This window comes from Telluribacter humicola, assembly GCF_017355935.1.
Lineage (GTDB): Bacteria > Bacteroidota > Bacteroidia > Cytophagales > Spirosomataceae > Telluribacter > Telluribacter humicola.
In genome coordinates, this window is sequence record NZ_JAFIQT010000001.1 from 2,418,927 (window position 1) to 2,476,597 (window position 57,671).

Here is a 57,671-nt window from a genome sequence, read left to right on the forward strand (position 1 = left end):
AGCCGGGGCTCGAAGGGCTACAGCATTACTCCTACAACTACACCTACTTTGATAACCCGTACTTTACCCTATACGAAAACCGGAACTCATTCAACCGTGACCGGCTGATTGGTAATGTGGCCGTGACGGCCGACCTGGCGGATCATTTGCAACTGATGGTACGCAGCGGCATGGACTACTCGACGGAGGCTCGCCAGTTCAGGAGGGCGTACAGCAGCAACCGGTTCAAGAATGGCGCCTACGCCGAAAACTCCCTGTTCTTCCGGGAGGTCAATACGGATTTCCTGCTCAACTACACCCGGAGTTTTGGTAACCTGACGCTGGATATATCTACCGGAGGAAACCGCATGGACCAGCAGGCCCACTTTGACCAGTACCAGGCCCTGTCGCTGGCGCAGCCGGGTGTATTCAAGCTGAACAACGCCGCCTCGCCAGTGGAAGTGTACCAACAGGCAGCTACCAAGCGCATCAACAGCCTCTATGGTATAGCCAAGCTGGGATACAAGGATGTGCTTTTCGTGGATATTACCGGCCGTAACGACTGGTCCAGTGCCTTGGCTACGCCTACTTCCACGGCCAATACTTCTTTCTTTTATCCATCGATGTCGGCCAGCTGGGTCCTATCCAACCAGTTTAGTTTGCCGTACGTCATTTCATTTGCCAAGCTCCGGGGGAGTATCGCCAATGTGGGCAACGACACCAATCCTTACCAAACTACCGGTGTATTTAATGCCCGTACGCCGGTATTTTCGCAGCCTACGTTCAGCGATCAGAATACCATTGCCAACGCCAACCTGAAACCTGAGTCTACTACGTCGGTGGAGGTAGGTGCTGACCTTCGCCTGTTCGACGACCGGCTGGGCTTTGACCTTACCTACTACGACGCGCTCACCAGCAATCAGATCCTCTCTCTGCCGATTGCGATATCTACGGGCTACGGCGAGCGGGTTATTAACGGTGGAGCGTTACGGGCTCGGGGAGTAGAGGCCGTGGTCAACTATGCCCCCGTCCGGACGCAGGATGTACGGTGGAACATCAGCCTGAACTTCACCCGCAACCGTACTACCGTCGTATCGCTGCCTGATGAGGCCGGTACGCTCACCCTCGGATACAACCGCGTGTACGACAACGTCAACCAGACGGTGTGGTACCAGGTACGCGAGGGTGATCGTATGGGAGATATGTGGGGAACAGGCTACCTGCGCAACCCGCAGGGTGAATTCGTCGTAGGGGCCAACGGGCAGTACATTGTAGATAATACCCTCAAGAAGCTGGGCAACTATAATCCTGACTTTATGATGGGACTTTACAACCAGCTAACCGTGAAGAACTGGAATCTGGGCTTTCTGCTCGACTGGCGGCAGGGAGGTATACTGGTGTCACGTACTTTGTCCCTGGCCGCGGTTGCCGGGCAGTTGATCGAAACGGCGGACCGACCCGCAGCGGGTATCGTAGCGCCAGGCGTGGTGAATTCGGGCACCGCCGAGAATCCCAGCTACCAGCCCAATACCAAAGCCATACCGGCTGAGACCTACTACCGCATGTACTACGACCGCAACCACGAAGAGAACAACACCTACGATGCCTCCTACGTCAAGCTGCGGGAAATGAGTATTGGCTATACCCTGCCCGAAACGGCCGGACTGCTGCGGAAGCTGCGCATGCAGCGTCTGACGGTAGCGCTGGTGGGGCGCAACCTGCTGGCTCTTTCGGATATCCCTCATTTTGACCCGGAGCAGACTTCCTTCCAGGGGCAGCAACTGCAAAGCGGGGTAGAGGATATGACCTATCCGACCAGCCGGAATGTAGGGGTGAAGTTGAGTGTGAATTTTTAAGAAAATTAGACACAGAGTTTAGAAGAGTTAAGAAATTGAGTTCCACGAAGTTTTACCTCTGTGGCTTCTGTGCAAGTAACTCTTTTAGACTCTGTGCCGGGCTGCCGGTGCAGTAAAAAATAGATCAATGAAAAGAAACCTATATACTAGAATCCTCATCATAGTCCTGATCGGTAGCCTCCTGAGTTGTACCGAAGGATTCAAAGAAATTAATACCAATCCTAACGCGCCCGTGGACGTGCAGCCGTCTTTGTTGTTCCGGAAGGTCTTGTTTGACTACGGGGAGCAGATGTCGTACGAGGCCTTTGTAGCGGGTAACCTGCTGGGGCAATATTTTACGGCCATTGACTTCAACCTCTTTGACCGGCACAGCCTTACTGAGCCTCAGTACGGAGGCAATCCCTGGCCCTTTATCTACACCAATCTGCGGGACAACGAAATTCTCCTGCAAAAGTCCCGCGCCAATCCGGCCTTTGCGGTATACGAGGGGCCTGCACTGATCATAAAAGCCTACATGGCGGCCGCCCTGACGGACCTGTACGGGGATGTACCGTATAGCGAAGCCTTACAGGGCAAAACCGGGGTAATCACCCCCGCTTATGATACTCAGGAAGCCATCTATACCGGTCCGGGTGGGGTCTTGGATAATCTGGAAAAGGGCATCGCCTCTATCCGAAACTACAAAGGAGCTACGCCCCTGCAGGGTGATATCCTCTTCAACGGCAATCTGACGAAGTGGGTCTTGTTTGCCAATTCGTTAAAGATTAAGTACCTGATGCGCATATCGGGTAAGGTGGATGTAAAAGCTCAACTGCAGAAGGTGGTAGAGGAAGGAGCGTACATCAAATCGAATACGGACAATGCGGTGTTCCGGTTTACCGCCAGCCAGCCCAACAATTTCCGGATGGCTACGGCCCGGGTGGGGGACTACAATCTTTTCATTATGTCCAGAACCATCGAAGAGGTACTTTCCTCCTTACAGGATCCGCGGGTGAAGGTGTACTTCCGGCCTACTGGCTCCAATCCAGCCGTATACAAGGGACTCTTGAATGGACCCGATGCCTCCAAACTTTCCATTACAGTAGCTAACTATTCACTAACCGGATCTATATTCAGGGAGAATTCTGATAAGCTCTTTGCCAACTACATGACGGCTGCGGAAACGAGCTTCCTCCTGGCCGAAGCAGCGGAGAAGGGACTGATTGCGGGCGCGGCTAAGGACTGGTACGAGAGGGGGATCACCCAGGCCTTTGAGTATTGGCAAACCCCGCTGCCAGCCAACTACCTGACGAGCGAACGGGTAGCCTACGGCAGTAGTGGAGTGGGTGCATTGGAGCAGATCCTGACCCAGAAGTGGCTGGCTAACCTGAACAACGGGTACGAGGGCTGGATCGAGTACCGCCGCACGGGATTCCCCCGGCTCAAAACCATATCAGCCAGCCTGAACAACGGCCTGATACCGATACGCATGCCGTACCCAAATAGTGAAAGTGCTCTGAACGGAGAGCAATTCCAAAAAGCCGCCGACCGCACCCAGGGCAACAGTGTCAATGTGCCGGTATGGTGGGACGTAAACTAACTGGTCCCGAATGACGATTACCGTATTACAATGGGTATTGGTGGTGGCTTCCAGCGTAGGACTATACCTGGTATCACCTTTGTCCCGCACTGCCTCCGAATTTTTTAAGGGTGCCCGTAAAGAGCGATCTCCCAATGTGGTCCTGCTGACCAGTAGTCTGGTCATATCCTGGCTGTTTGCTAAGTCGATTACCAACGCGGCCAATCTGGGGCAGAGTTTTGGGCTGGTTGGGGGCGTGGCCTACGCCGGGTACTATGTATCCTTTATCGTAGCAGGATTGGTACTGGTGTCGTTACGGACCCGGGGAGGCTATCGCAGTATTCACCACTTTCTGGAATCGAAGTTTGGCCGGGGTGCGGTGGTGGTGTTTACCTTTCTGATCCTGATCCGGCTTTACAACGAGGTATGGTCCAATACCATCGTTATCGGTTCGTACTTCGGCGATACGGGTACTACCGAGTATTACGCTGCCATACTGGTATTTACATTACTCACCCTGGCGTATACCCTCAAGGGCGGGATGAGCAGCTCTATTATGACGGATGTGATCCAGATGGCGCTCTTTGTCGTGTTGCTGGGCATTATCCTGGGGTTTATACTACCGGAGCAGGGGAGCGTTCAGCCCTTCCTGAGTAGCGGTAGCTGGAAGTTGGGACAGGGGCTTGACCTGCTGCTGGTAGCCCTTATCCAGTGTTTCAGCTATCCGTTTCATGATCCGGTACTGACCGATAGGGGCTTTATATCCGATACGGGTACTACCCTGAAGTCTTACTTTGCGGCTGCGGTGATAGGAGCCTTGTGTATAATATTTTTCAGCTTCGTAGGCATCTTTACCCGTCTGTCCGGACTGGAAGGGGAGGCCCCGGTGGCCGCGGCCCGGTACTTCGGGGCGCCCATGCTCTTGCTCATGAACCTGATCATGGTCACATCAGCCTCTTCTACGCTGGACTCCGCCCTGGCTTCTTTTTCCAAGCTGGTCAGCATTGATCTGAGCAAAGCTACCACTCCTAAGGTATCCACCGGGCGTATCGCGATGGTGGGGCTGACCGTGCTGGGGACCATACCGGTCTTCTTCAATCCGGCTATTCTATCGGCTACTACCATCAGCGGTACCGTAGTACTGGGGCTGGCACCCGTATTCCTGTTCTGGAACCGTCGGGTACCCCGCTCCGCTTTCTACCTTTCGGTGGTGGGCGGACTGCTGATCGGAGCGGCGCTATCGTTTTATCCTTTACCCGATTCCCTGCTTTTAACTGAGGGGAAGTACGCCCAGCTGCTAAGTGTCAATATCATTACCAGCGTATACTGTTTTCTGGTGTACCTGGGGAGTACTATGTTTGTAAAAAAAGCCTATGAATAGTAGCTCTGATATATTGGGCCTCGGCGACCTGAAGGGAAAGCTTCTGGTATTTGGTGGCCCGTATTCCAATCTTCAGGCGTTGGAAGAACTGAAACGCATGGCTAATGAGCACGAGATTCCACCCCAAAGTATCATTTGTACGGGTGATATAATCGGGTACTGTGCCCAACCCGAGGAAACGGTACAACTGGTAAAGAGTTGGGGTATCCACTGTATACAGGGTAATGTGGAGCAGAATATTATAGAAGGGGAAGATAGCTGTGGTTGTAACTTTACCGAAGGCAGCCGCTGTGACTTGTTTTCCCGTACCTGGTTTCCTTATGCGGTCAGCTCGGTATCCGCCGCCTCTAAAGAGTGGCTCACCACACTACCCCTTCACCTGACCTTTCGCTACGCCGGCAGGTCCGTAGCTGTAGTACACGGCTCAGCTCAACATATCTCCCAATTTGTTTTTAAATCAACTCCCTGGTCGGTGAAGGAGGAAACCTTCCGGGCTACCGGCGCTGAAGTAGTACTGGCGGGACATGCCGGATTGCCCTTCGCGGAAGTACAGCAGGACCTTTACTGGCTCAATGCCGGTGTGATCGGGATGCCCGCTAACGATGGTACGCCACGCGTATGGTACCTGCTGCTGGATGATGCCGACGGCCACTTTACCTATACCTTCAGGTCTTTCGAATACAACAATAGATTGGCCAACCAGCTCATGATGCAGCATCAGTTGCCCGACTCCTACGCCCGCACCCTGCTGACCGGTATCTGGGATAACTGCGAAATCCTGCCCGAGGCGGAGAAGCAGTTGCAGGGAGAGGCAATCGGGTTGGATAGCGACTTTTAAAGTAAGTTTATATCAAAATTAAAGAGGGGGTTGGAATTTTATTTTAGCCCCAGCGTCGAGCGGCCGCTGCTAGGCGGAAGCTCAGAAGAAATGGTTTAGCAAAGCAGGGCGATACCTGACTTTATATGTGCCGCCCCGCTGGGGCTAATAACGCTCATAAATGTTATTCTTCTACTAAGGTATAGCCCGGCAACGACCGACCGTCTCTGGGGCCACTTATGCAACATTTATAATTCTTTCGTTCGCTACTGATTCAGACATTAAGAATTCATAATTTATTCCCCCTTCTATTCAAACTGAAAAGCAAAGTAGGTGCAGGGCTCCTTTCCGGTATTACGAATGGCGTGAGGTACGTTGGACTGCAGGAAAATAATATCACCAACACCGGCGGGTATCCACTTGCCATCGATGCTCTCTTCGGCCTGACCTTCGATCAGTAGCAGTATTTCAGCGGCCTTATGCGTGTGGGGCGGGTGACTCATCTGGCCCTCATTGAGTGTGGTGATGTGCATCTCAAACCGCTCCGAGTGCGCCGTAGCCCGGTCAAATACATCGCGGCGCCCGCCTTTGTCGTGTGTCCGGTAGTCCAGCTCCTTCCAGTGTTTTACAAATGATCCACCGGCTTTGGTACCCCGTTCCGGCTGAGGCCCCGCCGCCTCGTACCGCATGATGTAGTAGGTGACCGGGCCGGTGCTTCTGTTCTCAAAGCCGTGCCTGTCACCGGGCATGAACAGGGCTATGCTGCCGGCTTCGAGCAATTCGGTTTTTCCATTATAAGTTACAGTGAGCTCACCTTCTTTGACAATAACCAGTTCCTCGTCGGGATGATCGTGCGCTTCATGGGGAGCCTGGCCGGCCTCCACGGTGGTAGCGTGGATCTTCAGGTGGGTAAAGTGCGGGGTAGCTCCTTCCAGTAGCACCCGTTGTACTGAACCTGCTTTTCTGGAAAGGGGTGCCTCATCCCAGCGATAGACCACAGATGGCACCTGGGAGTACTGGGCGCTCGCCACGAAGGAGAAGAGCAGGAGGGAAAGCAGGAGGAGCTTGGCAGAGTTCGTAGAGCGTAGTAACATAGGAGCCGGGGTAAATGGATATCCTACCAAAGAGCTTATGCACCGCTCTCCTACTTATTTGTAGGGTTGATTCAGGATTTAGCCCTATATTTAAACAGAGTTTACTACCCTATTTCTTTTCATTAAACGTAACGATCAATGTCAAATAGTTATCAGGCACTAGGACTTGCCTGTTTGCTGGCCGTCATACAGACCGGTTGTTCGAGTTCCAAAGTCCCGCAAACTTCATCAACAACCCAGCAACCGGCAGCTACTGCCGCCAAAGCTGAAGCGGGCGAAAAGCCCAAAACCGCCGCCAAAGTGGGCATGAAGAGCTACGGTGAAATCATCACCAAAGAGGCGGAGTCTGACCAGGGAGTGTTCACGGTACATAAGGTAGGGGATAAATACTACTACGAAATACCTGACTCCTTGCTCAAGCGGGATTTCCTCTGGATCAGCCGCTTTGCCAGTCTGCCCTCGGGCCTGGGTGGGGGCTATGTAAATGCCGGGTCCTCGGTCAATGAGCAGATGGTGGAGTGGCAGAAGTTTGGCGAAAAGATCCTGCTCAAAGCCAAATCTTACAACTCGGTAGCGGCCGACTCGCTGCCAATCAGTCTGTCGGTGCGGGCCAACAACTACCAGCCTACCATTTACGCGTTTGATATCGCGGCGCTTTCCAAAGATTCATCCGGGTATGTGATCGACGTCACGAAGTTTTTTACCAGTGATGTCAAAGCGTTCAGCGGACTGGATGCTGACATGCGCAAAAACTATAAGGTGACCCGGCTCGACGAAAGCCGTAGCTTTATTTATAGTACTAAAAGCTTCCCGTTGAATATTGAGGTGAAGCAGGACTTTACCTACGATGCGACCGAGCCTCCTTCCAACTCGGCTACGGGGGCCATCAGTGTGCTGATGAACCAGTCGATGGTGCTGCTGCCCAAAGTACCGATGCAGCCCCGCATCAACGACTACCGCGTAGGGTACTTCAACATCCGGCAGCTTGACTACGGCTCCGAAGCCCTCAAAGCCGATGAAAAATCCTACATCCGCCGCTGGAAGCTGGTACCCAAAGACATTGCAGCCTACAAGCGGGGCGAACTGGTAGAGCCGGTAAAGCCTATCGTATACTACCTCGATCCGGCCACTCCGGCCAAGCTACGGCCCTACATTAAGGCGGGGGTGGAGCAGTGGCAGCAGGCTTTTGAAACGGCTGGCTTCAAGAATGCCATCATCGCCAAAGATCCACCTACCCCGGAAGAGGACCCTGATTTTAGTCCGGAGGATGTACGCTATTCGGTAATCCGGTACGTAGCCAGTACTACCCGCAATGCCGTTGGACCCAGCGTATCCGATCCACGCTCGGGTGAGATCATCGAGAGTGATATCATCTGGTACCACAATCACCTGCGCTCGTATCGCAACCGCTACCTGCTGGAAACAGGAGCTGCCAATCCGGGAGCCCGTACCCTCGACACGCCCATCGAAGACCTGGGGGAGATGATGAAGGAGGTAATAACGCACGAAGTAGGTCACGCGCTCGGTCTGCCGCACAACATGAAGGCCAGCGCCGCGTATCCTACCGACTCGCTGCGCTCGGGTAAGTTTACGCAACAGTATGGCATCGCGGCCACCATCATGGACTATGCCCGCTACAACTACGTGGCACAGCCGGGTGATAAGGGCATTCGCTTTGTGCGCCAGTTGGGACCCTATGATCATTACGTCATCAACTGGGGCTACCGGTACCTGCCGGATGCAAGGAGTGCCGAGGCCGAGGTACCTACCTTATCCAAATGGATCAACGAAAAGACCGGCGACCCTATCTACCAGTTTGGTAGTGGCAGCGGTGGCTACGATCCCGAAAGCCAGACCGAAGGCATCGGTTCGGATGTGGTACAGGCCAGTACCTACGGCCTGAAAAACCTGAAACTCGTAGCTCCTAAACTATACGACTGGACCGCAGCTCAAACCAACGACTATGACGACCTGGAGGAACTCTACGGTGAGTTACTGGGTGTATGGAGCCGGTACATCGGCCACGTGGTGACGAACGTGGGTGGGGTGCACGAAAAACGTCTGAAGCCCAATCAGGAAGGATATATATTTACGCCGGTGGCCGCCAAAGCACAAGTGGGTTCCATGGATTGGCTGCTGACGAATGCCTTCTCGTCGCCGGAGTGGCTGCACGAGTCAAAGATCTCGCGCAACATCCACCATGCCAACTACGTAGAGAGTATCCGTAGCCTGCAGGTACGTCATCTCAACAGTCTGCTATCGCCTGACCGCATGGCTCGTCTAATGGAGAATGAGGTGAATGGTGTTTCCTACACCGCGCTGGATATGGTGCGTCAGCTACAGCGTGGCATCTGGAAGGAAGCATACAGCGGTGGCAAAATAGATATCTACCGCCGCAACCTCCAGAAGGCCTACCTGGACCGTATGAACTACCTGCTCAATGAGAAGCAGGCCACGAGCCGTAGCAGCACACCGGTCGAAATCAGCCAGTCGGATATCCGCTCAATCGTGCGGGGAGAGCTCCTGAAGCTGCAACAGCAGTTGAAAAGTACCCAAAGCCGCTACACCGATGATCTTTCGAAGTACCACGTACAGGATGCCCTGGTGCGGATTGACAAAATATTGGATCCAAGCAAAGGTTAATTGGAAAGCCCCTCGGACACGAGGGGCTTTTTTTGTACCATCTGCTGACTGGTTGAGTTTATTCGGAATAATAGTACTTTGTATAAAGTATGAATAGCGGCCTAGTTTTATTTATACTTCAACCAAAAACTACCACATTATGAAAAGCTTCTTCCTTCCCGTGTTGCTTATGGTACTAGTAGTCACTTCTGTACATGGTCAGGGCACTAAAAAAGCAGAGCAGGCAATCCATATGCTAATCGATAATTACTCTAAGGCCCGTGAAACACAGGATACGGTACTTCTAAGAAGTATTTTAACTCCCGACATAGATCAACTGGTGTCTTCGGGTGAGTGGCGGGAGGGAATGAAAGGGGCCATGACCGGCATGGCTCGCAGTACAGAGACTAATCCGGGAACCCGAACGCTGAACGTAAAAAAGATACGGTTCCTGAACCCCGAAACTGCCGTAGTGGATGCCCGGTATACGATTCAGAACCCGGATGGTACTGCCCGACAGATGTGGAGTACCTTTGTAGTGGTTAGTCAGAAAGGTAACTGGAAAATCACCGCCATCCGGAATATGCTGCCTAGTGGGTCACGGTAAAACAGGCACTTATTTTGCTATAAACTTTGCGCTAGTAATCACTGGTACTCTTCTCACAAGGGAGTACTTTTTTAGTGCGTATACCAGAACTAAGTACTTATGAAGAACCTCTATCTGCTATTAATTCTTCTTTTTGTTGCTACACAGGCTAGAGCCCAGACCTCAGACTCACTAAATCAGAATGTTTCTCCTAAAGGTGGACTTAATGCTTTGGCCCTACATTACTATCGCATTGACTTCACCAAGGAGCAGCGGCAAAGGCTGAAAGATGTTGAACTGGAATTTATCTATCAGATTGATGAATCGGGAGCTCTGGCCTTAGAGGAAGTAAATGGCATCAATGACAAAGATATTGTGGATAGTCTGAAGAACAGAACCCTGACGCTACCCCGGTTTAGCCCTCAGGTTGTTAATGGTACTCCGCAACCTTCGCTGTACTTCATGAAGCTAACGTTTCCTTCTTATCAAATGACGAATAGCCGACTGGCGATGATCCAACCGTATTTGTACAATGAAGCTAAGCTTGATGATTTTGAATACATCAAAAAGTCCAATCAACGCATGGAAGTACTTTTTGGAGGGGTATACAATCAGTTTCTGGGTAATCCGTCATTGTATTTACGTCCTGGTGGAGGAATGAAAGTAGATGTTACCTATACGGCAAAGAACCTGCTCATGTACGGCCTTACTATGAGTATATATGGGAACAAATTCAAGCAGGTGTATCCTATTTATGTGAATAGAAACCAGTTTCCGGCTCCCCCCACCGCTGTAATTGGGTTAGTATTCGGGAAATGGTTTAATAAAGTGAATGCTCAGCTTGAGCTTGGAACGGCCGTACAGAATATTACCGAAAATAAGGGTGGAAATGACCCGGACTGGGTACAACTAACCGGCTGGAGCCCGGGGCTGGTTGTAAACTACCCTATTAAGTTAGGTAAGGATAAAATCTTCTACAACTACGGGGCTCCAAGCATTTTTAATCATAATCTCAACCTTCATGTTGGGGTAAGGCAGCTATTCCTGTCGCTGAAGGAAGCTACCGGTGGGATGTTTGAGCTGGGTCTGAGCTATCGAATGAGCTATGAGATGATAGAAGAGTTCAGGCTAAAGCAAAAGTTTTTGGATCGGTTGAAATAAGAGTACTCTTGTTTATCCCAAACCCGGTTAACAATTCTTTGTTAGGGTGGTATATGAAGTAACAGGGCTATACGTTTCCTGTTGCTTCATATAGATACGGATCTAAAACAAAAGCTGTTCAGACATGGGAGAGGATAAAAATAGCGTAGTCATTTCGGCACGCTGGGATTACCTGCTGTTTCTTAACTATGAGGTTGATCCGGTCCTTCTGCTGCCGTATCTCCCCCGGGACACCCAGATCGAAACCTGGCAAGGCAAGACGCTGGTTAGTGTAGTGGGCTTCCAGTTTAATAACATCAAGGTGCTGGGCATCAAGTGGCCGCTGCACGTCAACTTTGAGGAGATCAACCTCCGCTTCTATGTCAGGTACTTTGACGGAAAGCAGTGGAAACGCGGCGTAGTATTTATATCCCAGATAGTACCCCGACCTACGTTAACCCTGGTGGCTAACACGCTCCTGCACGAAAACTACACCTACATGCCCGTGCGCCACGCCATCATTGAGGATACTGACTCATTGGGTGTCAACTACGAATGGGAGTCGGATGCGGGCTGGAACCGGATGGCGGTGCAGGCTGACCTGACGGCGCAGGAAATCACGCCCGGCAGCGAAGAGGAATTCTTCATGATCAACTACCGGGGCTATAACAAGTACACCGAGCGTACTACCGTGGAGTACGAGGTGGAGCATCCGTACTGGAAGGTGTACCCGATCCGGCAGTGGGAGTTTAACTGTAAAATAGCGGATGTTTACGGCAATGAGTTTGAACCGTACTTACTGAAGTCGCCCCACTCGGTGATGCTGGCCCGGGGCTCGGACATTATCATGCGAAGACCTTCTCCGATAAATTAATCTTCTCTCAATCCTTTGACGCCCTGTATATCCCATACAGGTACCTCCGGTTCCACTTGTTCGGTACCGTTTCTCTCCCTTTTTTTGTAGCCCATTAATACTAAGATTAGCTAGTAAAGCTCCGCCTGCTTCTGCTTATTGCTGTTCCTGAAAGTATCAAAAAGTGGAAGTGGAAAAGCTAACACCTAAAAACTAATCCCTAAAAGCTACTAAAAATGAATTACCCTCTTATAGCTACCCAGACGGGCGTTTCGGAACGTCAGGTACGCAATACCATACAACTACTGGATGAAGGAGCCACGGTACCCTTTATCTCCCGCTACCGCAAAGAAGCTACCGGCGGACTGGACGAGGTACTGATCGGAGCTATCAAAGATGTTTACCAGAAGCAGCAGGAAGTAGAGAAGCGCCGCGAAGCCATCCTGAAAAGCATAGACGAGCAGGGCAAACTGACTCCACAGCTCCGCAAGCAGATTGAAAGTGTATTTACGCTGATTGAATTGGAGGATCTGTACCTGCCCTACAAGCAAAAGCGCAAGACGCGGGCTACCATGGCCATCGAGAAGGGGCTGGAGCCCCTGGCGCAGGCGCTGTTTGGCGGGAAGGAAGCCGATGCGGAGCGCAAGGCAGTGGCCTTCCTGAATAGTCAGGTTGCCAACGTGGAGGAGGCCCTGCAGGGTGCCCGCGATATCATGGCCGAGTGGATTAGTGAGAATACCGACGCCCGTAATAAGGTTCGCACCACCTTCGAGCGTGGAGCCATTGTGACCTCCAAAGTCAAGAAGAAAAAAGAGGAGGAAGGCGCCAAGTACCGCGACTACTTCGACTTCTCGGAGCCGCTTTCGAAGATACCTTCGCACCGTCTGCTGGCCATCCGCCGCGGAGAGGAGGAGGGGATCCTGAGCGTGGATATTTCCCCCGACGAAGACCAGGCCATTACCCACCTCAACCGCCAGTTTGTGCGGGGACTGTCGGGGAGTCAGGGACAGATTGAGCTGGCGGTGAAGGACAGCTACAAGCGTCTGCTGAAGCCAAGTATAGAGACGGAGTTCTCGAAGCTCTCCAAAGAGAAAGCTGACCAGTACGCCATCCAGATATTCACGGAAAACCTGCGTCAGCTCCTGCTGGCGTCGCCCCTGGGACAAAAGCGGGTACTGGCCGTTGATCCCGGCTACCGTACCGGCTGTAAAACCGTAGTCCTGGACGAGCGGGGTTCACTGGTAACGGATACCGTTATTTATCCATTTGACAAACCCGTAGAAGCACAAAATACCATCCGTACCCTGGCCGATAAGTATAAGATCGAAGCCTATGCCGTGGGTAACGGTACCGCCGGCCGCGAAACCGAAGACTTCCTCAAGAAGGTACTACCCGATGTACAGGGCGGTATATTCATGGTGAGCGAGCAGGGAGCATCTATTTACTCGGCTTCGGAAGTAGCCCGCGAGGAGTTTCCGCAGAAGGACGTAACCGTGCGGGGAGCCATATCCATCGGCCGCCGGCTCATGGACCCACTGGCTGAGCTGGTGAAGATTGATCCAAAATCTATTGGGGTAGGACAGTACCAACATGATGTAGATCAGGGGGCGCTCAAAGGTGCGCTTGATACAGTTGTGGAAAGCTGTGTAAACCAGGTGGGGGTAAATCTCAACACCGCCAGCAAACACCTGCTCCGTTACGTATCCGGACTGGGCCCGGCCCTGGCTCAGAACATTGTGGACTACCGCGCCGCCAATGGTAACTTCAAGACGCGGCAGCAACTCCTGAAGGTACCTCGTCTGGGCGCCAAAGCCTTTGAGCAGAGTGCCGGATTCCTCCGTATAGATAATCCTAAAAATCCGCTCGACAATAGCGCGGTGCATCCCGAACGGTACGAGATCGTAGAACGGATGGCGCGTGACCTGGGTGCTACCGTGGCCGACCTGATGCAGAAGTCCGAACTGCGCAAGCAGATAGACCTGAAGCGCTATGTGAGCGACTTAGTAGGGTTGCCTACCCTGCAGGATATCCTAAAAGAGCTGGAGAAACCATCGCGTGACCCGCGCCCGCCCATGCAGCAGTTTGAGTTTGAAAAGAGTGTCCGGAAGGTCGAGGACCTGCGCGAAGGCATGGTACTGCCGGGTATTGTGACTAATATTACTGCATTTGGCGCTTTTGTGGATGTAGGGGTAAAGCAGGATGGATTAGTACATGTTTCCCAAATGGCCAATCGCTTCATCAAAGACCCCAATGAGGTAGTAAAGCTACAACAGGTCGTTACAGTAAAGGTGGTAGAGGTAGACCTGGCACGAAAGCGTATCGCGCTAAGTATGAAGTTATAAACACGATCAAAAATAAAAAAGCGGAAGGAGGCGACTCTTTCCGCTTTTTTATTGGCTTTCGCTCCTGATTCAGAGTGTACTTAGCTAAGCTTCTTGTTGTGTAGTAGCAGCTACATCATGGGCATCATTATCAGCATGAGCCGGTTCTGACTATGTATCCTTTTGTACATACGTCACTTCTCCAAACTTAATTCTACAAGTCTGGTTACTATTAGAGCAAATGCAAATTAGTTACTTGATAATTGCAAAGGTTACTTAGAGTAACATGGGTAGGTATACGTTGTGGTTATACCTTTCGATTCTCACACTAACTGGCATACCTTTAATACTATGATTGAAAAATTTAACCAGGAGAAACAACGTATGATGATTCAACATGATAAAATTGGTTACGGTATCAGTGAGACTGTGAGCAAGAAAAAGAAGGAGGTACAGCTACCAAAAAATTTAGTTTGTTTTTCGCACCTAAGATGGGATTTTGTTTTTCAGAGACCCCAGCACCTACTTACCCGATTCTGCCAGCATTTTACTATTCATTTCATTGAAGAGCCTATATTCGATGCGGACTCTCCATATCTGAGCTTTACACAAAAATTGGCGAACTTGACCATAGTAGTACCGCATCTGGTGCCGGGTATGAGCGAAGATCAAGTTGTAAAGGCGCAGGCTACGCTACTGGATAAGTTCTTGGCCGAGAAAGACCTGACTGACTACGCATTCTGGTACTATACACCTATGGCGCTTACGTTTAGCCATCACTACGTACCCGCCATGACACTCTACGACTGCATGGATGAGCTGTCGGCATTCAAGTTTGCTCCTACGCAGCTTCAGATCCTGGAAAAAGAGCTGTTGAAAAGATCTGATATTGTATTCACGGGAGGTCATTCACTATACAAAGCCAAGAAAGACAAGCATCATACGATTTATCCCTTCCCGAGTAGTATTGATAAGGTACACTTTTCCAAAGCTCGGGGACAGGTAAGTGAGCCCTGGGATCAGGTAGCTATTCCCCATCCGCGTATGGGATTCTATGGTGTGATCGACGAGCGCTTTGACATCGATCTGATCGAGCAGGTGGCCCGTAAGCGCCCCGAGTGGCAGATGGTGATGATAGGCCCGGTGGTAAAAATAGATCCGGCCTCGCTGCCCCGCCTGGACAATATTCACTACCTGGGAGGAAAAGGATACGAGGAGCTTCCCGAGTATCTGGCAGGCTGGGACATAGCCCTGGTACCCTTCCAACTCAACGAATCGACTCGTTTTATCAGTCCGACCAAGACTCCAGAGTACCTGAGCGCTGGTATTCCGGTTATTTCTACACCTATTCAGGATGTCATCAATCCGTATGGTGAGGAAGGACTGGTACATATTGTAAAGGATTCGGATGAATTCATAGCCGCGGCCGAAGAGATATTATTTAGTAGTTCAATGGATAAGGACAACTGGTTAAAAAAAGTGGATTGCTTTTTGGCCGAAAATTCCTGGGATGCCACTGTTGAATCAATGATCAGCAGAATCAGGGAATGTTTTGGAAAAAAAGGACCATACTGAGTGAAGCACCACACTTTACATATCTGGGGCGGCATCGAATGTACGATCAACCGCGTACATAATCAGTATTTTGATCAGCTGGAATACGCTGGTCATTACAATCGTCCTACCGATCTGGATCAGGTGGCAGACCTTGGTATTCAGGCTATACGCTTTCCTGTATTATGGGAAAAACATAAGCCTACTACTGATACTTGTCCCGACTGGAGCTATGCGGAGCTGAGTCTCAATAAGCTAAAAGAAAAGGATGTAGAACCCATAGTGGGGCTGGTACACCACGGAAGCGGCCCCTCTTACGTTAATTTTTTTGACGGAAGTTTTGAGCAGGGACTGGCCATATATGCACGTCAGATTGCTCAGCAGTTTCCCTGGGTAACCTATTATACGCCTGTAAATGAGCCGCTCACTACGGCTCGTTTTTGTGGTTTATACGGTCTGTGGTACCCCCACGGGCGTGATGATTACCATTTTCTGAAAGTACTTCTGAGCGAATGTAAAGCTACGTGTATGGCTATGCAGGCCATTCGTGAAGTCAACCCGGCGGCCCAGTTGATCCAGACCGAGGATCTGGGTAAGATTTACAGTACCCCGATGCTGCGCTACCAGGCCGAATTTGAAAACTGGCGGAGGTGGCTCTCCTATGACCTGCTTATGGGGAGGGTTTCTATTGAACATCCCCTTTGGGAATTTATACTCAAATCCGGCATTAACGAGGAGGATCTCTACTATTTCCTGAACCATCCTTGTCCACCGGATATGCTGGGGCTTAACTACTACGCCACCTCGGAACGGTACCTGGATGAAAACCTGGAAGTATATCCGGCCTATACCCACGGAGGCAACGGCAGGCACAACTATGTCGATGTAGAGGCCGTGAGGGTACAACTGGATGAACCCACGGGGCCCTATGAGCTGGTCAGTGAAATATGGAACCAGTACCGGATACCCCTGGCTATTACCGAAGTACATCTGCATTGTACCCGCGAAGAGCAGGTGAGATGGTTCTATGGTATATGGCAGACAGCCAATAAGCTAAAAAAGGACGGGGTAGATGTGAGAGCCATAACTGCCTGGGCCTTATTCGGATCATTTGGCTGGGACCGGCTGCTGACCGAGCCCTATGGTATCTATGAGCCGGGTGTATTCAAGATCGCTAATAACCAGCTACAGCCAACGGCTCTGACCCGGCTTATCAAGTCGCTCACGCGGCAGCAGACGTTCGATCATCCAATGATAGAAGGCAAAGGCTGGTGGCAGTGTGACAGAAGAATACTTTATCCCGCGGAGTCCGGTATGAATCGTTCGTCCCAAACAACAAATGCCTTTACCCGACCATTATTGATACTTGGCAAAACAGGTACTTTGGGTACGGCCTTTGCCCGCATCTGTGACCTTAGGGGGCTCAACTACCGGAACTTTGACCGCTGTCAGCTGGATATCACCAATCAAACTCAGGTAGAAAGAATAGTTGATGAGCTGAATCCCTGGGCTATTGTCAACGCGACTGGCTATGTGAAGGTAGATGAGGCAGAAACCGACGAGGACAACTGCATTGGTTGTAACGCTACCGGACCGGCTTACCTGGCTCAGCTTTGTGAGCGGAGGGGTATTAAGCTGCTCAGCTTCTCAACCGATCTGGTATTTGACGGGGAGAAGAGACAGCCCTATGTGGAAAGTGATCGCGTAGCTCCTCTGAGCGTGTACGGCCGAAGCAAAGTACTGGCTGAGCAAAATCTGCTGGCTCATAACCCCAGTTCCCTCATTGTCCGCACCAGCCAGTTTTTTGGGCCGTGGGATCAGTCAAATTTTGTGGTGCAGGTCCTGAATCAGCTACAAAAGGGAGAAGAAATGGTGGCAGCCGGAGATGTATTTATTTCGCCTACGTATGTACCCGATCTGGTGAATATGAGCCTGGATCTGATGCAGGATGACGAGGAAGGTATATGGCACCTGAGCAACACCGGACAGTCTACCTGGGCGGATCTGGCCCGGCAGGTAGCTGAGCGCATAGGAGAGGATAGTTCGCTCATCAGAGCCGTGCCTCAAAGCCAGATGCAGTGGATCGCACCCCGACCACAGTACAGTGTCCTTAAAAGCGAAAAGGGAGCCCAGCTCCCCTCTCTTGATAATGCTTTGGATCGGTTTTTCTATGAAGCCAACGCCTATTCACTGCAGACTTTGAAGTAAGTACAACTACTTTTTCTTTTTCTTCTTCCGGTTTTCAAATTCCTCCGCTTCCCGCATCAGGGCTTTGAGGTCGTAGTTGGTATCACTCGTAAACTCGATGGTTTCGGTGTATATTTCCTTATTTATTTCCAGGATGTTAACCGGCTTACCCAGGTAGTCTTCTATTTCCTTCAACTGCTCTTTTTCTTCTTCACTACAGAATGAAACCGCCTGTCCTTTCTGGGTACCCCGACCGGTACGACCTACGCGGTGAACGTAGTTTTCGGGTTGTTCGGGCAGGTCATAGTTGACTACAAAGTCGACCAGTGGAATATCGATTCCCCGGGCGCTGACGTCGGTAGCGATCAGTATCTTTACCTCCCCCGTCCGGAACTGGTTCATTGCAGTAGTACGGTCCTGCTGCTCTTTATCCCCATGGATGGTCTGGCTGGTAATGCCCATTCGCTCAAGCGCCTTCGCTACCCGTTCGGCCCGGACCTTGGTCCTTACAAATACCAGTATCTTACTCTCTGGATTTTGATTTACGATACGTTCGAGAAAGAATCGCTTATCATCCATGGCAATGAAGGCTACTGAATGATTAACGTTTCTGGCTACTCGATTTTCCGGTGAAATCTGTATCCGGATAGCATGACTATGCACTAGTGAATAAGCCAGCTTCTTGATTTTTTCGTCAATTGTGGCCGAAAAGAAGAGCGTCTGACGCTTGCGGGGCAGGCGCTTGATCAGGTCCTGTATATCTTTAATAAAGCCCAGGTCCAGCATGTGGTCCGCCTCGTCCAGGATGAGGACTTCTACCCGTTCCAGGCGCAGGTGCCCCTGACTTACCAGATCAAACATACGGCCCGGAGTGGCTACCAGTATATCTATGCCTTTCTCAAGACGGGCAATCTGGGGGTCTTGTTCCACACCTCCGTGTATGCTGTAGGTCTTTACCTTTGTGTATTTCCCCAACTGCTCAAATACTTCCGTAATCTGTACCGCCAGCTCACGCGTAGGTACCATTACCAGGCATTTGACCCCGTCGGCACGACCGGCATTTTTACGTTCGTGGAGTAGCTGGAGAACCGGTATAGCAAAAGCGGCCGTCTTGCCCGTACCGGTCTGGGCAATAGCCAGTACATCTTCTCCTTTCAGAATCGGCGGTATGGACTTATACTGTATATCGGTAGGGCGCTTGAAGCCAAGCTTTTCGAGGCTGCGCTTGATCTCCGGCGCGATACGGTATTCTTCAAATTTCATACTCTGCTTTGTTCGTAGTCCACAAATATACCTTATTCAGCAGTAAGTACGGGTAATAGAGGTAACAGGCAGTACTGGTGAATAAAAAAGAACCCCTGCCACCATTGGGGGCAGGGGAAGAACAACCTTAGAAACTAGTATGTACTAGCGTGTATGGATGGGTTGATAACGGGCTCGCAGGAACATGAATATACCGTAGCAAAGAAGGCCTAATGCCACAACACCCAATATCCAGGAACCATAGTTTTTTTCGAGGAAACTAAAAGCTGAGCTGGTGCCACCTACTTCGCTGGAATCAGACTGCATGGCAGCCTGCAGGAACAGGTATCCAATGATAGACCACACGATTCCGCGGGCTATATATCCGGCTTTACCCGTTTTGATGAGTGTTTCCTTCACCTCACTATCCAGCCGGGCTCGCTGTACTTTTTCGCGGTACTTGCCGGATATGGCACGGTAGATCTGGTAGAGGCCAATGCCAATGATAACAAGGGCTACAATACCCACCAGCCATTGTCCAAAGGGCTGTTCGAGTAGTTTCTGAACCAGGGTCTGGCGGCTGTTACCTCCTGATCCGCCACTGTTTCCAAATAGCATTCGCCCTGCAAAAAAGGCCAGTGCTCCGTATAAAAGTCCACTGGTAAAGAAAGCTGCTCGTATGGCCAGTCCCTTGGAATCATCTCCTTTACGCTCAGTGTCTCTTACTGCTTCAATGATACGCCATATAGCGTAACAAAGCAATCCGAAGGCGATGAGTCCGAGTAGGATCTGTCCAAACGGCTGGTTCTGAATCCACTGTAATATCTGCATTTTGCTTCCCTGGCTGCTACTGCTACCGCTGCTGCCTCCCAGTTCAAACGCCGCGGCAAAGGTCAGAATACCAACTAATGAGTATACAACTCCCTTAGCGGTAAGACCTACACGGGCGGCTGTCTCAATCCACTTATCCTGCGATCTGTGCGTTAATGTGTATGCCATGGTTGTGTATGTGAGTAAGTGATAGTATAGTTATAAGTACTTTGTAAGCTCCTATTCACAACTATACCAAAATTATACCAGCAGTCACTTCACAACTAGCTAAGCAAGCAGATCAAGTGGTAGCAGTTCACAAAAAAAGACGATACTGAAGTGGGACTAATCCGGCGTCTTGATGTACTCGTACTGAGCCCTCACGAAGTTGAAGAGTCCAAAGCAAAGCAGACCCGCTGCCACCAGTCCTAAGATGGCCGAACCCAGCTTTGGGCCAAAGAAGTATTCCATGAAATAAAAGGCTGAAGTATCGTCACCGGCTTCGGTGGGATTGAAGTAGATAGCCGCTCTTAGCAACATATACCCCAGAATCAGCCACACTACTCCCACGGCCAGAAAGCCCCAGTAGCCGGTTTTGATCAGGATTATTTTGTTCTCCTCCCGTAACTTACATTCCTCCACATGATTTCGGTAACCACCTGATAGGGCGTGGTAGGCCTGAAACACGCCAATACTCATAGTAGCCACAGCAATGGCCCCTACCATCCATCGGCCGTAGGGGTGCATGAGCAGAGCTTCGACTACTGTTTGCCTGGATATCTCGTCATTTTTATCAATGGTAATTCCGGCGGTAAGCTTAATGGCGTGGTAGGCAAACGCGATGTACACAAAGCCGGTAAACAGATAACCTATCCGGTTAGCTATCCCTATCAGGGTTTTTCCGTTTTTTTCGGTGTCCATCACGCCTTGTATAAATCGCCAGGCTGCGTAGCAGAGGAGCCCTACTGTGACTATGCTCAGAATGGCTTCACCGTAGGGGAGCTGGTACAGCCAGTCCAATACCTCAAAACGCCCTCCCTGCCGGTAGCTGAATTCGAACGCGGCGCCAAAGGTAATCAGCCCTATCAGTGAGTAAACGATCCCATTGGCAATGAGTCCGATCTGGGCCGTTCGTTTTATGAGCAGATCCCTGTTTATCAGCTTCTCGGACTCAGTCGACATGGTGTGGTTGTTACGGGTGTTAATTCAGGCACAAGGTCAGGATATTAGATCACCTTTATGCCTGAACTACTGAGGTATGTACAATTGTATAAGCAGATTTGTTTCGGGTAGATATCAGTAATATTGGGGTCAGGGTAAAGTCGGTAAGCCTATCAGGCCATGACCGCTACCATAGAAAGTACTGTTTCGCCTAGTGCTTCATCTCCTTTGATGTCAATCTGAGCTCGGGCTTTATCGGGGGATAAACCTTTGGTAAAGAGCTTCCAGGCTATCTCTGGTGCGATATCTACTTCTGCCTCCGGGGTAGTTGTAGCCTCATTACGAAGCTGCCATTGATCATCAGTACGTACCAGGTACCAGTCGCCCCCGATGTCAGTCGTAATAGTGACCTTAATAGTAGTGCCCGGGGCGGCGGTAGTATCACGGTAGGCATGGGGAAGACCACGCATGAAGGTATCTATGAACGGATAGAATAGCTCGCGCGTCATGAGGCCGGGCTTGCCTACTGCCTCCCGGATCTGCTGCTGGTGGTGCCACTTCTCGGTATACTCCCTCGCTACATGAAACCAGTTGGCGGATTGCTGCTCGCCCGCCCAGGCTACCGAAAACAAGGCCGGAGCCATCAGGTCCAGGGTAGTGAGGTACTCGGAGCATTGCTGTCCGGTCAGTTCCAGCAGTTCAACTAATACGGGTGGACTCATACGTCGGGTAGCTTTTACCCAGTCTGCATTCAACTGGTTGAGGTAGTTGACCAGATCCTGGTAGGAGTTGATAGCATCCGGCTGCTCCCCAAAGAAACCGTCCCTCGACATAGATAGCATACGGATGTTCCCGTCCAGCAGGTGAGCCGCTATGTCCTTCACTTTCCAAAGTCGGGCAATGGTTGGCTCCGCCCACTCTTCGGGAGTAAGGGACCTTAAAAGCTTGATCAGTAGCCGGTCAAGTTGTGGAAAAAGATGAACGGTGGAAATGGGGACTTGGGATAGGGTAGGCATAGAGTAGTGTATAAGTGTGTTATAGTAGATTAGGCAAATCTAATGGCATACGATCAAAGTACCGCTACGTCATCAGCCTGAGTACGTAATGAATCAGGAATAATTTCAATGATGGTACTACGTAGTGCCTCAATCAGATGGCTTTTTACCTGTTCACGATTCACTACCAGACATACTTGCCGGGCTGGTACGGGAGCCTGAAAATGACGTATGTTGGGCTGGCGGTCGGCCGGAAGTTCCATCATGGCCATCTCGGGTAAGATCGTGATCCCTCCACTGCGGTCCACCATCCGGATGAGCGTTTCGATGCTACCTGACCGGTACTGGAAGCTTTGCGACTGGCTGTTGCGTCGTAGCTCGCACAGTTTCTGAATCTGGGTACGAAAGCAGTGGCCTTCTTCCAGCAGCCATAACTCCCTCGGGTCAATGGCTTCGGGAAGTATGTACTTCATGCGGTAGAGTTCGGAGGTACCTGAAGCATATACATAGAATCGCTCGTGGTACAGCAGGGTTTCGCTCAGTGAACTGTCGTCGGAGCTGGTTGCTACCAAACCCACGTCTATATTGCCATGTTTCAGTTCCGCCAGGATCTTTTCGGTGATCATCTCAAATACCTGGAGACGAATCTGGGGGTAGCTTTCCGTGAATGTATTTACAAATAGCGGCAGCAGGTAAGGAGCAATAGTGGGGATAATACCTACCCGCAGCTCCCCCGACAGGTCACCGTTATAGTGTTGAGCCATCTCAGTAAGTCTTCCTGCCTCCCGCAGTACTACCCGGGCCTGGTCAATGATCTGCCTGCCAATGGCCGTAGGTACAATGGGCTGCTTGGTCCGGTCAAAGATTTTTATGTTCAGCTCGTCTTCCAGCTTTTTGATCATCATAGATAGGGTAGGCTGTGTCACACAGCACTGATCAGCCGCCTGCACAAAATGGCGTAGCTGGTCCACGGCAATAATGTATTCTAACTGCTGTATATTCATTGATTATAGATAGTGTCTATGTAAATATAGAAAATATCAGTTTGAATTATAGGATTTAGTGGAGTAATATTGTACATATAACCGGTAATTATAAACCTCACCGATAGAGTAATCAGAGCACCGGGCTAATGATACTTACGCTTGATACATGATAATAGAACGGATAATGAAAAAGGGTACCTGTTTTACGGGTGCCCTTTTTATTTTTTAAGAAGAGTTATTGAGAAAGCTCCATCTGATTGATTTAGAGAGACTGTTCCCAACAAGAAAGGCACCTGCATCGCAGGTGCCTTTCTTGTTGTTTATATATTGAACATATCTAATTTCCTATGCCAGCAATATTATCTGGTCTCCAGAGATCCCGAACGTGAATTATATGTACCGAATGGGAAGCTGAGTCCTAGATTTATCCCCCAGTTCTGATTTTTCCAAACGCGGGAATCGATCTTTGAAATATCAAGGAAACCAAGTCCGTAGCGTACATCAGTGTTTAGCCATAGCTTCTGGCCAACGCGTACATTCAATCCGGCACCGAGTGTGGCACCTAGGTCAAAACCATTGTACACCCGGTTGTTAGCGTCACCATTCAGATTATTTCCATCAACATCTTTGACACCTACCAGGAAGTTAAGGTTAGGCCCTATAAACAACTTAGGTCGTACTGAATTGCCTCGTTCGCCCAGGTAGTAGGTTAGGAGCAAAGGTACCTGAATGTAGTTCATATTAATCTCATTCGACTTGTTGTTGGTTTTGGCTCCTAGTTGGGTATAAAGCAGGTTACCAGTGAAGCCGAATCCGCTCTCGGCGCTGTAGTTAAAGAAACCACCTACTGTTGCACCTGGCTTCCAGTCGTTATTGGCAATGTCTCCCCGAAAATTGGATATTGATACTCCCACCATGGGTCCAATGGAAATGTTTTCCTGTGCTATAGCCTGAGCCGCAAAGAACAGAACAGCGGTAGATAATAAGATGATTTTCTTCATAGCTTTTTTAGGATGAGTTAATTGGAAATGAACTGTTGTTTTCAAATCTCTGAGTGTATGTTTAAGTGAATAAAAAATGGTTGCTATGTGTCCCTCATTGTACGCAGGAGCTTAACTCCCGACGAGAAAAAGATAAACCCAAGAATTCCAAATACCATTAAATTCTTGAAACTATCTGAGCGGTTATCCAGGAGCTGGATGGCGGTATAGACTAGAGCCCCGATCCCAAGGATAGTCAGTACAATGGCAAAAAGTTGTTTAGCGTTCATAATCTCTATACCTATTACGGCGACGTTTACAGGCAGAGTTCAAAATTATATTCCTAAGATGCTGAAGAAGCTTATTAATTTGCTTATTTAACTGTAATTCAACACTTTACAGACAAATACAAACTGTATCCCAGAAAATTTAGAGGTAAAAAGGTGTGGTAAAATATCTACATAATAATTGCTTAATATGGCTAGTATGAGGAATTGGGCAATGGTCAAATAATACAAAAAGCGCAGCCTTATATAGATAAGGCTGCGCTTTTAGCAGGTTTATAATCCAAATTTTTAGAATATGCTTTTCGCTTTTTCCAGTGCCTGATCCAGTCCTTCGGGATTAGAACCTCCGGCCGTAGCGAAGAAAGGCTGTCCACCTCCGCCTCCGCGGATTTCTTTCGCCAGTTCTTTCACAATTTGTCCGGCGTTCAGCCCCTTCTCTTTCACCAGTTCTTCGGCAATGAATACCGATAGTTGAGGCTTGCCATTAAGTTCGGTACCCAGTACCGCGATCAGGTTATCAACCTGCTGGCGCAGCTCATACGATAGCTGCTTCAGGGCTTCCACATTTGGCACCTCGACTCTTTCTACGAGCAGATTAAAGCCATTGTTGGCCTGTACACGGGTTGCCAGTTGCTCTTTCAGAGCCTGTACTTTTTCATTCTCAAGGGCTTCAATGCGCTTCTGCAGGGAGTTACGTTCTTCCAGCAGGCTCTCTACGGCTTTCACCAGATCTTTAGGGGCTTTAAGCATGTCCTTGAGCTGGTCCAGGGTAGCTTCCTGTTGACGCATCTGCTCCAGGGCTTTTTCACCCGTGATGGCTTCTACCCGACGTACCCCGGCGGATACGGAACCTTCGTTGGTGAATTTGAAAAGGCCGATCTCCCCGGTAGAAGGAGCATGGGTACCTCCGCATAATTCCAGAGAGAATACAGGATCAAACGTAATCACCCGTACAAAGTCGCCGTACTTCTCACCAAAGGTAGCCGTAGCACCCATTTCCAGGGCCTGCTGAATAGGTACATTACGCTTCTCATCCAGCGGGATATTCGCCCGGATCTTCTCGTTAACCATATCCTCAATCTGCTGCAGCTCTTCGTCCGTTACCTTAGCGAAGTGCGAGAAGTCAAAGCGAAGTACCTCGTCGTTGAGATAAGATCCTTTCTGTGATACGTGGCTACCCAGTACCTTACGCATCGATGACAGCATCAGATGCGTGGCCGTGTGGTTAGCCATGATCTTGCGGCGACGGGCCTCGTTGATACGGGCAGTCACTACATCGGCCTGCTGTAAGGCTTCGTCAATGTTTTTATCCTGTGAGATATGTACAAAGAGATCGTTCTCCTTGCGGGTATCTACTATATGTATGGTCTTTTTCTGCCCGTTTACTTCAAACTCAAGTACTCCCTTGTCACCTACCTGACCACCCATTTCGGCATAGAAGGGGGTGCGGTCCAGTACGATATGGTACTCTTCACCGGCTTTGACTTTGACCTTACGGTACTTCACGATGTAGCTCTGGGTCTCGGTGAAGTCGTAGCCCAGAAACTCTACGCCCTCAGATTCGCGCAACTCTACCCAGTCGGTAGCTTCCTTGGCGGCGTCGGTACGGGAGCGGGCCTTCTGCTCGGCCAATGCCTTTTGGAAACCTTCTTCGTCGATCCTGAATCCTTTCTCACGGGCGATCAGCGCCGTCAGGTCCACGGGGAAACCAAATGTATCGCTCAGTTCAAACACGGCATCACCCGGCAAGGTGTTCTGTCCTTTCTCGGCCAGATTGGCTGTGATCATGTCCAGACGCTTCAGACCCGCTTCGAGGGTACGGAGGAAGCTCTTCTCTTCTTCCAGAATTACCCGTGATACAAACTCTTCCTGCGCTTTCAATTCGGGGAATACATCCTTGAACTGCTCAGCCAGGGTAGGGATGAGGCGGTTCAGGAATGGCTCCTGGAGGCCCAGGTATGAGTAGCCGTAGCGTACCGCCCGGCGCAGGATGCGACGGATCACGTAACCGGCCTTGACGTTGGAAGGAAGTTGTCCGTCGGTAATGGCAAATGACACGGCTCGGATGTGGTCAGCGATCACACGCATGGCTACATTGGACATCCGGTTGCTGTTGGTTTCTTCCTGGCTGTAAGTCTTATCCGATAGTTCTTCCAGTACTTTAATCGTATTCTGGAATACGTCGGTATCGTAGTTGGAGGTCTTCTGCTGGATGGCCATACACAGACGCTCGAAGCCCATACCTGTATCGACGTGGCGGGCCGGTAGGGGGATAAGCGAGCCGTCAGCCTTGCGCTCAAACTGCATGAATACCAGGTTCCAGATCTCCACAACCTGCGGATGATCACGGTTAACGAGCTCTTTGCCCGGTACCCGCTCTACTTCTTCCGGTGTGCGTAGGTCCACGTGGATCTCCGAGCAGGGACCACATGGGCCGGTATCACCCATTTCCCAGAAGTTATCTTTCTTATTACCTAATATAATACGGTCTTCACCGACAATGGGTTTCCACAGGTCCCAGGCCTCCTGGTCAAAGGCTACGCCTTCCTGCTCGTTTCCTTCAAATACCGATACGTACAGCCGGTCTTTAGGTAGCTGGTACACGTCAGTCAGCAGCTCCCACGCCCAGGTAATGGCTTCCTTCTTGAAATAGTCACCAAACGACCAGTTACCCAGCATCTCAAACATGGTGTGGTGGTAGGTGTCAAAGCCTACTTCTTCGAGGTCATTGTGCTTACCCGATACCCGCAGACACTTCTGCGTATCGGCAATACGGCGGGAGGGAGGGGTACCATTTCCCAGAAAGAAGTCCTTGAACTGCGCCATCCCCGAGTTGTTGAACATAAGGGTGGGGTCGTTTTTGGCTACCAGCGGCGCCGAGGGAACGATGATGTGTTCTTTGCTGCGGAAAAAATCCAGGAACGCCTGTCGGATCTGATGCGAGGTCATTGTATGTACGATTGGTATATGAGTCCGTATTTACTTCCTGTTCTCCAATTAGAAAGCCTGCTAAAAGGCGAAACCTTTGGAAAAGGAGGTTGAAAATTCCCGCAAAGTTAGTGAAAAAATAGACGATGCAGGTTGAAGTTTCAGCCCATAAGGGTAGTTTATCTTCCTTATTTCGTTCGGGTTGGTTCGGTGCTGTTAGGGGAGGAGGCAGAAAATAGTCGTCTTAGCTGTGGCTACCCTCCTGTGAGAGGTAGTGAATAAAGGATCTGGTTGAAACCCGTGGTAGCTGAGTCCATTCTGTAAGTTTTTGATAGAAAAAGGTGATATATCATCCTAGTACTGTTAGTATTGAAGGATAAAATTTTATTATTCAGTGAGCCCTGATTAGTTATAGAAGGCTCAAACGTACGTAGGTAAGCTACACAAGTATGGTAGAGCAAGAGCAATTGTGGAAGCATTTTACCATTGGCAACGAAAAAGCGTTGGAAGAGCTCATTCGCATATTCAGTAAGTCCCTGGCGTTGTACGGCCGCAAACTGGTAAAAGATGATCTCCTGATACAGGACTGTATCCAGGAGGATTATATCCAGTTGTGGCAATACCGTAGTAACCTGCAGCAGGTGACCGAAATCAAACCGTACCTGTTTACATGCCTGCGTCATAAGATTTTGCGGCCCTTAAGCGGGAGCGGGACTTTGTATTTGCTGAGCAGGACGAAGAGCTTCCCTTCCTGGCTGAGTTTTCTATTGAAGAGCGCTGGATACAGTCCGAGAGCGAAGCAGCCCGCGTTTAGCTCATCAATAGCCACATTAATCAGTTGTCCAAACGCCAGAAGGAAGCCGTCTACCTGCGGTACTTCGAGAATATGAGTAACGAAGAAATTGCTACGGTGATGCGCGTCAAATACCAGACCGCTACTAATCTTATTCATGAGGCCTTGTCCTCTCTCCGTGAATCTTTTTCGCTTAGCTCCCTTACTACTCTCCTGATTTTCCTGCGGTTAGACTCCATTTGAGAATTTTTTGAAAAATTTTTCCTCCTGACCAGTATAAAAATGGAACAGGCCCGCTACTGCTTATAAAAAGCAATAGTACGATTCCATGAAAAACTATTCCCAATACCAACTGGAAGACTTTCTGACGGATGAAAGTTTTCGAAATTGGATACTGAGCGGAGGGGAGGCGGATGCCGGTTGGGTTTGGAGCCAGCGACTCAGTCACTATCCTTCACTCAGGGAGGATGCGCAGCGGGCCCGGGAAATTATCCTGGCTACTACCCTGAAAGAAGAACCTTTCGCGGAAGGGTACTTTGAATCCATAAGCCAGGGAACCCTTGCCGCCATCCGGGACCAGAAACAGCCCCGACCGCTCTGGACGTGGCGGGCAGCAGCGGCAGTGGTGCTGCTGGTAGGCCTAGGAGTATGGGCCGTCTGGAATCAAAAGCAGGTAACTACACTGGCCGGCGAGCAACTAGCTTCGACCCCGGTCGAGCCCGTCCGCCTAGAGAAAGACAATACGAACAACGCTATCGTGCCGGTAGCCTTGCCCGATGGAAGCTCAATACTGCTATATCCGGGTAGCTCGCTTACCTACTCACATGTACCTGGTCAGAACCGGGAAGTCCATCTGGTCGGAAAGGCCTTTTTTGAAGTAGTCTAAGATCCCAGCCAACTGTTTGTGTACACTCAGGCGAGTTGGTCACCCGTGTCGTTGGCGCCAGCTTCACCATTACCGCCTATTCTGGCGATACTGATTATTCAGTAGTGGTCAAAACCGGTAACGAAGCTTCAGAGACTACAACCTTCAACCTTGTCCCGAACGAAATGCTCATATTTAACCGCGAGAAGGCTCTTTTTAAGCGGTTAGATATCAACTCCAGAGAAATCCTGAACTACGTACCTACCATTGAAGCAAGCTATAAGTTTGAGGATACGCCGGTAGCGACGGTGTTTCAGCAGATCGGCAAATCGTATGGCCTTAAGATAGATATGGAAGAGTCCCTGTTTAACGGCTGTGAGCTAACGTCCAACCTAACCGACGAGCCCCTGTTCGAGAAGTTGAATATAGTCTGCAATGCCGTGGGACCCGGTACCAGCTATGTAGTTGAAGAAGGTCGGATACGGATAATTTCCAAAGGATGCAATCTATAACCAGTCAACCTATACGTATGAACATGATTATGCCTTTTTCTCTGTTTTCGTCAACCTGACGACCATAAAAAAGCCGGTTATGTTTGCCCCATAACCGGCTTACATCCCCGACTTGATGGTATCAAGCTGCTCCCCGGCCAGGGAGCAGGGGGGAGACGTTTTTGCCTTTTCCAATCACAAAAACATTTAAATCTATGCAAAAAAATCAACACTACGTTAATCTGTGGTTAAGGATTATGAAACTTACAGCCGTACAGGTTTTCATGACAATATTGCTCTTGGGAGTGTCCTGGGCCGGAGTAGCGCAAGAGCTGCTTAACATCCGCATATCCCTTCCGCGTGAGCAAACCGAGCTGCGACAGGCGTTGGATCAGGTGAGTAAGGCTGCCAAAGTAAGGATCTCGTATAATTCACAACTGATACCCAAAGGCCAGCCGGTGGTGCTCTTTGCTAACGACGAGCGCCTCGAGGTAGTGCTGAACCGGATTCTGCAGCCAGCCGGGGTATCGTACGTGATCATGAACAAGCAGATTGTACTTCGGAAAGCGGAAGATAATCAACAGACTAGCCTCGAAGTGCCTGCGGCCGCTACGGTAGCGGATCGCAGAGTAACGGGCCTGGTGCAGGACGAAAACGGAGAGCCCCTGCCGGGCGTAAGCATTGTGGTAAAGGGTACTACGCGGGGTACCGCTACGGGTCCGGACGGTAAGTATGCTATCGACCTGTCCGATGGTACCAATGTACTTATTTTCTCTTTTGTGGGATACGCGTCGCAGGAGGTACAGGTGCGTAACCAATCGGCTATCAACATAACTCTGGCGGTAGATAGCAAAGTTCTGGATGAAGTGGTGGTGATAGGGTACAACCGGGTAAAGAAAAGTGACCTGACGGGCTCGGTGATTCGGGTAGGTGCTGACGAGATCCGGAAGCGGCCGGTAGCCAACGTATTGCAGGCTATACAGGGTAGAGCCGCGGGGGTAAACGTTACTTCCAACGAGCGTCCAGTCGAAATGGGGAGTATCCGGATCAGGGTAACCGCTCGCTGAGCGCCAGCAACTCCCCCTGTACGTAGTGGATGGGATACCCCTGGCCGCGGGAGGTATCGAATCCATCAACCCCAATGATATTGAATCCATTGATATACTAAAAGACGCTTCGGCTACCGCTGTATATGGCTCCCGTGGGGCCAACGGGGTAGTGCTGGTGACTACCAAGCAGGGACGCAGCGGCAAACTTTCGCTCAACTACATCGGTACCACGCTGGTCGAAAAAATGTACGACCGCATCGATATGATGAATTCGGAGCAGTACATTGACTTCCGGAGAGACGCCTACCGACGCGCAGGAACCTACCCGACAGTACCTACCTTACAGGACGATGAGCGTATATTTGGGGGTGACCAGTACGCCTGGGCTAACGTCCAGAAAGGCTGGGAAGGCGGTACCTGGAACGGCAGCCAGGTACCTACTACCAACTGGACCGACATGGTGCTCAAGACAGGTATATCCCACGATCATACGGTAAGCCTTAGCGGCGGTACCGACAAAATGAAAGCTTATGCTTCGCTGGGGTACCTGGTTCAGGATGGTACCCAACTGGGGCAGGACTTTGAGCGCTTTAATACCAAGGTAAGCGTGGAGCTGAACCCCGTAAAATGGCTGCGCTTTGGCGGAAGTATCAACGGTACCTTCAGCCTGCAGAACTACGGCTACGCGACTACCAATGCGACCGGCCCCGGTAACCTGTACTTTGCGGCGCAAGGGATGCTACCCTACGCCGTACCTTTTGATGCCAACGGTAACCGTATCAACCTGCCCGGAGGGGACATTAATATCCTCAATCCCATCGGTGAGGACCAGTACAACATCAACGAACGCAAGGTACTCCGCACGCTGGGTGTGCTTTTTGCGGAGGTCGATATTATCAAAGGACTGAAGTACCGTTGATACTTCGGACCGGATTTCTACAACCTGCGCAACGGGCGCTGGATGGATCAGAACTCCATCAACCGGGGAGGTGGTGAGCCGGGATCTACTAACTACGCCCAGCTCAATCAGACCCAGCGCTTCTCCTGGACGCTGGATAACCTCCTGTACTACGACCGCACCTTTGGAGATGAGCATACCCTTGGGATAACGCTCCTGCAGAGCGCTTCTTCCAACCTGACCGAAACCAGCGCCATGACGGCAACGGCCCTACCCTGGAACAGCCAGCGGTGGCATCAGCTCAACTCGGTAAGCCAACTGGATGGCTTCGGCACAGGTCTGAGTGAGTCGCAACTGATGTCGTACATGGGCGCTTTAACTACGGCTTTAACAACAAGTACCTCCTGACTGCCTCGCTGCGGTGGGATGGGGCCTCCCAGCTGGCTGACGGCAACAAGTGGGATGTATTCCCCTCGGCGGCTCTCGCCTGGAACCTGGACCAGGAAGATTTCCTGAAATCAGTAAACTGGGTTTCACAACTCAAAACCCGGATTGGATTTGGTAGTACGGGTAGCGCCGCTATTTCGCCTTATCAGACCAAAGAAGCCGTCGAAACGCTCTACTATGCCTGGGGCGACCGGGTCGAGGCCGGCTATGTGTCTTCGGATGCCTCACTGGCTACCCCTGTTCCTATGGCTAACCTCGATCTGGGCTGGGAGCACACGACCCAGTGGAACCTGGGAGTTGACTTTGTACTATTCAACCGGAAGCTGAGTGGCTCGGTGGATCTGTACACATCCCGTACGACGGACCTGCTGCTGCGCCGGAGCATTCCTTCCATTGTTGGGTACGTCACGACCTGGGATAATATTGGAGCTACATCCAACAAAGGAATTGATCTGACACTAAATAGTACTAACGTCCAGACGCGTGATTTTGAGTGGGCGTCTACTCTTAACTTTTCTACCAATCGGGATCGTATAACAAGCCTGGCTAACGGTACCAACGATGACCTGGCCAACCTCTGGTTTATCGGACAGCGGCTGGCGGTCTACTACGACTACGTTAAGGATCGTATCTGGCAGAACACCACAGAAGACCTGGCCGAGATGGAGAAATTCAACGCCAACGGCCACAAGTTCCGTCCGGGAGATATCAAGGTGACAGACCTCAACGGAGATTACCGCATTGATGCCAACAACGACCGGCAGATTATCGGTCATTCCAGCCCGAAGTGGACGTTCGGTTTTAACAACACCTTTACCTACAAGAACTGGGATCTGGCCGTCTTTGTGTTTGGTCGCTTTGGCTTTACGGTAGCAGCGGGCTCCGAGGCGCTTCAGGGACGCTTTGCGCAGCGTGTCGTAAACTACTGGAGCCCGGAGAATCCTACCAACGAGTATCCATCGCCCAACTATAACAGCGCCGCCGGTGATCCATTCCGTAGTGCTATGAACTACCAGGATGGTTCATTTGTCAAAATCAGAAACTTATCGCTGGGCTACAATCTGCCCGCTTCTGTCACCAATAAGCTGCATAGGTCCAACTGCCGCGTGTACGCACAGATGCAGAATCCTGGCCTGGTGTACTCCGGTGTGTCGTGGCTCGATCCGGATTTGGGTGGCTCTACCTTTAACCGGGGTGTAGTCGTTGGCCTGAACGTCGGATTTTAAACCACAGCTGTTATTAATCACATTTTTTTTGAGACACGTACGTATGAAAAATATAAAAGAAATAGCTGCCCGGTTGGGCCTGGCCTCGGTACTGCTGACGCTTCCGATGGCTTGTAATGAAGATTTCCTGAAAGAAGACCTGATCACCGCCCGCAGTACTCAGGATTTTTAAAACGCCCAATGGCCTTGACGGCCTGGTAACAGGGATGTACCAGAGCCTCAAGTTTCATTTTAACTACGAATGGGCGTATGCCACTACCAACTACGGAGTGGATGAATTTGCCGTAGGCGGTGACCGTACCATGCAGATGTGGAACTCGTACGATGCCAACCTGAACTCACTGACGGGCGACGTAGCTACCATCTGGAATAACATGTACGGCAATATCAACTCGGCCAATATTGTTATCAAAAACGTTCCGCTTTACTACGGCGAGGGGACCAACCGTAGCACGCGCCTTGGAGAAGGGTACTTCATGCGGGGCTTTGACTACTTCAAGCTCGTCCGGCAGTACGGAGGGGTACCCTTGAAGCTTGAGCCTTCTACCACCGTGGAGCTAGAGTTTACGCGCAACAGTGCTAAGGGAGTATACGATATGATTATCAGTGACCTTACTCAGGCCTACGAACTACTGCCCGCTGTCCCCGCCCAGACCGGACGCATAACCAAGTGGGCGGCCGCTCACTTTCTGGCCAAAGCGTATTTGTTCAGAGCCAGCGAACTGTATAGCGAGTGGAACGGAGCCACCCGGCAGGCTGACCTCGAGAAGGCCATCGAGTACGCCAATCTGGTGATCAACAGCGGTGCCCACTCTCTGGCTCCCAACTATAGTGACCTCTGGAATTATACTACTGTAGATGGTCCTTCGGAGCGGCTGCCTGAGATTATCCTGTCGGCCCAGTTCTCCAATAACACATCAACGCAGGGACGCTACGGCAACCAGTTGCACCTTCATTACCCCTCAGTGTACCAGAACCTGCCGGGTATGCAGCGGGATATTGCGGGCGGTCGTGAGTTTCAGCGTCTGCGCTCAACGGATTACGCGCTTGTTGTATTTGACCGTGTTAACGATAGCCGGTTCTGGAAAAGCTTCAAGACCCGGTACCTGAGCAACAACTCGAACGGGGCCCCCACCTGGACTGCCGAAAATGCTCCCAGTCCTGATCTGGTTGGTAAGCGCAAGTTTACCGGCGGTGAGGAGTCCATCCTGTACATAGTCAATGACGCCGGCGATACACGCTATACACCTACCAGTATCATGAAGCGGGCTCCGCACATGTTTGTAAGGTACTTTAGCGGAGAAGCTGAAAATATGCTGGGTGGACATGGCAACTTCCAGGCCAGCCGGTACGTAGCCCTTTCCAAATTTGCCGATAGTTCACGCATATCCGTAGCTTCTCAGTTTGGACAGCGCGATGGTATACTGGCCCGCTTGGCTGAAACCTACCTGATCGCGGCCGAAGCCTATGGACGCCTGAAGCAGTACGATCAGGCACTCAACTACATCAACAAGGTATGTGACCGGGCAGCTTACAAAGCCGGGGAAAACCGTTCTACCTACGTCGACGGTGGGATATCCTATAAGAATAACCCTGCCGCCAACACGGCTGCCTTTTCCTCGTACTCAGACAAGAACACGTATTATGAGTCCAATAACATAGAGGTGACGACCGAAAGTACCCTGAGCGATATGCACCTGAACAGTATCAGTGATATCTTCAGCGCTAAGGACCAGTTTTACGATAAAGTGGGCGCTACTACCGAGGAGAGTAAGTTTATTCATTTTATTCTGAACGAGCGTTCGCGGGAGCTGATGGGCGAGTTGATGCGCTGGGAAGACCTGGCCCGCACCAAGACGCTGGTGTCACGCGCTACGGCTTTCAATGACGAAGCCAAGCCGCTGCCCGACAAGCACTACCTGCGGCCCATTCCCCAGACCTTCCTGGATGCCATTCAGAAAGACGGTCGACCGCTTACCAACGAAGAAAAGCAGCAGATGCAGAATCCCAACTGGTAGGAGCCGGAGCTACTACACGGACGGAGGTACCCCAGGGTACCTCCGTTTTTTATTGTGGGAAAGCAGAAGTACATACGATCAGGTAGTAGGGGAGGGAAGTTTACTACTTAGGTATCCTCTGTAAATAGACAGGCTAACCGGTGGCAGGTAGTATAGTGCGTTTTAAAATTCCTGCCTGATTGGTGAAACGAGAAGTTAGGAACCTTGCTATCTTTGTAGATATAGCATCAAGATCCCATGAGCAAACCAACCAAATTATACTACGATACGAATGAAGTAGCCGAAATGGTAGGCTGCGAACCATCCGCGCTGCGTTTCTGGGAGAAGAAGTTTCCGCATCTGAATCCCAAGCGCGACTCGCGCAACCGGCGCCGGTACACCGAGGCCGATATAGAGGTAGTCCGTAAGATCATGTACCAGAAAGAAAAGCAGGGCCGTACGCTCAAAGGTACCCGCGAGCAGCTCAACCACCGCGAAACAGCCCAGAACCTGATCCACCGCCTGACCCGCCTCCGTGACTTCCTGGTAGAGCTGAAAGAAAATATGTAAGCCCGAGATAAGGGGTGTTAACGGTATTACCAAATCAAAATCAGACAGGTAGTAGTTATAGCTGTGACTATTAATCAAGTACATACTTTATGAAGAAGCTACTGCCGTTACTGCTTACAGTACTACCCATACAGGCGGGCTTGGCCCAGTCTATTAATACCCCTGATCTGCAAAAACATGTAGAGGTACTGGCAGCCGATTCGCTGGAAGGACGTGGGACGGCAACCCTCGGGGAGATCAAAGCTGCCAACTACATAGCCGACCACTTCAGAAAGTATGGACTGATACCAAAGGGTGATGAAGAGGGCTACTTTCAACCATTCGGGCTGACACTCTCTTTTGAAGGAGTACCTCATCGGGCAGCAGCGCGTAACGTAGTAGGCTACCTGGATAACGGAGCCGATAAAACAATCGTGATAGGTGCCCACTATGACCACCTGGGGCGTGGCTACCAGTCGGGATCACTGGCTCCGCAGGGCAAGGGCGTGATCCATAACGGTGCCGACGATAACGCTTCGGGTACGGCAGGTATGATGGAACTGGCCCGGTACCTGGCCGGTAATGGCATTAAGGAGCGGCATAACTTCCTGTTTATCGCTTTTTCGGGAGAAGAGCTGGGGCTGCTGGGGTCAAAGTATTTTGTCGATAACCCCACCATACCTCTCAACAATGTCTCCTTCATGATCAACCTCGATATGATCGGTCGGTTAGATACCCGGAAGGGCCTTACGATTGGTGGCTGGGGGACTAGCCCGGCCTGGGGCAAGCTAATGCCTGATATCGCCACGAAAGAAAAGGTAAAATACGGTATTGATTCGTCGGGAGTAGGTGCTTCCGATCATACTTCTTTTTATCTGAAGCAAATTCCGGTCTTATTCTTTTTTACGGGTGTCCACAGCGACTACCACAAGCCCAGCGACGACACCGATAAGATTAATGTGGACGGAACCGCCAGCGTACTCCGACTGATCACAAACCTGATCCAGAAAGTAGAGGAGGAGAAAACAGAGCCGGCATATACCACCGCCGGAAACCCGCACAGCGGTATGACCCAGAGTACCTTCAAGGTCACGCTGGGCGTCATGCCCGACTACGCGTACAGCGGCAAAGGCCTCAAGATAGATGGGGTAATTGAGAAACGAACCGCCGAAACCGCCGGGATAAAAGCCGGAGATGTAGTAGTCAGAATGGGAGAGTACCCCATCAATGACATACAAGACTACATGAAAGCGCTGGGAAAATTTGAGAAAGGGCAGACTTCCGAAGTAGAAGTACAACGTGGTACTGATAAGAAGATACTAAAAGTAACTTTCTGACCAGGTACTTAGTATATCTAGCTAAAAGGAGCTGTTACCGATATGGAGGTAGCAGCTCCTCTTAGTTATGTTACTGCTTTATCGCATCAACAATCAGAGAGGTGTACACCAGCTTGCCGCCCTGATTACGCTTATCGTTATCGGCGGAGCGCATAATGAGACCGTCTTCGGGGCTCCAGTCAGCTTTATGAAACTGGCCCTGCTCGTCAAAGTACTCGACTAGCCTTACCTTATAGCCCAGGCCTTCCAGAAACTCCGTCATGATCCGGTAGTTGTAGAGGATCTTATGATCATCCGCTCCTTCACCGGTACCTCCCGGTCTTACCATACTGACATACTCCGCATCGGGATGAAAGCCATCGGGAACCGCTACCCGCAAAAATCCCCCCGGCTTCAGAAACGTGTGGCAGTTTGCAAAGGCGGTTTTGCCATCCTGTTCGGTGAAGTGCTCCCATACGTGCTCCGCCAGAATACGGCTGATGGAGCTTTCCCTGAAGTACTGGCGCCAGTCTTCGGCTTTCAAGATGTTAAGCGTTTCGATGTCGGTATGTACCCAGCCGGTGTAGGTAGTATAGCCCGAGCCTATCACTACTTTGATAGGCTTGCTTTGGTCGTATGTACTGAGCTGGTACAGGCTGGTGGGTTTTTTGAGCAGGTCGGCTAATTTTCTCTGCAGATAGGACATAGTAGCTATCTTATTGGGTAGTCTGGTTAAAGGCACAAAGATAATGGAATGATACAGAATCTATCCGATAGGAATAAATAGACCTATGAACAAAACATAACAGGTCAAGATCTGGTATTTATACAAATTTACAGCGTATATTTCTGTTGGAACTATAAAAGACATCGTCATGGCAAAAGGAAAGAATCCTTCCACAAATTCTCCTAAGAAGGAGTCAGAAAAAACACTTAAGGAAAAGCGGGCTGAGAAAAAGGCCAAACGAGATAGCAAAAAAGACTATTAACGGATCTAGAGTAATCGTGAAACCAACACCTCCGGACTTTTCATAAGAATAGGTCCGGAGGTTTTTTATTACTAATTCCTACCGCCGATCCAGCATGCGGAGGTACAGGTCTTCTACTTTCTTGCGCGCCCAGGGAGTCTTTCTCAGAAACTTCAGACTACTCTTGATACTGGGGTCGTGGTTAAAGCTATTGATATTGACATAGTACCCCAACTGCTCCCATCCGTAGTAATCCACCAGTTCGTTCAGAATCATCTCCAGAGTCTTGCCATGCAGAGGATTATTGGGTTGTTCGGCATTCATAGGTTCGTCAAAAAGAGCCAATCGCTGCGATTTTATTGTTTTTTATTCCGGAATTGGGGGTAAAGGTACGGTATTTTAAGCATATATAGTGGCTACGCTATGTAGATGAAGAGTTACATACGGCTAAACAATATGAGTAGTATATTGTATTTACTATATATAGCGTGGTACAAAATAAATATATTTATTAACCTTTAACACACTAAAAAATTATGGACAATATAGATATTGAAAAGAAGAAAAGAGGGTTTTCCTGGTTGTACATTCTAGGTTTAATCTTGTTGATTGCTGTATTAGGATTTTTATTCTGGCCAAAGGATATAAGTGATGAGCAGGATGATGTGGTGGGACTAGCCACAACGGAAGAAATGGCGGCTACTGATGATAACTACGCAGCCGATGACCGGACAGCTAGTGATAATAACGCCATGTCTCAGCCCGTAAGCTCGTACGTGCAATGGGCCAATAATATCTCCCAGAATGAAATGGGAGTTGATCATGAGTTTACTAAAAATGGACTGATGAATATGGCCGATGCTCTGGCTGCGGTGGCGGAACGGACTCCTAATGTGAACCGGGATCAGTTTAATAATAAGCTGAATACCATGCGGAACAAGGCAAATGCTATCACTAACAACTGGGAAAGTACCAGCCATGCAAATAAGATCAAAGATGCGTTTCAGGCTAGTGCTGACGTGTTTGCCGAAATTCAGCGTACGTCTTTTCAGAACATGCAACAGGATGTACAAGGGCTTAAAAATGAGATCCAGGAGATGGATACCAGTACTATGACCCTTGAGCAAAAAAGCAAGGTGAAGGATGTATTCAGACAAGCTGCGGATGTGCTACAAAAGATGGAGCAGAACCGGGCTAGCTAATACAGGATCATTGATTTAAATGTAAAACCACTAAACACGAATAATTATGACTGAAGATAGAAATTGGAATAATGGAAATGATACTCACGTAAAGGATACTACGCTGTACCGGCTCAATGAATTGAGTGACTATAAGGTTGCTGACCATAGCCCTGATATCAGAGGCATGCAGGTCAAAAGCCGTGATGGTAAGATTATCGGTACTGTTATAGATTTGGTAGTGGATAAGGTAGCCGAGAAAGCACGCTATTTTGATATGGAGCTGGAGGATGATTTTATGGCCGACAGCGACCACACCAATATCCACTTACTGGTACCCATAGGGGCGGCCCGTATGGATGATCAGGATACATTTATATACATAGACCGGATCGTAACGGATGACGAGCTGCAGCATTATCCGCGTCAGTCGGGCAGAGTTATAACACGAGAGCACGAAGAAGCGGTGGTCAACTATCACAACCGATCTACCTTATATACAGGTACTAACGAGGAGTATACAACTACAACGCATACTCACAATCAAGCCGCAGGTAGTAGTAAGGATGATCCCATTGTTGCTTACGACAGTAAGGATGACGACACCTTCTATAATCAGGATTGTTTTAAGGAAGAAAACCTGTATCAGAATCGTCGGGTATAATCTGTACCTGATAAAGTATGGCTCCCGGTGGTATGTTCAACCAGTTCACTACGGTGATGTTGAACGTACCACCGGGAGCTTTTTTATAGATTACTCTCATAGAGGCGCAGCCGGTTCCGGAGAGATCTTAGTTCGGACTGCATGGCCTCGTGGCGTTCGAGCAGGTAAGTAATGGCCTCAATACCCGCCAGGTTAATGCCCAGTTCCTGGTGCAGGCGCACTAATTTCTCCAGCAGTCTTAACTGGCTGCTGTGCAGGTAGTACGTTTCTTCAATAAAGACCACTTCAATAAAGCCCGTGTCTTGCAGGGATTCAATCAGGGAATAGTCAACTTCATAGTGAGTGCAGAAATCATCCGCTTTGATCAGCTCTTCAGTTTCCATGATCTCAGGGGTTTAGGATTGTGATAACTCTCTGAATAGTTCTTTTTGTCGTTCAGTCAGGTTAGTAGGTAGCTTTACATCAAAGGTAACGTACAGATCACCAAATTGCCCATCTTTCTTGTATATGGGGAAGCCTTTGCCCTTGAGCCTTACTTTGGTACCATTCTGGGTTTCGGACTTTACGGGTAGCTTCACTTTTCCATCCAGCGTATCCAGTACTATCTCTCCACCGAGTACGGCCGTATACAGGTCCAGTTCAGTCGTCAGGTACAGATCATTACCCGAGCGCTTAAATCGCGGGTGCTCCGCAATAGAAAAAGTAATGTACAGGTCTCCAGCAGGACCACCATTGGCTCCGGGTCCTCCGTGACCAGCTATCTTGATGGTTTGGCCGTCTTCGATACCGGCCGGTATCGTTATCCTGATATTCTTCCCGTTAACCGTTAGCGTTTGTTTATGGGTCTTATATGAATCTTCCAGACTAAGCTGCAGCGAAGCCGATAAGTCCTGTCCCCTGAACCGGCCTCTGCTCCGGTAGTTACTTTCACCGGCTCCAAACATGGATTCAAAGAAGTCGGAGAAATCGGAGAAGTCACCCTGGGGACCCGCTCCCGAGTACCATTGTCCGCGACCCCCACGAGCCTGTCCAGACCGGGCCTGCCGCGCTTTCTCAAATTCTTCCGCATGCTCCCAGTCCTTACCATACTGGTCGTACTTCTTACGCTTTTCCGGGTCACTCAGTACTTCATTGGCCTCATTGATCTGCTGAAACTTCTGCTTGGCTGCATCATCATTCGGGTTGAGGTCAGGGTGGTACTTGCGAGCCAGCTTACGATAGGCATTCTTAATATCTTTTTCGGTAGCGTTCTTGTCTACCCCCAGTATTTGATAGTAATCAATATAGTCCATAGTGCCAATGTATGATGGTGTTATCTACTTGTTAAACCTGAAAATCTGGTGGAGCATTATAGAAATGCTCCCCGCTGGTACTATATATCAGATACTATGTTTTATTTGCCATTATTCAACAAGGCGAAAAAAGAGAAAGTTTACCAACTGAACCTTTGTAAATAGTACATCAGACTAATGACACAACAACCCAAACCAGAGGTATGGCTGCGGGGACCACTACCCGATATGCCACCTTTACTACAACCCGTTGCCCATGCTCTGTTACAGGCCCGGGAAGAGGTACAGGACCTGATGAGTGGCTTCGATGAAGACGACTTATGGAAGCGCCCGGCGGGCGTGGCATCGGTAGGTTTTCATCTGCAGCACCTAACTGGTGTGCTGGATCGCCTGCTTACCTACGCCCGTAGCGAATCCCTCTCCACCGGGCAAATGGAATGGCTGAAAGGCGAAGGCAAACCCTCGGAAACGGGTACTACGGTACCCGAACTGGTGCAGAATTTCGACAAGCAGGTAGACAGGGCACTGGAACAGCTCCGTATGACAGACGAGCAAACACTGACAGAAGTACGCGGGGTAGGTCGCTCTCAGATACCCTCTACGGTACTGGGACTACTGGTACACGCAGCCGAGCATACGCAGCGCCACGTCGGGCAGTTGCTGGTGACAGCCCGCGTGGTGCAGCATATGCAGGTGTAGCTGGCAGTTGTAATACCAGTAAGGCTATTTGGTGGCTGCCTGTAGGTCAGTTGGTGTAATTGGGCTGCTGAGTAGCTCACCAAATAGCGCCCAGCGCTTATCAGGAGCGGAGGCCACTCCACCATTGGCTTCTATGTAATTCTTTACTAGGTCCTGGCCGTAGTTATAGCAGATTACGTAGCTGCGGTAATTACGGATAAATCGGATAGAATTAGCGGCTACTTCGGGGCTGAAGAGACAGTAGTCGGTAAGCCAGCGGTGGGCTTCCTGTTCCGTCATGGTACCATTGACCAGGCCACGGGCAGCCTCATTTCGGGCATAGTTCAGCTCAGAGCGCAGGGCCAGCATGTTAAAGTACAGGTCAGTTTTAGAAGCGTCCAGTCCTGCCAGTGGTATAAGTACCTCCTTCGCGAACCGGACTCTTTCGTCTCCCGGAAAGGCGACATCAATACCGTAGTTGGCGCTGCCTTCCGCAATGAGCGACTGTGGGCTAAACAGCGGGTACAGTGATATCTCTACCCAGCCCTTGTCGCGGTAGAGGTTCTTCTCCAGGAGCAGATTATAAACATGGTGACCGGGGTACCCTTCGTGGCAGGCCAGATCGATGGCCCGCTCTATGTAGATAGGCATATCAGTATTGATCTGGATCAGGCTGTTGTACTGTCCCTGGTACCAGTTATAGCCCGACCAGGGCTTGTCCCGGACGTACTCAAGCCGGAACGACTCACTGGGAGGCATTTTAAAGTTGGCACTAGTACGACGCCGGGCTTCCTCAATGGCGGCTCTGAACACGGTATCGATCCTGTTCTGGGGAATCTTATACTGATCCGACAGAGCCTGTACCCGCGCCTGCACGCTGCCCTGACCGGGTAGCAGGCTGTCGAGCCGGGCGATCAGCGTCTTGAAATGCGCTTCCGAATATACCGGTGCTTTTACTCCGAACAGGTCTTCTGACTCCTCATCAAAAGAGGCGTATTCTCCCGTTGCAATCCTGATCCGGCGGCTAAAGGCTCTCAGCTGCTTCGTCATCCACTCAGCCCGTACACGTAAGCTATCCGGTGTAGAGGTACCTTCTGTAAAGGGTTTGAGGTCAGTGAGCAGACTATCTACTGCTCCCAGCAGGCTGTCTTTAGGAAATTCGCCCCTTTTCTCCCCTTTGGGTTGAAGCGAATCCGGCCCGTAGTAGGCATCAACAAAAGCAGGGTCGTATTGTCCGATGGTCAGGCCCAGACGGACATAGCGGGTGGCTATTTGATTAAGGGTATCGCTGGGTAGTGTCTGTGTCTGGCAACCTATTCCAAACACACAAAGGGTGAGCAGGCTAATAAAGATATTTTTCAAGGCACATATGAGGATTGGGTGATCAATCTCACAATGTAAGGAAAAGCTCACAACCTGCCAATAACCAACTGCCCAATAGGAGGGAATAGCATGGAGTGGCAGAACCGGTAGAAAGGATACTTAATTGGTAAAGGATAAAAGAAAGGGACATAAATCATCTGGTTGAGCAGATAAAAACTCAGCCAGGGCGAGCGGTACGGTTGTAGCCTTCTTATATACTCCAAAATGGTGAGCCTGTGGAGGTTACATTTTGGAGTATAGGGACGACTAGAAATTGTACAATAGTTATCGGCGATTAGGGTCAATCGTGAACTCAATCAGATCAACCTCTTCGTCCGAAATAAGACGCAGGCTCAGCAGACGCTTGCGCATATTGCTGAGTACCTCCTGTTCCGAATCTCCGGCAGTCGTAACCAGATCTTTGCCGAAGTGAAGTTTTCCCCACATTTTGGCCTGGTAGTTGGACTCCAGATTGATAATAAGCTTCATAGACTTCAGGAACGGAACCACCTGATCCAGATCTTCGTAACGGCTTATCTGAATAAATTCGCCGGTTTCCAGCTTTGCAACCTGAATGTGATTAAACTCTTCCTCTCCAATTCGAAACTCACTCCATTCATCACCCTGAGTGATGTTCTGTCTGATTTCTTCGAGCGAACTAGCCTTAAATTTAAAGTCATTCATACCTCCTCGCGGGGAGATGGTGTCGAAAGCGAAAATAAAAAACTCCTTTTTCATTTTCCGATTATAATAGGTAGATATGTATCAATAGTTTAAATCAATAGAGACAAGCGAACAGCAATATTAGTACCAAGTATCTTTTAATTCAATCTTGGAAATATTGAATTTTTTCAGGGTGTAACTTTTGTAAAGAACTTCTCTTGAAGTTACAAAATAAGTTTTAAAAAGTCACCAGGTAATCTATCTGTTAATGAGAAAGAGTACTTATTTTTATATAAATAATGTGCCAGTAGCGTCTGTTTTAGAGTGATAAACAAGTAAGCCAGGTTGCTAAATAGTCAACTTTAAGCTGGATGTAATTAAAGAATTATAAACCAATACAGGTTACTAGGTTGAAAATCAGACTGCATCTGGTGAAGAGTATATAAAATATGCTAATTGGCTTATAAGAAGTAGCGAGGGGGGAATTGAAACAGTATGAAAAAAATAATTTACCTGCTTATTGTAACGATATGTTTACCGGTGAAACTGCTGGCTCAGTCCAGGCCTGTTCAACCGGTACCTATGCAGGATGAACGGGCTCAGACCGAATCTGTCCAGATATACCAGGTAACGGTTGTTACCAATTTTGGAAGGAAGTTTAGTGGGTATCTGTATGATGTGAACAGTACACAGCTTATATACTCCGGTACCCGTACCTCCATGGATATAGGGGCGGGTATAGCCAGGATTCCCCTGCGCGACATCAGACGCGTAAAATTGTATGTTGGAAATAAAAGAGCCGGGACTATAGAAGGGGCTATTATCGGAGCCGCTGGGATTACGTTCCTGGCGTTGAAGTCATTGCAGAAGTCGCCGCTTCGTAGCCCTGCAATAACGGGGGTAACTCTCTTGTTAGCAGCCGGTGGTGGTGCTGCTTTGGGGTCCTTTGTAGGAGCGGTAGGCAGCAATATGGGGCGTCGTGGCATTAAGATCAGCAAGCGGGAAGGAGGCGAGCAGTTTCTGCAGGCTCAGCTAACGCCTTTTACCTATACGCACCAGATGAACCGTAGTCAAAACGACAGGAACCAAATGGACCGGTACTTTGAGAAGGAAAGCTACTAGTACCTGACTAGCTGAGGGCGATCCTCATTGGGAAGATGACTGCAAATACTCACGCCGCAGGGCATTGACATGGAGGTGTGCGTGGCGGGTAGGCTCAGGTAAGCGATAGCCTCCGTCACACTGCAGGGTCAGATCCAGAGCAGTAGGGAGATCAATGAGATTGCCGGGGGAGATGAATACCGGATTGACCTTATTTTTCGTACGCAGGGCAGCTCCAATGGTTTCACCCCGATGGACCATCGGGGACCAGGCGCCACGGGTAGGGGCAGGCGGATCAAATTTACCGGCTAGTACCGACTTGCCACAGCCAAAGGTGGGCCGGTTGAGCCAGAGTCCCATGTGCGCGGCTATACCCATACGCCTGGGATGGGCAGTACCATGTCCGTCAAACATGACCACATCAGGCTCGGTCTGCAGTTGTTGCCAGGCTTCGAGCAGGGCAGGTCCCTCGCGGAAGGTCAGTAGCCCCGGTATGTACGGAAATGGCGCTGAACTGACTACCCCGACTTTTTCCACTACTTCCAGTGTATCCAGGCGCAGTACCACGATACCGGCATAGACCGTCTCCTCAAACTTATTGAAAGATATATCGCATCCCGCTATGGTCTGGGCCGGAGAGGCGAGCGGTTGAATCCGGATTTGTTTACGGAGCTGTTGCTGTAGCTCTACCGCTTCGGCGGGAGTTACGTCCCAGGAGTGAAGATCAAGGTGTTGGGCCATGTCAGGGATAGGTTATTATTTAAAAAGAGGTCTTTCAACTACTAACCGGCTACCGGTGTCGGGTAACATCTACCTGATCGCACCACTGCAATACGGGGCAGGTGGAACAGTGAGGGAGTGTACCCGTGCAGATATGTTTCCCGAATGGCATCAGCAGGCGATTAATATGGACCCATTGCGTCTGAGGTACTTTCTCTTCCAGTACTTTCAATGTTTGTTCCGGTTGCTTCGTAAGGACGTACCCCCAGCGGTTTACAACCCGGTGTACGTGTACATCCACACTGATGGCGGCCTGCTGGCTGGCTACGCCCAGCGCCAAGTTGGCACACTTGGGGCCTACTCCCTTAAGAGCCTTAAGCTTATCAAAGTCAGCGGGAAGTTCATTGTCATACTGCTCTAAGGCCGCTTTGGCAATCCCCAGCATGGTATGAGCTTTTTGTTCGGGATAGGTACTTCCGTAAAGTAGCTCAGTCAGTTGCTCCGGACTTAGGGTGAGCAACTCCTGTGGGGTACGTGCCTTGGCAAATAACCGGAGTGAAACCGGAATGGTGGTTTCGTCAAGGGTACGTATAGAAATAACACAGGAGATGAGCTGCTCGAACAGCGACGAATAGCCACGCTCGAACAGATCGAACATAGCCGCCTTCGGAAAGGGTCGTATGGCCTCTTCAATGCGCTGTAGTACAATATTCAGATCAAAATCCTGCTTCATCGGTAGGCTTATCTCCTTGTCTATATCTTTCCGTGATTGTCCCAGTGATCTTTGATGACCTTTCCGTTCGGGTCTTTGATGAGGGTGCGGGTAAAGCGGTAGCCTTTTTTGATGGTACCATCTTCACCCCGGTCACCTATGTACAGTAGGGTAGGATTACCCTCTTCATCAGTCACCATGGTAACATCATATCTCTCAAACCGGGCGGCAATGGTACTGGAGGGGGCGTACTTCTTATCCAACTGTTTTTGCAGCTTGGCTCCTATCTTCATGGCGTAGCTAATAATTTATATTCAACTACAGATAAAAAAATACGAGACAGCCTATTATGTAGGCTGTCTCGCTTTATAATTCACCCTCAAACGAAAAGTCGCTTTCGCTGCGTGTATAAAACCAGGCCAAGGGCTACCAGGCCCACAATACCGGCTAAACCTACCAGTCGGGTGGTTTTCTCATCCTCGGTTTCTTCCTTGGGTGGTACAAATACTACTCCGTTGGAATTAACAATGGCCGGACGATCCTTGTAGCGACCTTTGGTAGGTCTGGTCTTAACGGCAAAGTCATTGGCCAGTTCAGTGAGCTGTTCCTGCATAGCTTCGCCGCGCATGGGTTTACCATGTCCGGTTGCTACTACTTCAGGTTTCAGGTCGGCCAGTTTATTAACAGAATGTTCCGAGGCAGTCCAGTCATAGGTAAAGTAAGCCGGTGGTCCTGAAATGCACTCTGTCTGCATGAGTACCGATAAGGCTGACTCCTGCTTGGTGGTCACAAAAGCATCACCCGCTATGAGTACTTTATCCTTTTCGCGCCACAGGCTAATGTGTCCCGGTGCGTGACCTGGTGTATGTATATAGCGCCAGCCTTGTAGCCCGGGTACCTTGTCATTATTGGGTAGCTGTTCCAGCCGGTGTTTTATATTGATAGGAGCTTTGGGATAAAGATCAGCCATCCAGGCCATCATACCACCGCCCACGGTAGGGTCTGGTGGTGGGTAAGATGATTTGCCGGTCAGGTAAGGTACCTCCATCTCGTGAGCGTACACCTTTACATCCCATTGTTCGGCTAGTTCTTTCAGAGAACCTACATGATCAAAGTGACCGTGGGTAAGTACAATGGCTTCCGGGCGGCTATCTTCGCCGAACAGCTTCCGGGCCATTTTTTTGATTTTGGAAGCTGATGTTTTAAGACCTGCATCCACCAGTACCCAGCTTTTATCATACTGGTTCTGGATCATATAGACATTGACAAAGTAATCTTTCAATCCCCAGATGCCATCTGCTACTTCAAAGTAAGCTTCTTTCGAAGCCGTCATCTCTTGCTCCATAGTTCTGCATTTACATTTTGTACAACGTTTCGTATATAGATAACAGAAGTTAAAAAAGTATGCCATCCCGTTGCTGCCACAGTAGTTGTGGCTATTGAAATGTATGAGAGAGGGCCGGTCGAGACGCAGGGGGGGGATGAGGTTGCTAGTCGTCCACCTATACAATTATCGAAAACTCTTCCAGGTAGCGGAGTACAGCTCGTTCTTTGGCTTTGGCTTCCAGCATCACATCGACGTCCTGTCCGTAGAGATCAATGTACTGGTATACGTAGTCGGCATGGGCAACTTCGCTTACCAGTTGGTCTTCAAACTTCTTTCGTGAACTCGAGTAGTGCACTACGGGACGGATGTCTTTGGGCCAGGTACTGGCAGCCGTGAGCATGGCTTCCTCTTCGCTCCACCCACCGGTACACAACTGATGATGGAGGTAGTCAAATACCAACGGTATACCCGTGCGCTGATGAATTTCCAGCAGGTCGCGGGTAGAGAACATATTACCCTTGTCGTCGTTTTCGACGGTCAGGCGGGTACGGGCGGTGTCGGGTAGTTGCAGGTAGTTCTGACAAAAACGATCAATGGCCGAAGGCTTATCGCCGTAGGCTCCTCCTACGTGCAGATTGATTTTGGCAAAGGGGGTACGCGGCAGCCCGATCATATCCATGACTTCCCCGTGCTGACGTAGCTCCTTTATGGTTTTTTCGAGTACACTGGCATCTTTAGTCGCCAGTACATTAAATGGACCGGGATGATAAGTGAGACGCAGGTCGTGCTGTTTTGCTCTTTCACCAACTCGCGCCAGTACAGTCTTTATCTCTGCGATATCGGGCATGTCTTCAAACTCGTACTCGCTCATCCAGGGGAACATGTTACTGCTCATTCGGTACAGCAGGATATGGTTCTCAATGTTCCAGTCGATAACCTGTTCCAGGTCCTGGACATTCTTGAGCGACAGCTCCGAAGCATAGGTTATACCTTTTTCCTGAAAGGTTTTTTTGATCATCTGACGACTGACCTGGACCTTCTTCTCAGCTAAGTACATGTTTATACAGGCATAACCTATTCGCATATCATTCTCTTTTTGTGTGGGTACTACTGCTGTACAACGGGTTGTGGTAGCCGTAGGTTTGACTAAATCAGGTGTTGCTGGCGGACCGTTGGTTGTAGTAGTCTTTGAGTACTTTTTTACTTTCGGCTACCGCTTCGCAGGCTCGCTGATAAAGTTGTTGATCACCATTCTTCATATGTTCAAGGAGAGTGGCACTCTCATGTACGAATATCTTCCCGAACGGCTTGTCATGCTGCACGATATCCAGGCAGTTGTCGATCAGGTCGGCGTACTTGATAGTCTGAGCCAGCGGATCGGCTTTTCCTAATCGTTCGGCTTCGCGGTGGCGTCGCTTCTTGCGGTTCAGGTGTGGATAGGCCTCCTTTGTAAACTCATCCGTCAGGTCTTTCACCAGCCGGTAGGTCAGGTCTGCTTCCTGTTTGTCCATCACGGTGTGCAGGTACTCCATAAGTTGGTGGGGAGTAACGGGCGTATCTTCGAGAACATCATGCAACAGGGCTGCCGCCAGTACCGCGTTGTTATCGGTGTATTCCCTGCACAGGTTCATGACCGCTACCGGATGAACAATGTAAGGAAGCCCGCTGTACTTCCGGGTTTGTTCGCCGTGAGCCTCCGCGGCATAGTGTCGGACTTTTTCAAGTACTTCCATCCGCTCCTGTTAGTACGAATAAGTTACCAATTATTCTATAACCAAATGGTTTTAGCCACTTTACCAGTTGCAGATCTGTCTATACTTCTTCGTTATTCTTCTTTTTCTGTTGTCCCTGAAAGTACAGGTAAGCCAGTACGGCAGCTACGATGGCAATTGCTATTAATGGGATATACATAGGAGTATTATTTTAAGATTAACAAATACAGGCTAAAGCTAAAAAATTATGCCTTGAGCCCTTTTTGTCTGTTACCTTTGTGGCGACACAGCGAAGCAGACGCTTTGATTTCAACATCCCAATTACATCATCACAACAATGAAAAAACTGGTAAGTCTTTGTTTATTAATACCCTTGTTTATTGGAGAGGCCTGGGCCTGGGGCCAGACCGGCCACCGTGTCGTAGGCTTTGTAGCACAGCATCACCTCAAAAACAGCGCCCGCAAGAAGGTCAACCAGATCCTGAATTTTAATTCCCTGGCTGAGGTATCTAACTGGATGGATGATATTAAGTCAGATACCGCTTATAATCATACCCATGACTGGCACTGGGTGACGATCCCGGAGGGAACTATGTACGAGCAGACGGAGAAGAATCCAAAGGGAGATATCATCATGAAGCTGGAAGAGATTGTAGCCGCGCTCAAAGCCGGTAACCTGCCCGCCGCTACAGAGCAGGAGTACCTTAAGTACATGGTGCACCTGGTTGGCGACCTGCACCAGCCACTGCACGTAGGCGGTAAGAACGATACCGGAGGTAATGCCGTAAAGGTACAGTGGTTTGGACAGCCCTCTAACCTGCACCGGGTATGGGACAGCGATATGATCGACGGCAAGAACCTGAGCTACACCGAACTCGCGGGCTTCCTGGGACAGCCTAGCAAAACCCAGATCAAAGAGTGGCAGTCGCTGTCGATTCGTGACTGGGCGTATGCCTCACAAAGTCGGGCTCCACAGGTATACAATATTCCTAAAGATGGTCGCCTGGGCTATCGGTACTCCTACGAAAACTTCGATACCGTACAGATATGCCTGCTGCAGGCGGGTGTACATCTGGCAGGTCTTCTCAACGAGATCTACGGATAACAAAAAGGCCACCCGATCGGGTGGCCTTTTTGTTAAGAATCTTTTCCCAGGTCTAAGATGGTCTCTCACCCGGGACCGGTATCTCAGGCTCCGGATTCTGGTCCGGCTGGGTAGGTATTGGTTCAATGGGGGATATACCTGGATCAGGATCCCAGGTTGGATTTTCTCTCGGGATATCCGGTGCCGGTATCTCTGGAGCCGGTGCAAAAGGAGGCGTTTCGGGCGGTGCTCCGGGCGTAGGTATACTGGGGGTAGTGGGGGGGAATGCTGCTGTTTTCATAGCCTTATGCTGTTTGTTATGATACCTTTATCGGTAGTTATGTCTATACTTTATCAGCCTGTCAATCAGGTACTGGCTCACCTACCTATCGGGTAGTACATGGGTAGTAATCTGGTAAAACAATAACTGGGCGTAGTCGTAAATTGATTTAGATTTTTTAAAATATTTAATAAAGAATGGCAGCCACACGCCCGATTGCTTAAAAAAATAGAGTAAAATTGTACTCTAAGCTATAAGTGTAACCCTTAATACCATTTTAACTAATAGTCATGTCTAATGTCAACCAAACTGTACGTGTCCTGGTAGTAGGATGCGGCAACATGGGTGCCTCTCACGCACAGGCCTATAAATCAATCGAAGGTTTTGAGATCTGTGGAATTGTATCCACCGGGAAAAGCAAGGAAGTTCTCAATGAGAAACTGGGCGGCGGTTATGAGCTTTTCTCAGATTACGAAGAGGCATTGAAAGCTACCAAGCCTGATGCGGTTTGTATTTCAACTTATCCCGATACACACGAAGCCTACGCGGTGATGGCGCTGGAACAAGGCTGTCATGTATTCATCGAAAAACCCATTGCTGATACCGTGGAAGGTGCCAAACGGGTAGTAGAAGCCGCCCATAAAGCGGATAAGAAGCTGGTGGTAGGGTATATCCTGCGCCATCATCCTTCCTGGGAAAAGTTTGTGGAAATAGCTCAGGATCTGGGCAAGCCGCTGGTGATGCGGATGAACCTGAACCAGCAGAGCCACGGCATCATGTGGAATGTACACCGTAACCTCATGAAGAGCCTGAGCCCAATCGTAGACTGCGGCGTCCACTACATTGATGTTATGTGCCAGATGACCCGTTCGAAGCCGGTTCAGGTAAGTGCCATCGGAGCGCGCCTTACCAATGATATTCCTTCAGACAACTACAATTACGGTCAGCTTCAGATTCGTTTTGAAGATGGATCGGTAGGCTGGTATGAGGCCGGCTGGGGCCCTATGATGAGCGAAACGGCCTTCTTTGTGAAAGATGTGATTGGGCCTAAGGGCTGTGTATCTATAGTAGCCAAGGAAGCAGGTGGAGCCGGAAAGTCTGATAACGTAGACTCGCACACCAAGACCGAGTCGCTGCGTGTACATAAGGCGGACCTGAATGGAGACAACCAGTTTGTACAGGAAGATGAGTGGATCAACCTGACCGACGAGCCGGACCACCAGGAGCTTTGCAACCGGGAGCAGCGGTACTTCCTGAAAGCTATCCAGGAGAATGTGGATCTGACGGATCACATGCAGGATGCTGTTAATAGCCTTCTGATTGCTTTTGCCTGCGACGAGTCAGTTCGTACCGGTGAAGTAGTCCGTCTGGATGCCTGATTTATCCTGATTCAGTACAACAGAAAAGGCCAGCTGAGAGCTGGCCTTTTCTGTTGGTATCCGGGTTACCGAAGTACTACATGGTAGTATCAAAAGATTGCTGAATAGTCTGTGCCCGGTTAAGTTGTTGTTCCATCGTAGCTATTCGGGAGGAAGCCCAGTTAATAAGCTCCTGGTCGGAACTATCCATGGCATGCTGCCTCAGTTGTTCGATCGTCCGCTGGTGCGATTGAATGCTCCAGTCGATGTAGGCCCTATCAAAAGCAGCACCAGTAAGGGCTGACAAGCGATCATAGTCCGCTTTATTGATCGTACTCAGTGCCGACGGTAGGGGTATCTTCTTCTGGTTGGCTAAACGAATGAGATCAGTGGAGGCCTGATTAAAATATTCTGACATTGTTCTGGAGTACTCTTTCACATCCTGTGACTGGGCGTTGTTTTGAACCAACTGTCCCAGTCGCAGTCCCATCAGGTTAGTTTGGGCGGCCGCTACTGCAAAGTCTCTATCCACCCCAGCTACTACACCAGTAGTATCGCTATCATTTCTACATGATGTAACGATCCACAATCCAGCCCAAAGCAGTAAATTCCATTTTAAATATTTCATACAGTTATTTCAGTAGTTATAAATCATTTTGTTTGATACAAGAGATATATCAGTAGCAAACTATCAAATAACTGTACCACCAGGTATGGTACTTAAGCAGTCAGGGGCAGCCCCGATGGCTGCCCCTGATCCTATGAATCTACTATCTAAGTATAGATGTTTGAGAAAGCCAGCTAGTTCATAGCTGCCCGGATTGTCTGCGCTCTTTCCAGTTCCTGACGTAGTATGGGAAGCTTGCTGGATGCCCAGGAGCGGAGCTCATTATCCTGTCCTTTTCGTACCTGTTGTTCGAATATATCCAACGTTCTACGCCGGGAATCTATAATAGTCGAAATAAACTTCTGGTTAAAATTCGCTTCAGTTGCATTGAGCAGCTGATCTACCTCTGGTTGGGAAGTAAGAGCTTCCATTGCAGGCAGAGTCAGCTTTTTTTTCTCAACGAGGGCGTTAAGTTCTTCGGAGATACTGTTCCCATTTCTAAGAAGGATTTCGCCAAAACGACGTACTTCGTCAGTAGTCGCCCGCGTTCTGGCAACCTGACCTATCTGCATGTCCAGTTGATTTCGTAGTACGGCATTTTCCAGAAACTGACGGTCAGTAGCTGCCACAACATTATCATCCATTGGGGTACAGGCGACTGTTGCGATCAACCCTGCCAGCATCATCAAATAAGTTAACTTCCTCTTCATAGCTATCAATCATTTTAGGTAAAAAGATACCTAGCCTTAGTGTGTGTATCTTACTATCTTATACCTAAAACTGTACCTGCTTGTAGCCTCTCTGTATGTATATGCTCCCAGACTGTTATTTGAAAGGTAATTTCTCATTTTATGCAAGATAAGCACCGGAAAATACAAGTACCTGATTTGTTTTAATATTATTAAACAGAAATATAAGTCCCATTATTTCAGCATGTTGCGGGGAGATGTCAACAGGTGTATGGTTAGCAGTTACTGAGGCAGGGGTAATATATAGGTATAATCATCAAAAAGGTCGGCTACTGTAGCCGACCTTTTTGATGAATAAAACGTAACTCAGTTTTATTGTTCAGTCATTTCTTCATTCATAGTTTCCTGAATTGACTCTACCATCTGCTGGTTTTGCTCCAGGGTAGTAATTCGGCTGGATGCCCAATTCCGGAATTCGGCATCACTGGTAGCATCCATATGCGCACGAAGCATATCTATGCTTTGCTGATTGGAACGAACAGCCCAGTCAACATAGGCAGAATCGAAATCAGCACCCTGCAGAGCAGCTAGTCGGTCATAGTCCTGCTGATTCATAGTACCCAGGGTAGTAGGAAGAGAAATATTTCTCCGACCAGCCAGGTCAGCCAGATCTGTGGTTGCTGTATTATAGTACTCAGCCATCGCAGTCGAATAATCTTTGACATCCTGAGACATAGCATTAGCTTGTACTAATTGTCCGGTACGTACTCCCATTAGGTTGGATTCTGCTGCTGCCACTGCAAACTCCCTGTCCACCTCAGCAACCATGTTATCGTCGTCATTATCGTTGTTACACGATACGGCCATAAACATACCTGCCAAGAGCAATAGATTCCACTTAAGCTTTCTCATAAAGGTTAACATTAAATTGAGTAATAGATACTTGTATGCACATATATTGGTACAATACAGCACCTACCCGGTAAATAATTATGCCATTTAAAGACAAGGCTTTAAGATTACACAAGAATACCTGCCTAAACAGGTAATGCTACGCAGGGAGAATAAGTGTCTGGGAGTAAATTGTTGAGAAAAGTCAACAGGTGGTTTATCGGCACTTTGTCCTGCATAATCCCCTGTTTAGGTGTGGAAGGTGTAAGTAGTTGTCATACAGTGAGTAACAGTATGTGTGTCTTCTCTGCTGTATTGCCGTCAACATGTTATTTTCAGGAGAGTACCAGCTGTACAAGCTTATGCGGGCAAGATGTATTGCCGCCTTAGGACTATTAAGGGACCTATTGAAGAAGGTGTCAGAGTGATAAGCTCCGAGAATGTATTACATAGAAGTGAATGGAAGTGGTCGTACGGGGCACCCACATCCAGCAGCCATGGAGCGGCTTTGTACCCGACTGCACCCGCAGCGCCTACAATAAGTACATACGCAGATGGATGGGAGATGATTTACCTACTTATCCTCCTTTCTTACAAGCGGTTGCGTCCAGGCAGTTTCCAGGTCACCTTCCTGAAATGGATTTTCCTGTACCTGGGTGGAGATGATCCTGGCGCGTACGTACAGGTCTTTTGGAGAAAGGGTATAACTGGCGCGGGTACCTTTCACCTCCTTTAGAAGTACCCGCTCACGGGCCTGTACGGTAGCCGATGTACCCGCGCCCAGTGGTCGTGCTCCCCAAAACTGGATCTTGTAACGGGTACGGGCTTCGGGAGCTACTTTCACGCTAAGCGTATTATGATCAGTATGAATATCTTTAAGAGTCACCCCCGTAGTAGCGTAGAAATCACCTCTTTCCATGGCAGCTATGAGGGAGTCCGGCGATAGCTCAGTTGCTCTAACCATGATCCAGCCCCGGCCGGGGTTGCTGAGGCCCACCTTGTACTCGAGGTAGTTGTGCGAGTCGTCGGTAGCCAGCCCATACAGGGGAGGTTTGCCATCTTCGAGGTACCGGACTAGCAGCTGGTCCCATAGCTCTTCCATCCCGACCGTGACCGAGTCGCCATAATTATGCACGTGCGGGTGGCCGTTGTACACCTCAAAGAACCGCTCCCCCCGTAGCTGCATCATATCTTCGGCCTTGATGGCCCAGCCGAAATTGGGGTGGTTGATGTGCGGAAACATGGGCTGTCCCGTCTGCTCCCGCTGTTCGTACACCGCATCCAGATTGTTCTGCATGACTTCGGCGACGCTATTACCACCCCGTGGCTTCACAAGTTCCTGTACGTTGATGGCGTTCATATGGATAGGCTTTCCAAGATACCCATCTGTAATCTCTTCTGCTTTGATGATCAAAAACTTACCCTTCTCCTCAAACAGTGGCCTGAATTCATCCAGCTTTTTCAGCTTTACACTGGTACGTCCCGCCGAATCCGTCCGGTAATTGACCCATTGATCACCGTACTTCTCCAGGTACTCCCGGAAGCGACGCTGACGAAACGGGTGGGTAGGGATCTGCTTCCAGTACTCTTTATCGGCCAGTACATTGTGATCCGAGAGGGCTATGAAATCATAGCCGCGGGTCTTGTACCAGTCCAGGATCATCTCGGGGAAGTCATCACCGTCGCTCCAGTACGAGTGGGTATGGGTGTTGCCTTTGTACCAGCGGGTTTGCTGAGCCAGGGCTCCGGTAGCAAGCAGCAATAAGAGGATGATCCCCGGGAAGCGCATGATCAGGTAGGTTAGTTGTACTTTATATTTTTTTACTAAGGCCGGATGATGGTACCATCATCTTTCCGGACCTGCCAGTTCGACTTGGTAGTGATCGGGTACTTAGCCGCCTCTTTTTCATTAATATCTACACCCAGCCCCGGTACTTCATTGACCGACATGTAGCCTTTGTTCATGGTAGGGCAGCCGCTGAATACCGCCATCATTTTATCCGAAAAGCTCACCGCCTCCTGTATCCCAAAGTTCCAGACGGCCAGGTCAATATGGGCGTGCGCCGCGTGCCCTACTGGCGACACATCACCCGGTCCGTGCCAGGCAGTACGTACATTAAACCACTCGCCCAGCCGGGCTATCTTCATAGCAGGTGTAATCCCACCAATCTGCGATACGTGACAGCGGATGTAGTCGAACAGGTGTTGCACCATGGGTTCTTTGAACTCATTGATGTTGTTGAACAGCTCACCCATAGCTATAGGTACCGTAGTCGTTTGACGCAATTGCCGGAACCAGCTCATGTTCTCAGGGGAGAAGGGATCTTCAATAAAGAATGGCTGGTACTGTTCTACCTGCTTGATGAGGTTAATAGCATCCATGGGCTGTACCCGCTCGTGGATGTCGTGTAGTAGCTCGACTTCATCGCCGCACCGCTTCCGCACTACGTCGAACATCTTGGGTACTGATTTGAGGTACACCCGCTCGTTCATGTAGTTGTCAGTTTCACCCCCAAAACCCGCTGTTTTAAAATCGGGCTGCTGGTTGATACTACCTACGGCTCCATAACCGCCCTGCTGGATGCGTACGTACTTGAAGCCCCGGTCTATGATGCTCTGCGCACTTTCGGCTACTTCTTCGGGCGTTTTTCCGCCAGCGTGGGTATAGCAGGGAATGGCGAATCGGGCTTTACCGCCCAGGAGCTGGTACACGGGCATGTTGGCCCGCTTGCCCTTGATGTCCCAAAGTGCCTCGTCCAACCCGCTGAGGGCGTTGTTGAGTACGGGGCCGTTGCGCCAGTAGGAGCTCACGTACACAGACTGCCAGATATCTTCAATGTTATCGACGTCTTTACCAATGACCAGGTCAGGCAGGTAGCTGTTAATAGCCGTTACTACGGCAGCGGCCCGCTGGGTGAAGGTAGCGCAGCCCAGGCCGTATAGGCCCGGTTCGGTAGTCTCCACCTTTACGACGATGAGGTTAGAGCCCTGCGGGGCGGTAGCAATGGCCTTGATATTTTTAATTTTAACCGGCGCCATACCTTTAGCATAGGCCGGAGTAGTTGCGTGTTCACGGGCTTCGGCAGGGGTATTCAACAATCCGAGGATGCCGGCAGCCGAGCCCAGACTTAACTTTTTGAGTATATCGCGACGGGAGGAGCCGGTGGGCTCATCGGAGGAGGTAAAGGTTGAATGCATAGGGGCTTAGGTTTATAGCTAAAAGGGGGAGGAGAGGGGAATCTACCAATACGGGCAGGTGATGATGCATGTAGGCATAGTGTGTCTCCCAGCCATTCAGGGAGTTAGTAGGTTGTTTACTGACGCTGCTTTTAGTGTGGAAGGGGGAACGTACACAGGCTGTCAGGGATATCAGGCGATCCAATCGTCCTTTTGGAGAGTATCTCCGGATAATTT

At 49.8% G+C, this 57,671-nt stretch carries 55 protein-coding genes (1 of these 55 only partly in view); 28 read left to right on the top strand and 27 right to left on the bottom strand.

Going from position 1 to position 57,671, the window contains the following annotated elements; all coding sequences use genetic code 11:
- The 4 genes from JUB14_RS10340 to JUB14_RS10355 form a co-directional block, all read left to right on the top strand.
- Positions 1-1,835, top strand: the 3' portion of a protein-coding gene (locus JUB14_RS10340; protein ID WP_207505775.1) for a SusC/RagA family TonB-linked outer membrane protein. Its footprint begins 1,375 nt before the window's first position; 1,835 of the gene's 3,210 nt are visible here — the last part of the coding sequence; its start codon lies beyond the left edge, outside the window; it ends in the stop codon at positions 1,833-1,835.
- A 127-nt stretch (positions 1,836-1,962) separates the two neighbouring features.
- The gene (locus JUB14_RS10345; protein WP_207505776.1) at positions 1,963-3,414 is read left to right on the top strand and encodes a SusD/RagB family nutrient-binding outer membrane lipoprotein; all 1,452 of its coding nucleotides are present in this window, start codon (positions 1,963-1,965) and stop codon (positions 3,412-3,414) included.
- Between the two features lie 10 nt (positions 3,415-3,424).
- On the top strand, positions 3,425-4,774 hold the full coding sequence (locus JUB14_RS10350; protein ID WP_207505777.1) for a sodium:solute symporter family transporter: 1,350 nt from the start codon (positions 3,425-3,427) through the stop codon (positions 4,772-4,774).
- Positions 4,767-5,612: a metallophosphoesterase family protein gene (locus JUB14_RS10355; protein WP_207505778.1), complete on the top strand. Its 846-nt coding sequence runs from the start codon at positions 4,767-4,769 to the stop codon at positions 5,610-5,612. The genes JUB14_RS10350 and JUB14_RS10355 overlap by 8 nt, the downstream gene beginning before the upstream one ends.
- Positions 5,613-5,899: 287 nt before the next feature.
- Here the strand turns inward: JUB14_RS10355 and JUB14_RS10360 are convergent, their stop codons facing one another.
- Positions 5,900-6,685: a cupin domain-containing protein gene (locus JUB14_RS10360; RefSeq protein WP_207505779.1), complete on the bottom strand. Its 786-nt coding sequence runs from the start codon at positions 6,683-6,685 to the stop codon at positions 5,900-5,902.
- Positions 6,686-6,823: 138 nt separating this feature from the next.
- On the opposite strand from JUB14_RS10360, the gene JUB14_RS10365 reads away from it, so the two are divergent.
- From JUB14_RS10365 to rfbD, 7 genes are all read left to right on the top strand, one after another.
- Complete coding sequence (locus JUB14_RS10365; RefSeq protein ID WP_207505780.1) at positions 6,824-9,328, top strand: zinc-dependent metalloprotease; 2,505 nt, start codon at positions 6,824-6,826, stop codon at positions 9,326-9,328.
- 139 nt (positions 9,329-9,467) lie between these two features.
- Positions 9,468-9,914: an SgcJ/EcaC family oxidoreductase gene (locus tag JUB14_RS10370; RefSeq protein ID WP_207505781.1), complete on the top strand. Its 447-nt coding sequence runs from the start codon at positions 9,468-9,470 to the stop codon at positions 9,912-9,914.
- A gap of 99 nt (positions 9,915-10,013) precedes the next feature.
- Positions 10,014-11,054 (top strand): hypothetical protein, encoded by a 1,041-nt coding sequence (locus tag JUB14_RS10375; protein WP_207505782.1) that lies wholly within the window; start codon positions 10,014-10,016, stop codon positions 11,052-11,054.
- 124 nt (positions 11,055-11,178) lie between these two features.
- Complete coding sequence (locus JUB14_RS10380; protein ID WP_207505783.1) at positions 11,179-11,907, top strand: YqjF family protein; 729 nt, start codon at positions 11,179-11,181, stop codon at positions 11,905-11,907.
- Positions 11,908-12,122: 215 nt separating this feature from the next.
- A complete protein-coding gene (locus JUB14_RS10385) occupies positions 12,123-14,228 on the top strand; it encodes a Tex family protein (RefSeq protein WP_207505784.1) in 2,106 nt (701 codons plus the stop codon).
- A 603-nt stretch (positions 14,229-14,831) separates the two neighbouring features.
- A complete protein-coding gene (locus tag JUB14_RS10390) occupies positions 14,832-15,782 on the top strand; it encodes a glycosyltransferase (protein ID WP_229367620.1) in 951 nt (316 codons plus the stop codon).
- Complete coding sequence (gene rfbD / locus JUB14_RS10395; protein WP_207505785.1) at positions 15,783-17,969, top strand: dTDP-4-dehydrorhamnose reductase; 2,187 nt, start codon at positions 15,783-15,785, stop codon at positions 17,967-17,969.
- A gap of 6 nt (positions 17,970-17,975) precedes the next feature.
- Here rfbD and JUB14_RS10400 read toward each other — a convergent pair whose 3' ends face one another.
- The 8 genes from JUB14_RS10400 to alaS all read right to left on the bottom strand — a co-directional run bounded on the left by JUB14_RS10400 (position 17,976) and on the right by alaS (position 27,358).
- Positions 17,976-19,211, bottom strand: coding sequence for a DEAD/DEAH box helicase (locus JUB14_RS10400; RefSeq protein WP_207505786.1), 1,236 nt, complete (start codon positions 19,209-19,211; stop codon positions 17,976-17,978).
- Between the two features lie 144 nt (positions 19,212-19,355).
- Positions 19,356-20,189, bottom strand: a complete 834-nt coding sequence (locus JUB14_RS10405) for a DUF1206 domain-containing protein (protein WP_207505787.1) — start codon at positions 20,187-20,189, stop codon at positions 19,356-19,358.
- A 156-nt stretch (positions 20,190-20,345) separates the two neighbouring features.
- The gene (locus JUB14_RS10410; protein ID WP_207505788.1) at positions 20,346-21,182 is read right to left on the bottom strand and encodes a DUF1206 domain-containing protein; all 837 of its coding nucleotides are present in this window, start codon (positions 21,180-21,182) and stop codon (positions 20,346-20,348) included.
- A gap of 152 nt (positions 21,183-21,334) precedes the next feature.
- The gene (locus JUB14_RS10415; protein WP_207505789.1) at positions 21,335-22,177 is read right to left on the bottom strand and encodes a maleylpyruvate isomerase family mycothiol-dependent enzyme; all 843 of its coding nucleotides are present in this window, start codon (positions 22,175-22,177) and stop codon (positions 21,335-21,337) included.
- A 53-nt stretch (positions 22,178-22,230) separates the two neighbouring features.
- Positions 22,231-23,160, bottom strand: coding sequence for a hydrogen peroxide-inducible genes activator (locus JUB14_RS10420; protein WP_207505790.1), 930 nt, complete (start codon positions 23,158-23,160; stop codon positions 22,231-22,233).
- Positions 23,161-23,501: 341 nt separating this feature from the next.
- Positions 23,502-24,143, bottom strand: a complete 642-nt coding sequence (locus JUB14_RS10425) for a porin family protein (protein ID WP_207505791.1) — start codon at positions 24,141-24,143, stop codon at positions 23,502-23,504.
- An 83-nt stretch (positions 24,144-24,226) separates the two neighbouring features.
- Positions 24,227-24,412, bottom strand: a complete 186-nt coding sequence (locus JUB14_RS10430; protein WP_207505792.1) for a hypothetical protein — start codon at positions 24,410-24,412, stop codon at positions 24,227-24,229.
- Between the two features lie 285 nt (positions 24,413-24,697).
- Positions 24,698-27,358, bottom strand: coding sequence for an alanine--tRNA ligase (gene alaS / locus JUB14_RS10435; RefSeq protein WP_207505793.1), 2,661 nt, complete (start codon positions 27,356-27,358; stop codon positions 24,698-24,700).
- A gap of 817 nt (positions 27,359-28,175) precedes the next feature.
- Here alaS and JUB14_RS10445 point away from each other — a divergent pair.
- The 11 genes from JUB14_RS10445 (at position 28,176) to JUB14_RS10490 (ending at position 36,989) form a co-directional block, all read left to right on the top strand.
- The gene (locus JUB14_RS10445; protein ID WP_207505795.1) at positions 28,176-28,373 is read left to right on the top strand and encodes an RNA polymerase sigma factor; all 198 of its coding nucleotides are present in this window, start codon (positions 28,176-28,178) and stop codon (positions 28,371-28,373) included.
- Positions 28,374-28,458: 85 nt separating this feature from the next.
- Entirely contained in the window at positions 28,459-29,016 is a 558-nt protein-coding gene (locus tag JUB14_RS10450; RefSeq protein WP_207505796.1) for a FecR family protein, read from the top strand.
- 35 nt (positions 29,017-29,051) lie between these two features.
- On the top strand, positions 29,052-29,507 hold the full coding sequence (locus JUB14_RS10455) for a FecR domain-containing protein (protein WP_207505797.1): 456 nt from the start codon (positions 29,052-29,054) through the stop codon (positions 29,505-29,507).
- Between the two features lie 263 nt (positions 29,508-29,770).
- Positions 29,771-30,553 carry an STN domain-containing protein gene (locus tag JUB14_RS10460; protein ID WP_207505798.1) on the top strand — a complete coding sequence of 261 codons (783 nt, stop codon included), beginning with the start codon at positions 29,771-29,773 and terminating at the stop codon, positions 30,551-30,553.
- 16 nt (positions 30,554-30,569) lie between these two features.
- Positions 30,570-31,454: a TonB-dependent receptor plug domain-containing protein gene (locus JUB14_RS10465; RefSeq protein WP_262897601.1), complete on the top strand. Its 885-nt coding sequence runs from the start codon at positions 30,570-30,572 to the stop codon at positions 31,452-31,454.
- Positions 31,455-31,496: 42 nt separating this feature from the next.
- Positions 31,497-31,841, top strand: coding sequence for a hypothetical protein (locus JUB14_RS10470; RefSeq protein WP_207505800.1), 345 nt, complete (start codon positions 31,497-31,499; stop codon positions 31,839-31,841).
- 284 nt (positions 31,842-32,125) lie between these two features.
- The gene (locus JUB14_RS10475) at positions 32,126-33,106 is read left to right on the top strand and encodes a SusC/RagA family TonB-linked outer membrane protein (RefSeq protein WP_374757799.1); all 981 of its coding nucleotides are present in this window, start codon (positions 32,126-32,128) and stop codon (positions 33,104-33,106) included.
- 43 nt (positions 33,107-33,149) lie between these two features.
- Positions 33,150-33,278, top strand: a complete 129-nt coding sequence (locus JUB14_RS27880) for a hypothetical protein (RefSeq protein WP_262897591.1) — start codon at positions 33,150-33,152, stop codon at positions 33,276-33,278.
- A gap of 34 nt (positions 33,279-33,312) precedes the next feature.
- Positions 33,313-35,124, top strand: a complete 1,812-nt coding sequence (locus JUB14_RS10480; protein WP_229367623.1) for a RagB/SusD family nutrient uptake outer membrane protein — start codon at positions 33,313-33,315, stop codon at positions 35,122-35,124.
- 237 nt (positions 35,125-35,361) lie between these two features.
- Complete coding sequence (locus tag JUB14_RS10485; RefSeq protein ID WP_207505801.1) at positions 35,362-35,673, top strand: MerR family transcriptional regulator; 312 nt, start codon at positions 35,362-35,364, stop codon at positions 35,671-35,673.
- 89 nt (positions 35,674-35,762) lie between these two features.
- Positions 35,763-36,989, top strand: coding sequence for a M20/M25/M40 family metallo-hydrolase (locus JUB14_RS10490; protein ID WP_207505802.1), 1,227 nt, complete (start codon positions 35,763-35,765; stop codon positions 36,987-36,989).
- A 70-nt stretch (positions 36,990-37,059) separates the two neighbouring features.
- Here the strand turns inward: JUB14_RS10490 and JUB14_RS10495 are convergent, their stop codons facing one another.
- Both JUB14_RS10495 and JUB14_RS10500 read right to left on the bottom strand, forming a co-directional pair.
- Entirely contained in the window at positions 37,060-37,674 is a 615-nt protein-coding gene (locus tag JUB14_RS10495) for a class I SAM-dependent methyltransferase (RefSeq protein ID WP_207505803.1), read from the bottom strand.
- A gap of 361 nt (positions 37,675-38,035) precedes the next feature.
- Positions 38,036-38,260, bottom strand: a complete 225-nt coding sequence (locus JUB14_RS10500; protein WP_207505804.1) for a VF530 family protein — start codon at positions 38,258-38,260, stop codon at positions 38,036-38,038.
- 212 nt (positions 38,261-38,472) lie between these two features.
- Here JUB14_RS10500 and JUB14_RS10505 point away from each other — a divergent pair, with 212 nt between their 5' ends.
- Both JUB14_RS10505 and JUB14_RS10510 read left to right on the top strand, forming a co-directional pair.
- Positions 38,473-39,138, top strand: coding sequence for a hypothetical protein (locus JUB14_RS10505; protein ID WP_207505805.1), 666 nt, complete (start codon positions 38,473-38,475; stop codon positions 39,136-39,138).
- Between the two features lie 46 nt (positions 39,139-39,184).
- Positions 39,185-39,781 carry a PRC-barrel domain-containing protein gene (locus tag JUB14_RS10510; protein ID WP_207505806.1) on the top strand — a complete coding sequence of 199 codons (597 nt, stop codon included), beginning with the start codon at positions 39,185-39,187 and terminating at the stop codon, positions 39,779-39,781.
- 83 nt (positions 39,782-39,864) lie between these two features.
- Here JUB14_RS10510 and JUB14_RS10515 read toward each other — a convergent pair whose 3' ends face one another.
- Positions 39,865-40,164, bottom strand: coding sequence for a chaperone modulator CbpM (locus tag JUB14_RS10515; RefSeq protein WP_207505807.1), 300 nt, complete (start codon positions 40,162-40,164; stop codon positions 39,865-39,867).
- A gap of 12 nt (positions 40,165-40,176) precedes the next feature.
- The gene (locus JUB14_RS10520; RefSeq protein ID WP_207505808.1) at positions 40,177-41,073 is read right to left on the bottom strand and encodes a DnaJ C-terminal domain-containing protein; all 897 of its coding nucleotides are present in this window, start codon (positions 41,071-41,073) and stop codon (positions 40,177-40,179) included.
- A 177-nt stretch (positions 41,074-41,250) separates the two neighbouring features.
- On the opposite strand from JUB14_RS10520, the gene JUB14_RS10525 reads away from it, so the two are divergent.
- Complete coding sequence (locus JUB14_RS10525) at positions 41,251-41,772, top strand: DinB family protein (RefSeq protein WP_207505809.1); 522 nt, start codon at positions 41,251-41,253, stop codon at positions 41,770-41,772.
- 24 nt (positions 41,773-41,796) lie between these two features.
- Here JUB14_RS10525 and JUB14_RS10530 read toward each other — a convergent pair whose 3' ends face one another.
- A complete protein-coding gene (locus JUB14_RS10530) occupies positions 41,797-43,113 on the bottom strand; it encodes a DUF885 domain-containing protein (protein WP_229367625.1) in 1,317 nt (438 codons plus the stop codon).
- 285 nt (positions 43,114-43,398) lie between these two features.
- Positions 43,399-43,851 (bottom strand): hypothetical protein, encoded by a 453-nt coding sequence (locus JUB14_RS10535; RefSeq protein WP_207505810.1) that lies wholly within the window; start codon positions 43,849-43,851, stop codon positions 43,399-43,401.
- Between the two features lie 420 nt (positions 43,852-44,271).
- On the opposite strand from JUB14_RS10535, the gene JUB14_RS10540 reads away from it, so the two are divergent.
- Positions 44,272-44,898: a hypothetical protein gene (locus JUB14_RS10540; RefSeq protein WP_207505811.1), complete on the top strand. Its 627-nt coding sequence runs from the start codon at positions 44,272-44,274 to the stop codon at positions 44,896-44,898.
- Between the two features lie 24 nt (positions 44,899-44,922).
- On the opposite strand, the gene nfi is transcribed toward JUB14_RS10540, so the two are convergent.
- The 6 genes from nfi to JUB14_RS10570 form a co-directional block, all read right to left on the bottom strand.
- Positions 44,923-45,618: a deoxyribonuclease V gene (gene nfi, locus JUB14_RS10545; protein WP_207505812.1), complete on the bottom strand. Its 696-nt coding sequence runs from the start codon at positions 45,616-45,618 to the stop codon at positions 44,923-44,925.
- Positions 45,619-45,667: 49 nt separating this feature from the next.
- On the bottom strand, positions 45,668-46,330 hold the full coding sequence (locus JUB14_RS10550) for an endonuclease III domain-containing protein (RefSeq protein WP_207505813.1): 663 nt from the start codon (positions 46,328-46,330) through the stop codon (positions 45,668-45,670).
- Positions 46,331-46,350: 20 nt separating this feature from the next.
- Positions 46,351-46,602, bottom strand: coding sequence for a hypothetical protein (locus JUB14_RS10555; protein ID WP_207505814.1), 252 nt, complete (start codon positions 46,600-46,602; stop codon positions 46,351-46,353).
- Positions 46,603-46,688: 86 nt separating this feature from the next.
- Complete coding sequence (locus JUB14_RS10560) at positions 46,689-47,654, bottom strand: MBL fold metallo-hydrolase (RefSeq protein ID WP_229367628.1); 966 nt, start codon at positions 47,652-47,654, stop codon at positions 46,689-46,691.
- A 157-nt stretch (positions 47,655-47,811) separates the two neighbouring features.
- Entirely contained in the window at positions 47,812-48,720 is a 909-nt protein-coding gene (uvsE, locus tag JUB14_RS10565) for a UV DNA damage repair endonuclease UvsE (protein WP_207505815.1), read from the bottom strand.
- A gap of 67 nt (positions 48,721-48,787) precedes the next feature.
- The gene (locus JUB14_RS10570) at positions 48,788-49,369 is read right to left on the bottom strand and encodes an HD domain-containing protein (RefSeq protein ID WP_207505816.1); all 582 of its coding nucleotides are present in this window, start codon (positions 49,367-49,369) and stop codon (positions 48,788-48,790) included.
- A 316-nt stretch (positions 49,370-49,685) separates the two neighbouring features.
- Between JUB14_RS10570 and JUB14_RS10575 the strand changes: the two genes are divergently transcribed.
- Positions 49,686-50,453: a S1/P1 nuclease gene (locus JUB14_RS10575; protein WP_207505817.1), complete on the top strand. Its 768-nt coding sequence runs from the start codon at positions 49,686-49,688 to the stop codon at positions 50,451-50,453.
- Positions 50,454-50,505: 52 nt separating this feature from the next.
- Here JUB14_RS10575 and JUB14_RS10580 read toward each other — a convergent pair whose 3' ends face one another.
- Positions 50,506-50,733: a hypothetical protein gene (locus tag JUB14_RS10580; protein ID WP_207505818.1), complete on the bottom strand. Its 228-nt coding sequence runs from the start codon at positions 50,731-50,733 to the stop codon at positions 50,506-50,508.
- 269 nt (positions 50,734-51,002) lie between these two features.
- Here JUB14_RS10580 and JUB14_RS10585 point away from each other — a divergent pair, with 269 nt between their 5' ends.
- On the top strand, positions 51,003-52,091 hold the full coding sequence (locus tag JUB14_RS10585; RefSeq protein WP_207505819.1) for a Gfo/Idh/MocA family protein: 1,089 nt from the start codon (positions 51,003-51,005) through the stop codon (positions 52,089-52,091).
- Between the two features lie 76 nt (positions 52,092-52,167).
- On the opposite strand, the gene JUB14_RS10590 is transcribed toward JUB14_RS10585, so the two are convergent.
- The 5 genes from JUB14_RS10590 to JUB14_RS10610 all read right to left on the bottom strand — a co-directional run bounded on the left by JUB14_RS10590 (position 52,168) and on the right by JUB14_RS10610 (position 57,455).
- A complete protein-coding gene (locus JUB14_RS10590; RefSeq protein WP_207505820.1) occupies positions 52,168-52,698 on the bottom strand; it encodes a DUF4142 domain-containing protein in 531 nt (176 codons plus the stop codon).
- A gap of 173 nt (positions 52,699-52,871) precedes the next feature.
- Positions 52,872-53,387: a DUF4142 domain-containing protein gene (locus tag JUB14_RS10595; protein ID WP_207505821.1), complete on the bottom strand. Its 516-nt coding sequence runs from the start codon at positions 53,385-53,387 to the stop codon at positions 52,872-52,874.
- Positions 53,388-53,738: 351 nt separating this feature from the next.
- The gene (locus JUB14_RS10600; protein ID WP_207505822.1) at positions 53,739-54,278 is read right to left on the bottom strand and encodes a DUF4142 domain-containing protein; all 540 of its coding nucleotides are present in this window, start codon (positions 54,276-54,278) and stop codon (positions 53,739-53,741) included.
- A 553-nt stretch (positions 54,279-54,831) separates the two neighbouring features.
- On the bottom strand, positions 54,832-56,046 hold the full coding sequence (locus tag JUB14_RS10605; RefSeq protein ID WP_207505823.1) for a CehA/McbA family metallohydrolase domain-containing protein: 1,215 nt from the start codon (positions 56,044-56,046) through the stop codon (positions 54,832-54,834).
- Positions 56,047-56,081: 35 nt separating this feature from the next.
- The gene (locus tag JUB14_RS10610) at positions 56,082-57,455 is read right to left on the bottom strand and encodes an enolase C-terminal domain-like protein (RefSeq protein WP_207505824.1); all 1,374 of its coding nucleotides are present in this window, start codon (positions 57,453-57,455) and stop codon (positions 56,082-56,084) included.
- Between the last annotated feature and the right edge of the window lie 216 nt (positions 57,456-57,671).

Bases quoted from the DNA above. Each gene is read 5' to 3' on its own strand.
- JUB14_RS10345 (WP_207505776.1), top strand. From the start codon at position 1,963: ATGAAAAGAAACCTATATACTAGAATCCTCATCATAGTCCTGATCGGT.
- JUB14_RS10350 (WP_207505777.1), top strand. From the start codon at position 3,425: ATGACGATTACCGTATTACAATGGGTATTGGTGGTGGCTTCCAGCGTA.
- JUB14_RS10355 (WP_207505778.1), top strand. From the start codon at position 4,767: ATGAATAGTAGCTCTGATATATTGGGCCTCGGCGACCTGAAGGGAAAG.
- JUB14_RS10360 (WP_207505779.1), bottom strand. From the start codon at position 6,685: ATGTTACTACGCTCTACGAACTCTGCCAAGCTCCTCCTGCTTTCCCTC.
- JUB14_RS10365 (WP_207505780.1), top strand. From the start codon at position 6,824: ATGTCAAATAGTTATCAGGCACTAGGACTTGCCTGTTTGCTGGCCGTC.
- JUB14_RS10370 (WP_207505781.1), top strand. From the start codon at position 9,468: ATGAAAAGCTTCTTCCTTCCCGTGTTGCTTATGGTACTAGTAGTCACT.
- JUB14_RS10375 (WP_207505782.1), top strand. From the start codon at position 10,014: ATGAAGAACCTCTATCTGCTATTAATTCTTCTTTTTGTTGCTACACAG.
- JUB14_RS10380 (WP_207505783.1), top strand. From the start codon at position 11,179: ATGGGAGAGGATAAAAATAGCGTAGTCATTTCGGCACGCTGGGATTAC.
- JUB14_RS10385 (WP_207505784.1), top strand. From the start codon at position 12,123: ATGAATTACCCTCTTATAGCTACCCAGACGGGCGTTTCGGAACGTCAG.
- JUB14_RS10400 (WP_207505786.1), bottom strand. From the start codon at position 19,211: ATGAAATTTGAAGAATACCGTATCGCGCCGGAGATCAAGCGCAGCCTC.
- JUB14_RS10405 (WP_207505787.1), bottom strand. From the start codon at position 20,189: ATGGCATACACATTAACGCACAGATCGCAGGATAAGTGGATTGAGACA.
- JUB14_RS10410 (WP_207505788.1), bottom strand. From the start codon at position 21,182: ATGTCGACTGAGTCCGAGAAGCTGATAAACAGGGATCTGCTCATAAAA.
- JUB14_RS10415 (WP_207505789.1), bottom strand. From the start codon at position 22,177: ATGCCTACCCTATCCCAAGTCCCCATTTCCACCGTTCATCTTTTTCCA.
- JUB14_RS10420 (WP_207505790.1), bottom strand. From the start codon at position 23,160: ATGAATATACAGCAGTTAGAATACATTATTGCCGTGGACCAGCTACGC.
- JUB14_RS10425 (WP_207505791.1), bottom strand. From the start codon at position 24,143: ATGAAGAAAATCATCTTATTATCTACCGCTGTTCTGTTCTTTGCGGCT.
- JUB14_RS10430 (WP_207505792.1), bottom strand. From the start codon at position 24,412: ATGAACGCTAAACAACTTTTTGCCATTGTACTGACTATCCTTGGGATC.
- alaS (WP_207505793.1), bottom strand. From the start codon at position 27,358: ATGACCTCGCATCAGATCCGACAGGCGTTCCTGGATTTTTTCCGCAGC.
- JUB14_RS10450 (WP_207505796.1), top strand. From the start codon at position 28,459: ATGAAAAACTATTCCCAATACCAACTGGAAGACTTTCTGACGGATGAA.
- JUB14_RS10460 (WP_207505798.1), top strand. From the start codon at position 29,771: ATGACAATATTGCTCTTGGGAGTGTCCTGGGCCGGAGTAGCGCAAGAG.
- JUB14_RS10470 (WP_207505800.1), top strand. From the start codon at position 31,497: ATGGATCAGAACTCCATCAACCGGGGAGGTGGTGAGCCGGGATCTACT.
- JUB14_RS10475 (WP_374757799.1), top strand. From the start codon at position 32,126: ATGGCTAACCTCGATCTGGGCTGGGAGCACACGACCCAGTGGAACCTG.
- JUB14_RS27880 (WP_262897591.1), top strand. From the start codon at position 33,150: ATGAAAAATATAAAAGAAATAGCTGCCCGGTTGGGCCTGGCCTCGGTA.
- JUB14_RS10480 (WP_229367623.1), top strand. From the start codon at position 33,313: ATGTACCAGAGCCTCAAGTTTCATTTTAACTACGAATGGGCGTATGCC.
- JUB14_RS10485 (WP_207505801.1), top strand. From the start codon at position 35,362: ATGAGCAAACCAACCAAATTATACTACGATACGAATGAAGTAGCCGAA.
- JUB14_RS10490 (WP_207505802.1), top strand. From the start codon at position 35,763: ATGAAGAAGCTACTGCCGTTACTGCTTACAGTACTACCCATACAGGCG.
- JUB14_RS10495 (WP_207505803.1), bottom strand. From the start codon at position 37,674: ATGTCCTATCTGCAGAGAAAATTAGCCGACCTGCTCAAAAAACCCACC.
- JUB14_RS10500 (WP_207505804.1), bottom strand. From the start codon at position 38,260: ATGAATGCCGAACAACCCAATAATCCTCTGCATGGCAAGACTCTGGAG.
- JUB14_RS10505 (WP_207505805.1), top strand. From the start codon at position 38,473: ATGGACAATATAGATATTGAAAAGAAGAAAAGAGGGTTTTCCTGGTTG.
- JUB14_RS10510 (WP_207505806.1), top strand. From the start codon at position 39,185: ATGACTGAAGATAGAAATTGGAATAATGGAAATGATACTCACGTAAAG.
- JUB14_RS10515 (WP_207505807.1), bottom strand. From the start codon at position 40,164: ATGGAAACTGAAGAGCTGATCAAAGCGGATGATTTCTGCACTCACTAT.
- JUB14_RS10520 (WP_207505808.1), bottom strand. From the start codon at position 41,073: ATGGACTATATTGATTACTATCAAATACTGGGGGTAGACAAGAACGCT.
- JUB14_RS10525 (WP_207505809.1), top strand. From the start codon at position 41,251: ATGACACAACAACCCAAACCAGAGGTATGGCTGCGGGGACCACTACCC.
- JUB14_RS10535 (WP_207505810.1), bottom strand. From the start codon at position 43,851: ATGAAAAAGGAGTTTTTTATTTTCGCTTTCGACACCATCTCCCCGCGA.
- JUB14_RS10540 (WP_207505811.1), top strand. From the start codon at position 44,272: ATGAAAAAAATAATTTACCTGCTTATTGTAACGATATGTTTACCGGTG.
- nfi (WP_207505812.1), bottom strand. From the start codon at position 45,618: ATGGCCCAACACCTTGATCTTCACTCCTGGGACGTAACTCCCGCCGAA.
- JUB14_RS10550 (WP_207505813.1), bottom strand. From the start codon at position 46,330: ATGAAGCAGGATTTTGATCTGAATATTGTACTACAGCGCATTGAAGAG.
- JUB14_RS10555 (WP_207505814.1), bottom strand. From the start codon at position 46,602: ATGAAGATAGGAGCCAAGCTGCAAAAACAGTTGGATAAGAAGTACGCC.
- JUB14_RS10560 (WP_229367628.1), bottom strand. From the start codon at position 47,654: ATGGAGCAAGAGATGACGGCTTCGAAAGAAGCTTACTTTGAAGTAGCA.
- uvsE (WP_207505815.1), bottom strand. From the start codon at position 48,720: ATGCGAATAGGTTATGCCTGTATAAACATGTACTTAGCTGAGAAGAAG.
- JUB14_RS10570 (WP_207505816.1), bottom strand. From the start codon at position 49,369: ATGGAAGTACTTGAAAAAGTCCGACACTATGCCGCGGAGGCTCACGGC.
- JUB14_RS10575 (WP_207505817.1), top strand. From the start codon at position 49,686: ATGAAAAAACTGGTAAGTCTTTGTTTATTAATACCCTTGTTTATTGGA.
- JUB14_RS10580 (WP_207505818.1), bottom strand. From the start codon at position 50,733: ATGAAAACAGCAGCATTCCCCCCCACTACCCCCAGTATACCTACGCCC.
- JUB14_RS10585 (WP_207505819.1), top strand. From the start codon at position 51,003: ATGTCTAATGTCAACCAAACTGTACGTGTCCTGGTAGTAGGATGCGGC.
- JUB14_RS10590 (WP_207505820.1), bottom strand. From the start codon at position 52,698: ATGAAATATTTAAAATGGAATTTACTGCTTTGGGCTGGATTGTGGATC.
- JUB14_RS10595 (WP_207505821.1), bottom strand. From the start codon at position 53,387: ATGAAGAGGAAGTTAACTTATTTGATGATGCTGGCAGGGTTGATCGCA.
- JUB14_RS10600 (WP_207505822.1), bottom strand. From the start codon at position 54,278: ATGAGAAAGCTTAAGTGGAATCTATTGCTCTTGGCAGGTATGTTTATG.
- JUB14_RS10605 (WP_207505823.1), bottom strand. From the start codon at position 56,046: ATGCGCTTCCCGGGGATCATCCTCTTATTGCTGCTTGCTACCGGAGCC.
- JUB14_RS10610 (WP_207505824.1), bottom strand. From the start codon at position 57,455: ATGCATTCAACCTTTACCTCCTCCGATGAGCCCACCGGCTCCTCCCGT.